71 protein-coding genes, 1 tRNA gene, 1 other RNA gene and 2 pseudogenes (1 of these 75 only partly in view) are annotated in these 53,082 nt (G+C 57.5%); 59 read left to right on the forward strand and 16 right to left on the reverse strand.

The features are described from left to right. A pseudogene (locus tag CLG94_RS02660) lies at window positions 1-541 on the reverse strand (IS21 family transposase); the annotation flags it as partial. Window positions 542-686: 145 nt separating this feature from the next. Between CLG94_RS02660 and CLG94_RS02665 the strand changes: the two are divergent. Genes CLG94_RS02665 through CLG94_RS13755 form a run of 3 tightly spaced genes read left to right on the forward strand, consistent with a single transcriptional unit; the run spans window position 687 to window position 1,519 of the window. Beyond that, window positions 687-968, forward strand: coding sequence for a phage integrase N-terminal SAM-like domain-containing protein (locus CLG94_RS02665; RefSeq protein WP_161953980.1), 282 nt, complete (start codon window positions 687-689; stop codon window positions 966-968). After that, entirely contained in the window at window positions 959-1,288 is a 330-nt protein-coding gene (locus tag CLG94_RS02670) for a tyrosine-type recombinase/integrase (RefSeq protein ID WP_107561352.1), read from the forward strand. The genes CLG94_RS02665 and CLG94_RS02670 overlap by 10 nt, the downstream gene beginning before the upstream one ends. Before the next feature lie 30 nt (window positions 1,289-1,318). Further along, on the forward strand, window positions 1,319-1,519 hold the full coding sequence (locus CLG94_RS13755) for a tyrosine-type recombinase/integrase (protein ID WP_107561353.1): 201 nt from the start codon (window positions 1,319-1,321) through the stop codon (window positions 1,517-1,519). Window positions 1,520-2,061: 542 nt separating this feature from the next. On the opposite strand, the gene CLG94_RS02680 is transcribed toward CLG94_RS13755, so the two are convergent. The 6 genes from CLG94_RS02680 to CLG94_RS02705 form a co-directional block, all read right to left on the reverse strand. Then, window positions 2,062-2,361, reverse strand: coding sequence for a type II toxin-antitoxin system RelE/ParE family toxin (locus CLG94_RS02680; protein ID WP_320414604.1), 300 nt, complete (start codon window positions 2,359-2,361; stop codon window positions 2,062-2,064). Continuing rightward, complete coding sequence (locus tag CLG94_RS02685) at window positions 2,358-2,564, reverse strand: addiction module protein (RefSeq protein WP_107561355.1); 207 nt, start codon at window positions 2,562-2,564, stop codon at window positions 2,358-2,360. Before CLG94_RS02685 ends, CLG94_RS02680 begins: the two co-directional genes overlap by 4 nt. Before the next feature lie 370 nt (window positions 2,565-2,934). After that, window positions 2,935-3,165, reverse strand: coding sequence for an addiction module protein (locus tag CLG94_RS02690; protein ID WP_107561356.1), 231 nt, complete (start codon window positions 3,163-3,165; stop codon window positions 2,935-2,937). A 345-nt stretch (window positions 3,166-3,510) separates the two neighbouring features. Further along, complete coding sequence (locus CLG94_RS13920; protein WP_107561357.1) at window positions 3,511-3,804, reverse strand: nucleotidyltransferase domain-containing protein; 294 nt, start codon at window positions 3,802-3,804, stop codon at window positions 3,511-3,513. 190 nt (window positions 3,805-3,994) lie between these two features. Then, window positions 3,995-4,552 (reverse strand): nucleoside deaminase, encoded by a 558-nt coding sequence (locus CLG94_RS02700; RefSeq protein ID WP_320414605.1) that lies wholly within the window; start codon window positions 4,550-4,552, stop codon window positions 3,995-3,997. A gap of 106 nt (window positions 4,553-4,658) precedes the next feature. Continuing rightward, the gene (locus tag CLG94_RS02705) at window positions 4,659-5,072 is read right to left on the reverse strand and encodes a hypothetical protein (RefSeq protein WP_107561358.1); all 414 of its coding nucleotides are present in this window, start codon (window positions 5,070-5,072) and stop codon (window positions 4,659-4,661) included. A 182-nt stretch (window positions 5,073-5,254) separates the two neighbouring features. On the opposite strand from CLG94_RS02705, the gene CLG94_RS02710 reads away from it, so the two are divergent. From CLG94_RS02710 to CLG94_RS02765, 11 genes are all read left to right on the forward strand, one after another. Then, window positions 5,255-6,040, forward strand: coding sequence for a LamB/YcsF family protein (locus CLG94_RS02710; protein ID WP_107561359.1), 786 nt, complete (start codon window positions 5,255-5,257; stop codon window positions 6,038-6,040). Beyond that, window positions 6,021-6,707, forward strand: a complete 687-nt coding sequence (gene pxpB / locus CLG94_RS02715) for a 5-oxoprolinase subunit PxpB (RefSeq protein ID WP_107561360.1) — start codon at window positions 6,021-6,023, stop codon at window positions 6,705-6,707. The genes CLG94_RS02710 and pxpB overlap by 20 nt, the downstream gene beginning before the upstream one ends. Further along, the gene (locus CLG94_RS02720; protein ID WP_107561361.1) at window positions 6,694-7,779 is read left to right on the forward strand and encodes a 5-oxoprolinase subunit C family protein; all 1,086 of its coding nucleotides are present in this window, start codon (window positions 6,694-6,696) and stop codon (window positions 7,777-7,779) included. Before pxpB ends, CLG94_RS02720 begins: the two co-directional genes overlap by 14 nt. Next, window positions 7,766-8,221: a hypothetical protein gene (locus CLG94_RS02725; protein WP_107561362.1), complete on the forward strand. Its 456-nt coding sequence runs from the start codon at window positions 7,766-7,768 to the stop codon at window positions 8,219-8,221. Before CLG94_RS02720 ends, CLG94_RS02725 begins: the two co-directional genes overlap by 14 nt. A 176-nt stretch (window positions 8,222-8,397) precedes the next feature. Further along, a complete protein-coding gene (galT, locus tag CLG94_RS02730) occupies window positions 8,398-9,396 on the forward strand; it encodes a galactose-1-phosphate uridylyltransferase (RefSeq protein ID WP_107561363.1) in 999 nt (332 codons plus the stop codon). Window positions 9,397-9,665: 269 nt separating this feature from the next. Continuing rightward, entirely contained in the window at window positions 9,666-10,004 is a 339-nt protein-coding gene (locus tag CLG94_RS02740) for a P-II family nitrogen regulator (RefSeq protein ID WP_015743621.1), read from the forward strand. Between the two features lie 85 nt (window positions 10,005-10,089). Next, a complete protein-coding gene (glnA, locus tag CLG94_RS02745) occupies window positions 10,090-11,505 on the forward strand; it encodes a type I glutamate--ammonia ligase (protein ID WP_107561365.1) in 1,416 nt (471 codons plus the stop codon). Window positions 11,506-11,691: 186 nt separating this feature from the next. Continuing rightward, complete coding sequence (locus tag CLG94_RS02750; protein WP_107561366.1) at window positions 11,692-12,120, forward strand: hypothetical protein; 429 nt, start codon at window positions 11,692-11,694, stop codon at window positions 12,118-12,120. A gap of 131 nt (window positions 12,121-12,251) precedes the next feature. Beyond that, window positions 12,252-15,380, forward strand: coding sequence for a bifunctional [glutamate--ammonia ligase]-adenylyl-L-tyrosine phosphorylase/[glutamate--ammonia-ligase] adenylyltransferase (gene glnE, locus CLG94_RS02755; RefSeq protein WP_107561512.1), 3,129 nt, complete (start codon window positions 12,252-12,254; stop codon window positions 15,378-15,380). A gap of 219 nt (window positions 15,381-15,599) precedes the next feature. Then, window positions 15,600-16,039: RNase P RNA component class A (rnpB, locus tag CLG94_RS02760), an RNA gene on the forward strand. 661 nt (window positions 16,040-16,700) lie between these two features. Further along, window positions 16,701-17,102 (forward strand): hypothetical protein, encoded by a 402-nt coding sequence (locus tag CLG94_RS02765; RefSeq protein WP_107561367.1) that lies wholly within the window; start codon window positions 16,701-16,703, stop codon window positions 17,100-17,102. A 552-nt stretch (window positions 17,103-17,654) separates the two neighbouring features. Here CLG94_RS02765 and CLG94_RS02770 read toward each other — a convergent pair. Together CLG94_RS02770 and CLG94_RS02775 are read right to left on the reverse strand one after the other, a co-directional pair. After that, the gene (locus CLG94_RS02770) at window positions 17,655-18,182 is read right to left on the reverse strand and encodes an ankyrin repeat domain-containing protein (RefSeq protein WP_107561368.1); all 528 of its coding nucleotides are present in this window, start codon (window positions 18,180-18,182) and stop codon (window positions 17,655-17,657) included. Window positions 18,183-18,729: 547 nt separating this feature from the next. After that, window positions 18,730-19,488, reverse strand: coding sequence for a DUF3047 domain-containing protein (locus tag CLG94_RS02775; protein WP_133174606.1), 759 nt, complete (start codon window positions 19,486-19,488; stop codon window positions 18,730-18,732). Window positions 19,489-19,871: 383 nt separating this feature from the next. On the opposite strand from CLG94_RS02775, the gene CLG94_RS02780 reads away from it, so the two are divergent. The 6 genes from CLG94_RS02780 (at window position 19,872) to CLG94_RS02805 (ending at window position 24,243) form a co-directional block, all read left to right on the forward strand. Beyond that, complete coding sequence (locus CLG94_RS02780; RefSeq protein WP_107561370.1) at window positions 19,872-20,642, forward strand: MlaE family ABC transporter permease; 771 nt, start codon at window positions 19,872-19,874, stop codon at window positions 20,640-20,642. A gap of 5 nt (window positions 20,643-20,647) precedes the next feature. Then, a complete protein-coding gene (locus CLG94_RS02785) occupies window positions 20,648-21,415 on the forward strand; it encodes an ABC transporter ATP-binding protein (RefSeq protein WP_107561371.1) in 768 nt (255 codons plus the stop codon). Window positions 21,416-21,483: 68 nt separating this feature from the next. After that, a complete protein-coding gene (gene mlaD / locus CLG94_RS02790; protein ID WP_107561513.1) occupies window positions 21,484-21,909 on the forward strand; it encodes an outer membrane lipid asymmetry maintenance protein MlaD in 426 nt (141 codons plus the stop codon). 57 nt (window positions 21,910-21,966) lie between these two features. Further along, window positions 21,967-23,358, forward strand: coding sequence for a TolC family protein (locus tag CLG94_RS02795; RefSeq protein ID WP_107561372.1), 1,392 nt, complete (start codon window positions 21,967-21,969; stop codon window positions 23,356-23,358). Continuing rightward, window positions 23,355-24,020 (forward strand): MlaC/ttg2D family ABC transporter substrate-binding protein, encoded by a 666-nt coding sequence (locus CLG94_RS02800; protein ID WP_107561373.1) that lies wholly within the window; start codon window positions 23,355-23,357, stop codon window positions 24,018-24,020. Before CLG94_RS02795 ends, CLG94_RS02800 begins: the two co-directional genes overlap by 4 nt. Before the next feature lie 13 nt (window positions 24,021-24,033). Next, window positions 24,034-24,243 (forward strand): hypothetical protein, encoded by a 210-nt coding sequence (locus CLG94_RS02805; protein WP_107561374.1) that lies wholly within the window; start codon window positions 24,034-24,036, stop codon window positions 24,241-24,243. A 5-nt stretch (window positions 24,244-24,248) separates the two neighbouring features. Here CLG94_RS02805 and CLG94_RS02810 read toward each other — a convergent pair whose 3' ends face one another. Continuing rightward, complete coding sequence (locus CLG94_RS02810) at window positions 24,249-24,479, reverse strand: hypothetical protein (protein ID WP_107561375.1); 231 nt, start codon at window positions 24,477-24,479, stop codon at window positions 24,249-24,251. A gap of 340 nt (window positions 24,480-24,819) precedes the next feature. On the opposite strand from CLG94_RS02810, the gene CLG94_RS02815 reads away from it, so the two are divergent. The 5 genes from CLG94_RS02815 to CLG94_RS02835 all read left to right on the forward strand — a co-directional run bounded on the left by CLG94_RS02815 (window position 24,820) and on the right by CLG94_RS02835 (window position 30,490). Then, window positions 24,820-27,315, forward strand: coding sequence for a DEAD/DEAH box helicase (locus tag CLG94_RS02815; protein WP_107561376.1), 2,496 nt, complete (start codon window positions 24,820-24,822; stop codon window positions 27,313-27,315). A gap of 202 nt (window positions 27,316-27,517) precedes the next feature. Then, window positions 27,518-28,990: an HD domain-containing protein gene (locus CLG94_RS02820; protein WP_107561377.1), complete on the forward strand. Its 1,473-nt coding sequence runs from the start codon at window positions 27,518-27,520 to the stop codon at window positions 28,988-28,990. A 68-nt stretch (window positions 28,991-29,058) separates the two neighbouring features. Then, complete coding sequence (locus CLG94_RS02825; protein WP_107561378.1) at window positions 29,059-29,706, forward strand: transposase; 648 nt, start codon at window positions 29,059-29,061, stop codon at window positions 29,704-29,706. A 258-nt stretch (window positions 29,707-29,964) separates the two neighbouring features. Beyond that, entirely contained in the window at window positions 29,965-30,270 is a 306-nt protein-coding gene (locus CLG94_RS02830) for a hypothetical protein (RefSeq protein ID WP_107561379.1), read from the forward strand. Between the two features lie 143 nt (window positions 30,271-30,413). Beyond that, window positions 30,414-30,490 (forward strand) — tRNA-Met (locus CLG94_RS02835). Window positions 30,491-30,665: 175 nt separating this feature from the next. On the opposite strand, the gene CLG94_RS02840 is transcribed toward CLG94_RS02835, so the two are convergent. The 4 genes from CLG94_RS02840 to CLG94_RS02855 all read right to left on the reverse strand — a co-directional run bounded on the left by CLG94_RS02840 (window position 30,666) and on the right by CLG94_RS02855 (window position 32,337). Beyond that, entirely contained in the window at window positions 30,666-31,082 is a 417-nt protein-coding gene (locus tag CLG94_RS02840; protein ID WP_107561380.1) for a cupin domain-containing protein, read from the reverse strand. Between the two features lie 230 nt (window positions 31,083-31,312). Next, complete coding sequence (locus tag CLG94_RS02845; protein WP_107561381.1) at window positions 31,313-31,594, reverse strand: HepT-like ribonuclease domain-containing protein; 282 nt, start codon at window positions 31,592-31,594, stop codon at window positions 31,313-31,315. A gap of 121 nt (window positions 31,595-31,715) precedes the next feature. Next, on the reverse strand, window positions 31,716-32,051 hold the full coding sequence (locus tag CLG94_RS02850) for a HepT-like ribonuclease domain-containing protein (protein ID WP_107561382.1): 336 nt from the start codon (window positions 32,049-32,051) through the stop codon (window positions 31,716-31,718). Continuing rightward, window positions 32,041-32,337, reverse strand: coding sequence for a nucleotidyltransferase family protein (locus CLG94_RS02855; protein WP_107561383.1), 297 nt, complete (start codon window positions 32,335-32,337; stop codon window positions 32,041-32,043). The genes CLG94_RS02850 and CLG94_RS02855 overlap by 11 nt, the downstream gene beginning before the upstream one ends. A 478-nt stretch (window positions 32,338-32,815) precedes the next feature. Here CLG94_RS02855 and CLG94_RS13210 point away from each other — a divergent pair, with 478 nt between their 5' ends. The 22 genes and pseudogenes from CLG94_RS13210 (at window position 32,816) to CLG94_RS02945 (ending at window position 41,953) form a co-directional block, all read left to right on the forward strand. Then, window positions 32,816-32,968, forward strand: a complete 153-nt coding sequence (locus CLG94_RS13210; protein WP_161953983.1) for a hypothetical protein — start codon at window positions 32,816-32,818, stop codon at window positions 32,966-32,968. 416 nt (window positions 32,969-33,384) lie between these two features. After that, window positions 33,385-33,810: a nucleotidyltransferase domain-containing protein gene (locus CLG94_RS02860; protein ID WP_107561384.1), complete on the forward strand. Its 426-nt coding sequence runs from the start codon at window positions 33,385-33,387 to the stop codon at window positions 33,808-33,810. A 50-nt stretch (window positions 33,811-33,860) separates the two neighbouring features. Next, on the forward strand, window positions 33,861-34,739 hold the full coding sequence (locus tag CLG94_RS02865; protein WP_107561385.1) for a glycosyltransferase family 2 protein: 879 nt from the start codon (window positions 33,861-33,863) through the stop codon (window positions 34,737-34,739). Between the two features lie 91 nt (window positions 34,740-34,830). Continuing rightward, entirely contained in the window at window positions 34,831-34,992 is a 162-nt protein-coding gene (locus CLG94_RS13215) for a hypothetical protein (protein WP_161953984.1), read from the forward strand. A 105-nt stretch (window positions 34,993-35,097) separates the two neighbouring features. Beyond that, the gene (locus CLG94_RS02870) at window positions 35,098-35,397 is read left to right on the forward strand and encodes a nucleotidyltransferase family protein (RefSeq protein ID WP_107561386.1); all 300 of its coding nucleotides are present in this window, start codon (window positions 35,098-35,100) and stop codon (window positions 35,395-35,397) included. Continuing rightward, the gene (locus tag CLG94_RS02875; protein ID WP_107561387.1) at window positions 35,385-35,780 is read left to right on the forward strand and encodes an HI0074 family nucleotidyltransferase substrate-binding subunit; all 396 of its coding nucleotides are present in this window, start codon (window positions 35,385-35,387) and stop codon (window positions 35,778-35,780) included. Before CLG94_RS02870 ends, CLG94_RS02875 begins: the two co-directional genes overlap by 13 nt. 318 nt (window positions 35,781-36,098) lie before the next feature. Further along, complete coding sequence (locus CLG94_RS13925; RefSeq protein WP_432264753.1) at window positions 36,099-36,332, forward strand: HepT-like ribonuclease domain-containing protein; 234 nt, start codon at window positions 36,099-36,101, stop codon at window positions 36,330-36,332. Between the two features lie 268 nt (window positions 36,333-36,600). Further along, on the forward strand, window positions 36,601-36,945 hold the full coding sequence (locus CLG94_RS02885; protein WP_107561389.1) for a nucleotidyltransferase domain-containing protein: 345 nt from the start codon (window positions 36,601-36,603) through the stop codon (window positions 36,943-36,945). Continuing rightward, window positions 36,932-37,081, forward strand: a complete 150-nt coding sequence (locus CLG94_RS13930) for a HEPN domain-containing protein (RefSeq protein ID WP_161953986.1) — start codon at window positions 36,932-36,934, stop codon at window positions 37,079-37,081. The genes CLG94_RS02885 and CLG94_RS13930 overlap by 14 nt, the downstream gene beginning before the upstream one ends. Then, entirely contained in the window at window positions 37,051-37,575 is a 525-nt protein-coding gene (locus tag CLG94_RS02895; protein WP_239993096.1) for a nucleotidyltransferase domain-containing protein, read from the forward strand. The genes CLG94_RS13930 and CLG94_RS02895 overlap by 31 nt, the downstream gene beginning before the upstream one ends. Next, the gene (locus tag CLG94_RS02900; RefSeq protein WP_107561392.1) at window positions 37,572-37,922 is read left to right on the forward strand and encodes a HEPN domain-containing protein; all 351 of its coding nucleotides are present in this window, start codon (window positions 37,572-37,574) and stop codon (window positions 37,920-37,922) included. Before CLG94_RS02895 ends, CLG94_RS02900 begins: the two co-directional genes overlap by 4 nt. Before the next feature lie 2 nt (window positions 37,923-37,924). Beyond that, window positions 37,925-38,341: a nucleotidyltransferase domain-containing protein gene (locus CLG94_RS02905; RefSeq protein ID WP_107561393.1), complete on the forward strand. Its 417-nt coding sequence runs from the start codon at window positions 37,925-37,927 to the stop codon at window positions 38,339-38,341. After that, entirely contained in the window at window positions 38,338-38,754 is a 417-nt protein-coding gene (gene hepT / locus CLG94_RS02910; RefSeq protein ID WP_107561394.1) for a type VII toxin-antitoxin system HepT family RNase toxin, read from the forward strand. Before CLG94_RS02905 ends, hepT (CLG94_RS02910) begins: the two co-directional genes overlap by 4 nt. Window positions 38,755-38,786: 32 nt before the next feature. After that, window positions 38,787-39,122, forward strand: a complete 336-nt coding sequence (locus CLG94_RS13935; RefSeq protein ID WP_107561395.1) for an NAD-dependent epimerase/dehydratase family protein — start codon at window positions 38,787-38,789, stop codon at window positions 39,120-39,122. Next, window positions 39,101-39,259, forward strand: coding sequence for a hypothetical protein (locus tag CLG94_RS13390; RefSeq protein ID WP_193450627.1), 159 nt, complete (start codon window positions 39,101-39,103; stop codon window positions 39,257-39,259). Before CLG94_RS13935 ends, CLG94_RS13390 begins: the two co-directional genes overlap by 22 nt. Continuing rightward, window positions 39,250-39,567 carry a DUF4258 domain-containing protein gene (locus CLG94_RS02920; protein WP_107561396.1) on the forward strand — a complete coding sequence of 106 codons (318 nt, stop codon included), beginning with the start codon at window positions 39,250-39,252 and terminating at the stop codon, window positions 39,565-39,567. The genes CLG94_RS13390 and CLG94_RS02920 overlap by 10 nt, the downstream gene beginning before the upstream one ends. A 4-nt stretch (window positions 39,568-39,571) precedes the next feature. Further along, complete coding sequence (locus CLG94_RS02925) at window positions 39,572-39,820, forward strand: type II toxin-antitoxin system MqsA family antitoxin (protein WP_161953987.1); 249 nt, start codon at window positions 39,572-39,574, stop codon at window positions 39,818-39,820. Between the two features lie 341 nt (window positions 39,821-40,161). Next, window positions 40,162-40,371, forward strand: a complete 210-nt coding sequence (locus CLG94_RS12940) for a hypothetical protein (RefSeq protein WP_133174607.1) — start codon at window positions 40,162-40,164, stop codon at window positions 40,369-40,371. A gap of 32 nt (window positions 40,372-40,403) precedes the next feature. Next, a complete protein-coding gene (locus CLG94_RS12945) occupies window positions 40,404-40,583 on the forward strand; it encodes a hypothetical protein (RefSeq protein ID WP_133174608.1) in 180 nt (59 codons plus the stop codon). Continuing rightward, on the forward strand, window positions 40,576-40,812 hold the full coding sequence (locus CLG94_RS02935; RefSeq protein WP_107561399.1) for a DUF86 domain-containing protein: 237 nt from the start codon (window positions 40,576-40,578) through the stop codon (window positions 40,810-40,812). The genes CLG94_RS12945 and CLG94_RS02935 overlap by 8 nt, the downstream gene beginning before the upstream one ends. A 281-nt stretch (window positions 40,813-41,093) precedes the next feature. Beyond that, window positions 41,094-41,294, forward strand: a pseudogene (hepT, locus tag CLG94_RS02940) (type VII toxin-antitoxin system HepT family RNase toxin); the annotation flags it as partial. 38 nt (window positions 41,295-41,332) lie between these two features. Beyond that, complete coding sequence (locus CLG94_RS02945) at window positions 41,333-41,953, forward strand: hypothetical protein (RefSeq protein ID WP_133174609.1); 621 nt, start codon at window positions 41,333-41,335, stop codon at window positions 41,951-41,953. A 197-nt stretch (window positions 41,954-42,150) separates the two neighbouring features. On the opposite strand, the gene CLG94_RS02950 is transcribed toward CLG94_RS02945, so the two are convergent. Beyond that, window positions 42,151-42,432 (reverse strand): hypothetical protein, encoded by a 282-nt coding sequence (locus CLG94_RS02950; RefSeq protein WP_153062380.1) that lies wholly within the window; start codon window positions 42,430-42,432, stop codon window positions 42,151-42,153. A gap of 231 nt (window positions 42,433-42,663) precedes the next feature. Between CLG94_RS02950 and CLG94_RS02955 the strand changes: the two genes are divergently transcribed. From CLG94_RS02955 to CLG94_RS02980, 7 genes are all read left to right on the forward strand, one after another. Next, window positions 42,664-42,915, forward strand: a complete 252-nt coding sequence (locus tag CLG94_RS02955; protein ID WP_107561403.1) for an AbrB/MazE/SpoVT family DNA-binding domain-containing protein — start codon at window positions 42,664-42,666, stop codon at window positions 42,913-42,915. Then, window positions 42,905-43,339, forward strand: a complete 435-nt coding sequence (locus tag CLG94_RS02960) for a type II toxin-antitoxin system VapC family toxin (protein ID WP_107561404.1) — start codon at window positions 42,905-42,907, stop codon at window positions 43,337-43,339. Before CLG94_RS02955 ends, CLG94_RS02960 begins: the two co-directional genes overlap by 11 nt. Window positions 43,340-43,807: 468 nt before the next feature. Beyond that, window positions 43,808-44,233: a nucleotidyltransferase domain-containing protein gene (locus tag CLG94_RS02965; RefSeq protein WP_107561405.1), complete on the forward strand. Its 426-nt coding sequence runs from the start codon at window positions 43,808-43,810 to the stop codon at window positions 44,231-44,233. Then, the gene (locus tag CLG94_RS12950; RefSeq protein ID WP_133174611.1) at window positions 44,230-44,475 is read left to right on the forward strand and encodes a hypothetical protein; all 246 of its coding nucleotides are present in this window, start codon (window positions 44,230-44,232) and stop codon (window positions 44,473-44,475) included. Before CLG94_RS02965 ends, CLG94_RS12950 begins: the two co-directional genes overlap by 4 nt. After that, window positions 44,456-44,725, forward strand: a complete 270-nt coding sequence (locus CLG94_RS13530) for a type II toxin-antitoxin system HicB family antitoxin (RefSeq protein ID WP_107561406.1) — start codon at window positions 44,456-44,458, stop codon at window positions 44,723-44,725. Before CLG94_RS12950 ends, CLG94_RS13530 begins: the two co-directional genes overlap by 20 nt. A gap of 33 nt (window positions 44,726-44,758) precedes the next feature. Then, window positions 44,759-45,118 (forward strand): nucleotidyltransferase domain-containing protein, encoded by a 360-nt coding sequence (locus CLG94_RS02975; protein WP_107561407.1) that lies wholly within the window; start codon window positions 44,759-44,761, stop codon window positions 45,116-45,118. Further along, window positions 45,099-45,530: a HEPN domain-containing protein gene (locus CLG94_RS02980; RefSeq protein ID WP_107561408.1), complete on the forward strand. Its 432-nt coding sequence runs from the start codon at window positions 45,099-45,101 to the stop codon at window positions 45,528-45,530. The genes CLG94_RS02975 and CLG94_RS02980 overlap by 20 nt, the downstream gene beginning before the upstream one ends. Window positions 45,531-45,889: 359 nt before the next feature. Here CLG94_RS02980 and CLG94_RS13225 read toward each other — a convergent pair whose 3' ends face one another. Next, the gene (locus tag CLG94_RS13225) at window positions 45,890-46,063 is read right to left on the reverse strand and encodes a hypothetical protein (protein ID WP_161953988.1); all 174 of its coding nucleotides are present in this window, start codon (window positions 46,061-46,063) and stop codon (window positions 45,890-45,892) included. A 491-nt stretch (window positions 46,064-46,554) separates the two neighbouring features. Between CLG94_RS13225 and CLG94_RS02985 the strand changes: the two genes are divergently transcribed. From CLG94_RS02985 to CLG94_RS03005, 5 genes are all read left to right on the forward strand, one after another. Next, window positions 46,555-47,079: a dTDP-4-dehydrorhamnose 3,5-epimerase family protein gene (locus tag CLG94_RS02985; RefSeq protein ID WP_161953989.1), complete on the forward strand. Its 525-nt coding sequence runs from the start codon at window positions 46,555-46,557 to the stop codon at window positions 47,077-47,079. A 27-nt stretch (window positions 47,080-47,106) separates the two neighbouring features. Further along, window positions 47,107-47,955, forward strand: a complete 849-nt coding sequence (locus tag CLG94_RS02990; RefSeq protein WP_107561410.1) for a glycosyltransferase family 2 protein — start codon at window positions 47,107-47,109, stop codon at window positions 47,953-47,955. Window positions 47,956-47,962: 7 nt separating this feature from the next. Continuing rightward, window positions 47,963-50,098, forward strand: coding sequence for a beta-galactosidase (locus CLG94_RS02995; RefSeq protein ID WP_107561411.1), 2,136 nt, complete (start codon window positions 47,963-47,965; stop codon window positions 50,096-50,098). Window positions 50,099-50,153: 55 nt separating this feature from the next. Beyond that, window positions 50,154-52,766, forward strand: coding sequence for a Gfo/Idh/MocA family oxidoreductase (locus tag CLG94_RS03000; RefSeq protein ID WP_107561412.1), 2,613 nt, complete (start codon window positions 50,154-50,156; stop codon window positions 52,764-52,766). Window positions 52,767-53,007: 241 nt separating this feature from the next. After that, window positions 53,008-53,082, forward strand: partial view of a hypothetical protein gene (locus CLG94_RS03005; protein WP_107561413.1) — the beginning only. It continues 777 nt past the right edge of the window; only the first 75 of its 852 coding nucleotides appear in the window; the start codon lies at window positions 53,008-53,010; its stop codon lies off the right edge, out of view.

Below are 53,082 nucleotides of genomic sequence, written 5' to 3' on the forward strand. Positions count from 1 at the left end.
AGGCTCGGGTGTGGCCATCGAAGAACATCTCCTGTCGCTCGTACGGATAGGCCCGCACAAAGGGCATGCCCGAATAGCGCGATCGCATACAGAAGAGCTTGACCTGCCGCTCCTCTCCTGCCATGCGGACCCAGGCAGCTCCCCAGTCGACTTCCGCCTCCTGCGCGAGCTCCGGGTCTAAGGGGATGACCGCTGTGACTGTCGGCCATCCCAGCCGAGCCTTCTGCTCCCGCACCCATCGTCTAACTGTCGACTCCGCACCCGGAAAGGCATACTCTTCGACCAGTCGGGTCCAGATCCGGTGCGCCGTGTGGCGATGCTTCTTGGGGGTCTCCTGATCCGTGCGGAGCCAGCCCTCGATGATGGCGGCGACCGAGTCCATCACCCGGGAGGCCGGTTCGTGCCTCCTCCGGTACTTAGGCTCCCAGCCAGCTAGAACCTTGCGGATCGTTTTGCGTGTATGCCCAGTCTCCCGCGCGATCTGACGAATACTCTTCTGATACACCCGAGCGGCCGTCCTGATGAGCTCGTACTGATCCATCCCTAGCACTCCTCTCCCTCCCTGTCTCTGGTGTGGTCTTGCTCGAACACACGAGAAACAGCGAGCGTATCAGAGTGGGCTCCTTTTGCTCGATCATTGCCGTGTTAGGTGGGTCCCTTTTACTCTAGCGAAATCACCTTCCACGTTGGGCGCCGAACACGTACACGCGTTCCTGCGCCACTTGGCCATGGAGAAACAGGTGGCGTCTTCCACGCAGAATCAGGCGCTGAACGCCGTGGTCTTTCTCTACCGCAAGGTGATCAAGAAGGATATCGGCGACTTCGGCGATTTTCCTCGGGCGCGGCGCGGTCTGCGCTTGCCGGTAGTCGCCAGCCGGGCGGAAATAAAAGCGGTACTCGATCGGATGTCCGGTCGGGAGCAGTTCATGGCGCGCCTTCTTTACGGGACGGGACGGGGATGCGAGTGAACGAACTGCTGCGGCTGCGCGTGCAGGACGTGCAGTTCGACCAAAACTGGATCGTGGTGCGCGAAGCCAAAGGAAACAAGGACCGGTACGTCCCTCTGCCGGCGCGCTACCGGGCGGAACTTCAAGAGTGGCTCGAACGTCGGCATGAACAGTACCTCGCGGACAAGGCCCGGAACATGCACGAGGTCGAGGTCCCGGGCGCGTTGGCCCGCAAGTACCCGAATGCGCCCTATCAGTGGGGCTGGCAATACGTCTTTGCGGCGGACGATTTCTCGCAGGACCCGCGAAGCGGCCACGCTCGGCGACACCACGTTGACTAACAGCGTGTCCAGCGCGCGGTACAGGAGGCTGTGCGGAAGGCGGGTCTGACGATCCGGTTCACACCCCACTGCTTCCGCCATAGCTTCGCTACTCATCTGCTGGAAGCCGGCCAAGACATCCGCACCGTGCAGGAACTTCTCGGCCACGCCGACGTCAAGACCACCATGATCTACACGCATGTGCTCAACAAGGGGCCTCTGGGCGTGGTCAGTCCCGTCGATACGTTGTGAGCTGAGTCTACCCCGAAGAGTCGGGCACATATACGCCTTTGTCAGGGCGTTACTCTGGCTTGCTTGCGGGTCCTCGCGGGCTGCCATGACCGCACCCTCCATTCGCGTGAAAGAGTGGGCACTGTCGAAGCAGGTCTATGATGATTCTCCATTGAGGGATGTCAAGTGGAAGTAGACTGCTGGCCTTACTGGGGCCAGCCCAGGCCTGAACGAGTTTGCCAGCAGCAGGGCGACGCCGAACGGCCCCGTCATCCCGTCCACCTCCCGTGCTTGATTGGATAGCCGTCCTGCTCCCCCAGCTCTCTCGATGCTGCGTCATCGGGGTATGGGCTCTGCCCCTTACGCGAGCCCGGAGTCTCACTGGACAGCGCCGCCGATCCGACGCCATCGACCTACTCACCAAGATCATGAAGATCTACTCGGGGGAAATGCAGTAAGGCGTGGTCAATCTCACTCATCTTATCGCCCTACCTTAGCCAACGTGCCGCTAACCGGCTACCGAAGGAGTGTAGCGACTGAGGCAGTCCGAGCTGAGCGCCTTATTATGGTTCATCTGTGCTAATCCAATAGTCTGGTTTTCGATGTTGGTGAGCTACCGCAATCACAAGAATATGATCTTTTTCCATGGAGTACAGTAATTTGTACGGGAACTTGTGAAGGAGACATTTTCTTACATCGCCGCGCTCTGCTGACCATGCTTGAGGATACTCGGCGATTCGTAATGCGGCCCTTCTTACTTCCTCCTTGAATCTCTTGCCAAGTCCGGAATATTCAAGTTCATAGTAATGGACAGCATCTTCCAACTCCTGCTTCGCATACCTTGTGAATAGGACGCGCATCATTCTTCCTTAAATATCTCCTCCATCGGAATGCCTTCCAGCCTGCCTTCTCTATATGCTTTGAGCCTCTTTTCCGCTTCCTCGGCCCATATGTCATCCAGTTTCTTGTCCGGTTCATCAAGACTTCTTATGAGACCTTCCACAAGCGTAAAGCGATCTTCCGGCTTGAGCTTCAAAGCCTCCCTTAGAAGTTCTTTCGTGCTCATTGTGCTTCACCTCCTCTTTCTTGAAACATAACAGCGAAGCTCACCCACCGACGTGGGAGATCGGGTGGAGCGCCATGTTATGCCCTGCGTCTCCAGATTGCGGGATCTCGCCGTCCATGAAATACAGCCAGAATCACAAGGGACGCGGCCCTGACCCGAAAGAAGACTGAGTATGGAAATCTCCTTGCGACAGCCTTCCGCACATCAGAGAAGACGAGCGTGTATCTCTCGAGGTTTGCTGCTGCGTGAAGCACAACCTCATCGATTTACCGGAGGAACTCCTCACCAAGCCCTTGGCGCTGTTCGTTATACCAAGTTGTGGCGTCTTCGAACTCAATGCGCGCCGCAGCACGAAAGACGACACGCAGGCTCATTGAGCTAGGCGTGCTCGCATCGATGCCTTGATGTCCTCCCACGGAATCACGTCATCCGGGAATGCTTCATCATCTGCGATGCGGCGATCAATCTCTGCCCGTTGCGCCTCAGTAAGCGGAAAGCTCGCCGAATCGGCGCATATGCTGGCCCAGATCTCCTCGACCAAGGCGAGCCGATCGTCAATATTCAGCCGGTCAATCCCAAACGCTTTCGCAGAGACGGTCATGGTCTCCTCCTTCCCTTGCCTTAGTCTAGCACCATTAGCAACACCCGTCTCTACGGGCATAACTACAATTAAACAGAACTGTCTAATACCCTAGGCACTGTAAGTCCCTGCGGCGTATCCCGTTTCCTCAAAGTCAACCGTTTTGTTGAACCCCTTGATCTCACGTGAAGTATCATTTGGTGTTCCACTCACCGTGCCCTGGCGTGTTAGGCGGCAGCGGAGTGCAGTCTATTGCGGCCACAGAACTCACGGGCGACCGTTCTGGCCCATCTGTGGTGACCAGCCGGTCCGGCGGGCCGTACACGCTACGCTCGCCTTCATTGTTCTTCCTCACCGAGTAATCCTTCAGCGACTTGAATCCACTGGGGGTTCATTCCCCGCGGCTTTCCTCGAGTTCGTCATACCGGCGGAAGCCGGTATCCAGATGACCCGATTGGATTCCCCCGTCCTGAGAATCATATCTCCATAATCGAACGTTTTCTTCATAATGCAGAGGACATCAACGTCCGATGCCTCTGTCGCGTCACCGCGAGCCTGGGAACCGTAGAGGACGACCGAGTCGAGATCGCCCCCCAGAATTTTGTGAAGCCGCTCGCGATGTTCGATCAGTATTTTCCGTAATTGAGGTTGCGGATTCATATCGATGCCTTCCCTTGAGAATAGCTGTTCCTGCGCGTCCCTGCAAACCCCTCGCTTCGCTTCGGCCCGCAAGGTCTGACGCTTGGCGAGGTGGGCGCTTGCGAGCTTCCAGCGCTCTGCATCGCGAGGCAGTGCATCGAAGAGCGCCTAGGCCAGCTTCCAGAGACGAGACACGGGGTAGCCAGCCCGGTCAGTATTTCACCCGCTTGGGGTCGGCCGCATACGCCTTGAGTACCTTCAACGCCTCACCACCGAGGACTTGAATCTCGGGAATCTTGCGCCGGTCCAGCGGTTTGGCCAGTTGCGCGTAGATGCACCGGTCGTCGAAGCCGACATCAGCAGCGTCTTGGACGCTGAATCCGTAGAACACGCGGTCCACCCGCGCCCAGTAGATGGCACTGAAGCACATCGGACACGGTTCACCGCTGGTATACAACTCGCAACCCTTGAGGCTGAAGGCCTTGACCCGCTTACAGGCGTCTCGGATCGCCACCACCTCCCCATGGGCCGTGGGGTCGTTGGTGGCGACGACTCGATTCCAACCCTCCCCGACGACCTCGCCATCCTTGACAATTACGGTGCCAAAGGGGCCCCCGTCGCCCGCCTCCGCCCCCCTTCGGCCCAGCTCGATCGCGTGCCGCATGAATCGCTCTGCCCGTTCTTTATCGAAAGGGGGTGCGGCCGGCCGGACCGCTGCCACGTCCGGGTATGGGCCTTGACTCAGTTTCCGATTCGGCGGGTCGTACACGTCATGCTCACCTTCATCTAAAAGGCCCTTGGAAAATACAACGGCCCTTCAGGGCTGAGGCTACCCCAAAGGGCCGGGTGCATATACGGCTTTGCGCTGAAATGCGTCAGGCGATGCCGAGCACTTTTGCGGCCCGTTTGAGGTCGGGTGACTTGACCCAGAGGATTGCGCCGTATCGATTCTTACCGGCACAGACGGCCGTGCAAGCGGTGACGTTGATCTTCGCATCCGCCAGCTTACTCAGGAGGTTGGCGACAGCGCCGATGCGGTCATCACCCTGGACGAGAAAGCCGCTCTTCTTCTTGCTGAGCGTACATCCGGCTTTCTTGGCGCATTTCGCAAAGGCCACCGAATCGGCGGGAATGAAATCCAACTGGGCTCGCCGACCCTTGGGAAACCCGGAGAAGGCCAGCAGGTTGTGCCCTGCCTCATTGATCGCGTTGAGCATACGCGCAGCCTCTCCCGGCTTGTTGGGGGTCTCAATGTAGAAGTAATCCACGCGAGTGATCGTCTCAGCCATGACTGCCTCCTTTTCATGCGAGCTGTTTCAACAGCCGCTTCCACTAACCGAAGAACTTATTCCACGTAGAGCTTCAAGCTATTGCCACAATAGTGTACAATCCACACCGTGTCAACTTGCCTGACAGGAGAGCAGGTTCGCTCTAAGGATGCTACCTCTGACCTCCATGAGCCAACTACACCATGACCGCGAAGCAGATTGATGTGAATAGTGATGTAGGGGAGAGCTTTGGCGCCTGGACGATGGGGGCCGACGAGGCGCTGATGCCGTATCTCACCTCGGCGAGTATTGCTTGTGGATGGCATGGCGGGGATCCACAGGTGATGCGACGAACCGTCAGGCTCGCGAGGATGCACGGCGTGAGGGTTGGGGCGCACCCGGGCTACCCGGATCTGCTGGGCTTCGGTCGCCGGCCGATGGCGCTTTCGCCGGGGGAGGCGAGGGACTACATCCTGTACCAGATCGGCGCGCTTTACGCCTTCGCAAAGGCTGAGGGGCTCACGCTTCAGCACGTCAAGCCTCACGGGGCCCTTTATCACGTGGCCGTTAGCGATCGGTCGCTGTCCCAAGGGATTGCAGAGGCGATCGCCGAAGTTGACCCCACCCTGATCCTGGTGGCGTTTCCTGGGTCTGAGCTCGTAAAGGCCGGGCAGGAGGCGGGCCTGAGAGTGGCGGCGGAAGGGTTTGGCGATCGTGCCTACAACGAAGATGGGCGCCTGGTTTCTCGGTCGATACCGGGCGCGCTCCTCACCGATCCCGATGCGGTGGCTGATCAGGTGCTGTTGATGGTGGAAGGGAAGGTTCGGGCCATCACCGGTCGGATGATCCCCATTACGGTGGATACCGTCTGCCTGCATGGCGATACCCCCGGTGCGCCGGCTATTGCGAAGCGGCTTCGAGAGCGACTGGCGCTGGCGGGGGTCGAGACTATGCCGTTGGAGAAGCTCCTTGTCGGTCAGGTTTCTTGACGGCGGAGAAAGCTGCCTGGTGGTAGAGCTGGGCGACGCGATCGATCTCGCCTTGAACCGACAAGTCCGGGCTCTGAGCCTGGCTTTGGAACAGGCAAGGGTGAAAGGGGTGCTGGAAGCAGTGCCTACCTATCGATCGCTCGCGATCTACTACGATCCACTGACGATCGACCGTGATGCCCTGAGGGAGCAGGTCGGCACGCTTTACGATTCATTGGAGGACTTAGGCGACCAGACACCCAGGGTGGTGGAGATCCCGACCGTCTATGGTGGGGAATACGGTCCCGACCTCGAGTTCGTCGCTCGCCACAGCGGCCTTTCATGGGATGAGGTGGTTCGTCTCCATTCGAAGCCGCTCTATCATGTCTACATGCTGGGCTTCATCGCGGGATTTCCCTACCTTGGTGACCTCTCGGAGCGGCTCGCGATCCCCCGTCTTTCCACGCCCCGCCTCAAGGTGCCGACCGGCTCCGTCGGGATCGGTGGGAGGCAGACCGGCGTCTATCCCATCGAGAGTCCGGGGGGCTGGCGAATCATAGGCCGCACTCCCCTTCGCCTTTTCGATCCGTCTGCTGAGGCGCCGACCGCGATCCTCCCTGGCGATAAGGTCCGATTCGTTCGAATAGAGCCGCACGAGTACGAAAGAGGGCAGAGTGGACGCCTTTGAGGTGGTCAGGCCAGGGCTGCTGACCACCGTCCAGGACCTTGGCCGCATCGGGTATCAGAAATATGGTGTGCCGACTTCCGGTGCGATGGATCGGACCGCGCTACGGGCCGCCAACCTACTGCTTGATAACGAGGAAGGGCTCGCGGGCTTGGAGGCGACGGCAGAGGGGCCGACGCTCCGCGCACTCCTCGAACTGGTCGTGGCGATCGTTGGGGCGGATATGCAGCCACTTGTGGACGGAAAGCCGGTTGAGTGCGGGACAGCCATCGGCATCAGCAGTGGCCAGATCCTTGAGCTCCAGCGCGCCCGGCGGGGGCTGCGCGCCTATCTGGCTATTGCCGGGGGGATCGATGTTCCGATCATGCTCGGGAGCCGCTCCACCTGCCTTCCCGCCGCATTCGGCGGCGTCCATGGTCGGTCCCTACGGGAGGGCGATCTCTTGTCGGTCGGCTGCGTCGGGCGACAGCCTATGGCTCTCAGCGGGCGTCGACTGTTATCGGGGTGGGTGGAGCCGATAAGTGAGGTCCTTACTGTGCGCGTGGTTCTCGGGCCGCAAGATGACCGGTTTACCACTGGAGGGATTCGCACGTTCTTGAGCGGAGCGTATCGTCTCACACCACAGATGGATCGGATGGGCGTAAGACTCCAGGGACCGCCGATCGCCCATCGATCAGGCGCGGATATCATCTCTGACTCGATCCCTCTGGGGGCGGTGCAAGTACCGTCTGACGGCCAGCCAATGATCTTATTGGCCGACCGCCAGACGACGGGTGGCTACACAAAGATTGCGGTTATCATACAAGAAGACATCTTTCGATTGGGCCAGGCCACGCCGGGGCAGGTTATTCGGTTCTGCCAGATCTCCGCGTCCGAGGCGTGCGCTGCCCTGCGGGCTTACGAGGGAAGATTTGACGCATTGCGGCGGGCATGGCAGAGTCGACTGGGGGAGCAGGGTAGCTACGGGTTAAGCCTTGGGGTCAGATCGTATCGAGTTAATGTGAAAGGCGGTAGAGGGACGTACCGGGTGAGTCTTGAGGGGGTGGAGAGGAAATCCGAGGATGCTGAAGAGTAATGACGGATCGTTGGGGTGGAGCGTGGTAAAGCAGGTGATGCTGGCGGGCGTTCTGGCCTTCGCACTTTCAGCCTGTGCGACTTGGCGAATAAAGCCGACCTTGGCAGGACCTGGTGTGCCGATCATCTCTAATCTCCAGGTCGAACCTGTGAAGGTGAGGGTTGGAGAAGCGGTGAGAATCACCTTTGACTTCGAGGACACCGATGCTGACGTTGTAGAAACTCGCATCTTTCCTTCTGAGGTTCGGGAATGGGTCTACAGGCCAGCCCTTGCGCCGAAGGTCGTGAACCTGAAAACTGATAAGTATGGCCTGGCCATCGGGAAGGTCGAAACGCACCTCAAATGGGAGAGCGAGGGGATCAGGGTCTTAGAGGTCTTTGTGGTGGATGAACAGAATCACACGAGCAATGCATTGCGAGCGCGCGTTGCGGTCATCCGCTAGCGAGCGTCTGGTTTCTCAGGAAGTAGCTCTCAGCAATCAGCACTCAGCCTTCAGCCTCAGATAAAAGAGGGGGCGTACCTGATTTCAGCGCCTGCCCATTGACATTCCCAGGCTCGTGATTTACTGTTAGACGCTCTTCAAGCGAGGGATCTCGGGATAAAGGAGGAAACCACCGGATGCCGCAGCTCCGCAAGGATCCTATCACTTCGCGATGGGTCATTATTTCGACAGAGCGAGGGAAGCGTCCATCGGACTTTTCTACTGTTCCGCCACCGAGGCAGTTGGGGTTTTGCCCGTTCTGCCCAGGGAATGAGGATAAAACGCCTCCTGAGATTATGGCCTATCGGAAGGACGGTAACCTGCCTAATCGCAAGGGATGGAGCCTTCGTGTTATACCAAATAAGTTCCCTGCACTCCAGATCGAGGGAGACCTGGATCGGGAGGGTGAAGGGATCTACGATAAGATGCACGGGCTAGGTGCTCACGAGGTGATCATCGAATCCCCCAACCACAATGACACGCTCTCCACCATGCCAGAGGAACGGGTAGAGGATCTCCTGTGGGCCTACCGAGACCGGATACTCGATCTCAAAAAAGACGACCGATTCCGCTACATTTTGATCTTCAAGAACCACGGCGAGCAAGCCGGCGCCTCCTTGGAACACCCTCATTCTCAGCTCATCGCTACCCCTATTGTTCCGAAGCGGGCCTGTGAAGAGGTGGATGGCGCCAAGGCCTACTTCAAATACAAAGATCGGTGTATCTACTGCGACATTATCCGCCAGGAACTGCAGCAGGAGAGTAGGGTTATCGCGCTGAATGATGAGTTCGTGGCTATCGCCCCCTTCGCATCGCGCTTTCCGTTCGAAACCTGGATCCTGCCTAGGAATCACGAGCCGTTCTTCCAGGACTCGAAGAAGGTCGACATGGTGAGTTGCTCCAGGATGTTGAAGGGGGTTCTTGGCAAGATGGATCAGGTTCTCACTAACCCCCCCTACAATTACCTGATTCACAGTGCTCCGCTCCAGGAGACCGAGGTGAACCATTATCACTGGCATCTTGAGATTATGCCGACCCTCGTCAAGGTTGCAGGCTTCGAGTGGGGGACCGGTTTTTACATCAATCCTGTCCCTCCGGAGGATGCGGCCAAGTATCTCCGGGAGGCTCGGCTATAGTTGCATAAAAAAAGGTCAGGTGAGTAAGGACTTGCGTAAAGTTTTGGCAAAGACGTAGGCTCAGGGGGCGGCGTAATGACTAGGAATATCCAAAAGGGTGCGGGTTTGGTGGGCCGACAGCTCAATGGCGCAGAGTTGAAGATGTTAGGAGTCTTGGCACACGATTTGCTCGTTCATGCGGCGGGTGCGAGATCTCGCAGTGGTGTCTGGTGTGGGGGCATAAGACCCCCTGCGGGGAAGCAAACGCCTTCAGAGACGGAGGATGGCGGATGAAGAAGATCGAGGCGATTATCAAGCCCTTCAAGCTCGACGAGGTGAAGAGCGCTCTGGCCGAGGTGGGGATCCAGGGCCTCACCGTGAGCGAAGTCAAGGGTTTCGGCCGGCAGAAAGGCCACACCGAATTGTACAGAGGCAGTGAATACACCATCGACTTTCTACCCAAGGTGAAGATCGAGGTCGTGGTTCCGGACGACAAGTGCGATAAGGTCGTGGAGACGATCCTGTCCTCGGCGAAGACGGGTCGAATCGGAGATGGTAAGATCTTCATCGTATCGATCGATGAGGTCGTCCGGATCCGGACCGGCGAGAGGGGCGAGGCGGCGATTTGAGGATACGCGGTGAAGGAGAATTCCACCGCTTCATAAACTGTTCAACGACGAATCATTCGACCCAAGAAGGAGGAAAGGCAGCCCTATGACACCGAAGGATGTCATCACGCTGGCGAACGAGCGAGGCGCGAAGATCGTTGACCTCAGATTCATCGACATGCCTGGTCTGTGGCAGCATTTTTCTCTTTCCAGGCGAGAATTGACGGAAGATCTGTTCACGGACGGGGTCGGGTTCGATGGATCCTCCATTCGAGGTTTCCAGGCGATCCATGAGTCGGACATGCTCCTGATTCCTGATCCGGCGACGGCGACCATGGATCCCTTCATGACCGTGCCCACCCTGGTCATGATCTGCAACATCATGGATCCAGTGACAAGGCAGCTCTACAGTAGGGATCCGCGATATATTGCGCAAAAGGCCGAGGCGTACCTTACGTCAACGGCGATTGCAGATACCGCCTTCGTTGGTCCTGAGCTGGAGTTCTTCATCTTTGACAACATTCGGTTCGATCAGAGCTACCAGCACGGCTTCTACTTCATTGACTCGGAGGAGGGGTTTTGGAACTCCGGGAAGGACGAAAAGCCGAACCTGGGCTACAAGCCTCGCTACAAGCAGGCCTATTTCCCCGTACCGCCGATGGACAAACTCCATGACATCCGCTCGGAGATGGTGTTAGCGATGGAGTCCGTAGGGATTCCGGTTGAGGTTCACCACCATGAGGTTGCGACGGCCGGTCAGTGCGAGATCGACATGAAGTTCGACACGCTGACCAAGATGGCGGACAGGGTGCAGTGGTTCAAGTACTGCGTGAAGAACACCGCTCGTAAGCACGGTAAAACGGCCACCTTTATGCCTAAGCCGATCTTCCAGGACAACGGCTCCGGCATGCACGTCCACCAGAGTCTCTGGAAGGGTGGCAAAAATACCTTCTGGGAGCTTGGAGGGTATGGAGATCTGTCCGCGACGGCTCGCTACTACATCGGTGGATTGCTCAAGCATGCGCCCGCGCTCTGCGCCCTCATCGCCCCAACCACGAATTCGTACCGACGGCTCGTGCCCGGCTACGAGGCGCCGATCAACCTCGTATACAGCCAACGGAACCGATCGGCCGCAGCCAGGATCCCCCTCTACTCAAAGAGCGAGAGGGCAAAGCGGATCGAATTCCGAACGCCCGATCCCAGTTGCAACGCCTACCTGGCCTTCAGCGCGATGCTCATGGCTGGCATTGACGGCATCCAGAAGAAGATTGACCCTGGACAGCCGGTCGACAAAGATCTGTACGAGCTCGAGCCGGAGGAGACGAAGGATATCAGGCAGTTACCGGGTAGCCTGGAGGAGGTCCTGAACGCTCTGGAAGCCGACCACGAGTTCCTCCTGAAGGGCGATGTCTTCACCCCGGATCTCATCGACACCTGGATCAAGTACAAGCGGAAGAACGAGGTCGATCCGATTCGCCTCCGCCCTCATCCCTGGGAGTTCGCCCTCTACTACGACATCTAAGCATTCTCGGTTCCTCTTTCTGCAAACGGCCCCGGATGAACTTCCGGGGCCGTTCTGTTTTCTCCTGGGCCTGAGGACATGACTGAACTCGATGCAGGTTGCACGCGTCAGACCTACATGCTAGTATTTTTACGGTTTTCAGTGCAACTCACGTTGGCCTTGGGCTGAGCATAGAGGAGGAGAGAGATGAAGCGTACAGGAATATGGTTAGTTCTGATCGCATTTGGGGTTGCGGTCACAGGCTGCGCTACGACGCAGGCGCAGCCCGGCTACTACGCCTATCCGCAGCGCGGACAGACCCCGGAGCAGCTTAGTCGCGATCAGTACGAGTGTCAGGCGTGGGCGCAGCAGCAGAGTAGGTTTGATCCAGCTACGGATACGACGAGGGGGGCAGCTACTGGCGGGGTGTTGGGTGCGCTCGGGGGCGCCGCAGCAGGCGCGGCCATCGGCGCGGCAACTGGCGGCGGTGCCGGTAGAGGCGCGGCCATCGGCGCGACAACCGGTGGGATCGGTGGCGTTGTCCTCGGTGGGAGCGGCGCCCACGCACAGGGCAAGGATGGCTACGATAGGGCCTACGCCGCCTGCATGACCGGACGCGGGTACGTGGTCAGGTAGTCTGCGACACCCGCAAAGAGTGAGGCGTGGCCTGATGCGCCCACCCAGCCTTGGGTTACATGCGAGCGGAGACGGCAGCGCCGTTTCCGCTCGTTGTTTTTCAGGCAATCAAGCTGTGTGAGGGCCATCCAATGAGTATGCCGTTTCCACCTGGGGTTGAGGCGCTGGCCGCTGCCGGCTGCCGTTATCCTGAACAAGCGCAGCAGAACCTGCAACGCCTGGCTGGCTCGTCCCATCTGAGCTCCCTTCAATCGATTCTTCCACTGCTCCTGGATCGCCTGATCAATCTTGCTGATCCGGACATGTCGCTCAATAACCTGGAGCGCTACGCCGAGGTGGTCATTGATAGGGGATTCTTTTTTTCGCACCTCAGAGATAGTCCTAAGTCACTTGATCTTCTGCTGACGCTTTTTGGAAGTTCACAGCATCTTTCCGACATCCTGATCCGTTTCCCGCAGGACTTTCACTGGCTGCTGCAGCCTGGCCTACTCCGGAGGACCAGGTCTAAGGAGGAGCTGGTCGAAGATCTGGGCGGGTTCCTCTCGAGGGTGAAGAGCCAGGAGCGGGTATGGGCAGCGCTGCGTCGATTCAAGATGCGGGAGACCTTGCGGATCGGGCTCCAGGATCTTCTTGGCAATCTGGATCTGACCGGTGTGACGCAGCAACTGTCTCTGGTGGCTGATGTAGTGCTGCAGCGGGCCTATGAGATTTGCCGCGCTGATCTCGTGCGTCGGTACGGCGAGCCACGGTATGGAGGACCCGCTGGTGAGCAGGCGTGCGGGTTTGTGATCGTCGGGATGGGGAAGCTCGGCGGCGAGGAGCTGAATTTCAGTTCGGACATCGACCTGCTGTTCATCTACGAAGGGGAAGGTGAGACGGATGGGCTCACCAGCCCGTCAGGCATCCTCATCGGCAGAGTGAGCAATCATGAGTTCTTCACCCGCCTGGGAGAGGGCGTGATCAAAGCAATCGGCGACCTGACATCGGAGGGGCGCGTCTTCCGAGTTGACATGCGGCTTCGACCCGAGGGGCGGGCGGGTGCGCTGGTCTATTCGCTCAGGGGGTATGAACTCTATTATGAATCATGGGGACAGACGTGGGAGCGCATGGCTCTGATCAAGGCGAGGCCTGTGGCTGGCGATTCGGCGGTGGGTGAGGCATTCCTGAAGCTGGTGGTGCCGTTCGTCTATCGCAGGTCACTCGATTATAGCGCCATCGGGGAGATCCGAGCGATGAAGGATCGGATCAACGCGAAGGTCGAGCGCGACCAGGAGACCTTCCGCCATGTCAAGCTGGGCTACGGGGGTATCCGCGAGATCGAATTTATTGTACAGACCTTTCAGCTCCTGTACGGGCCAAGCGACCCGTGGATCCGCGAGCCGAATACGCTCCGCGCGCTGCAGCGATTGGCTGATCGTGGGCGCGTGACCACCGATGAACATGCGACATTGGTAAAGGCCTACGCCTTCCTCCGGACGGTCGAGCATCGCATCCAGATCCTCCATCACCTGCAAACCCATGTCTTGCCGCCGGACCATGACGGCCTTGCTCAGTTAGCTCGGCGCCTCGGCTACTCCCCCAATCTGTCGTCTGACCCGGCGCTGGCCTTACAACAGGATTATCAGCGGCACATCCAGGCGGTCCGGCAGGTATATGACTACCTGCTAAGGGAGCCGCCCTTAGAGGCGGAGGAGATATTATCTCACCCTCTCGCCGACTTTCTGGATGGACGGGCAGACGAAAGCGTTGCACGTGAGCAGTTGGCAGCCGCCGGCATATCGGACCTTGATCGCGCCGTCCGCTCACTGATCATGTTACGCGACGGCCCTCCCTTCAGACGCCATACGGCTGATACTCGGCGAATCTTCGCCACCCTGGCGCCTACCTTCATGGAGGGTGTGACGCAGGCGCCGGACCCGGACCTGGCCCTCCTGCACTTTGAGCGGTTTATCGAGCGGGTTGGTTCCGGCGCTGTGGTGTACGACGTCTTCAAGCAGGCGCCGCTCACCCTGATCCACCTGATGCGACTCTTTGGCTCAAGCGAGTTCCTCTCGCAGCTTTTGATCCTGCACCCCGATCTTTTGGACCTGCTGATCCTACCCGATCAGGCTGAACGTGGTCGACCCGGCGAGTTGGTTGAGGAATGCTGGCGCGCGGTGGCCGACGCCCCGGCTGGAAGCCCCAAGTTGGATGCGTTGCGGCGGTTCAAGCAGGCAGAGGAATTCCGAATCGGTATCCTGGACCTGATCGGAAAAGCCGACTTGGACGAAGTGAGTAGAGCCTTGACGCGTCTCTCGGATGCCTGTGTTCAGACGGCATATAGGCTGGCTCGCGAGGACCTGGGGCCGCAGTATGGTCTACCATCCCCGGCGGGGTTTGTCGTCTTGGGCCTTGGCAAATGCGGTGCCGAGGAGATGGGGTATGGGTCCGACCTTGATCTCATCTTCGCGTATGCGCAGGAAGGAACGACTGCAGGCGGGTCCCAGTGTATGAGCCATACAGAATATTTCGGGCGCCTGGCCGATAAGATCTGCAAGAACCTCACGACTATCACCAAGGAGGGAACGGTCTACCGGGTCGACATCCGGCTGCGCCCAGGTGGATCGGTGGGCAGGGTAGCACAGTCCTTCGCGGCATTTGAGACCCACATTGCCCGAACAGCCGAGCTGTGGGAGCGCCAGGCGTACCTGAGGGCGCGTCCGATCGCGGGTGACCTCGACATCGCGGAGCCGTTCATGGCTTCATTGTCCGAGCTTATCTATCGACCAACCTCAGTGGAGAGTCTGGCAGCGAACATCACGGCGATGCGGCACCGGATGGAAGTAGAACTGACCAAGGAGAGGGTCGGTGAGCGCCATGTGAAGTTGGGGAGCGGTGGGATTGTTGACATCGAGTTTGTCGCCCAGTTCCTCCAGCTTGCGTACGGATCTACGCTCTCTGCCCTGCGGGTTGGCGGTACGCTGAAGGCCCTCGAATCAGCTCGCGGTGCCGGTCTGATTTCCGACTCAGATGCTGTTGACCTCAGTACGTCATATCGGTTCCTGCGCACCGTACAGAATCGTCTTCGGGTCGTGGCCGATCTTGAGACCTCCGTGTTGCCCAGCGATCCGGACCGGCTCGATCGCCTGGCTCGACGGCTCGGGTATGAAGCGGGTGACGGTGGCGGTCCAGGGGAGCGGTTTCTGGCTGACTACCAGCGCCATACGGAGCGGGTACGGGGGATTTACGAGGCGATATTTCATCCCCCTCTAAGAACTTGAGGGGGCAGGCGTTATCATCCTTGTCCCCGCATGTTATAAGCGGGGAGCGGTGAAGCCGGGAGCCGACGCGAGGGCCGATGATGCGCGGGAGGGATTTCAGCCGATGTATCCTTCGACCAGTTCAGGGTGAACGGTGAATAGAAGGAAACGGTAGACGCATACCACCAGCAAGGATCACTATTGCAAATCGTGCCAGTGTGCGTTACGTTGGTAGTGGCCGAAGTCGGTCGGATGACCGCCGGTTCGCCTTTGGCGGACGGGAGGAAAGTCCGGACTCCACAGGGTAGGGTGCTGGGTAACGCCCAGGGAGGGTGACCTCACGGACAGTGCCACAGAAAAGATACCGCCCGCGCAGCATCATCGGCCGCTAGGTTTCGTTTCAAGCGTAGCCGAACGGCCCGTGGGTAAGGGTGAAAAGGTGCGGTAAGAGCGCACCAGCGGCATGGTGACATGCCGGCTTGGCAAACCCCACCCGGAGCAAGGCCAAATAGGTTCCGCCCCATCATGCAGAGAGCGGCCCGCTCTCGTGTCCCTTTCGGGGCAGGCGGAACGGGTAGGCTGCTTGAGCCCGGCGGTAACGTCGGGCCTAGAGGAATGGTCATCCGGTCGGGCCGTAAGGTCCGGCCGTACAGGATCCGGCTTACAGACCGACTTCGGCCATATCAATAGAGTCAGGCAGGTGTCACGGTTTTAAAGGGTGGTAGGCGGGCGTAACATAATCGTGGACTTTAATCTCACACATCGAGGGGCGCGTTAATGGGACTTGACGGAATCGATATTGTTTGGATAGTTATGATCGGCGCCTTAGTGATCGGATATGGCCTGGTGTGGTTTGTCTTTCGAAAGATTTCTCGGAAGTAAGAGCTATTTTTTTGGATACCGATTGAGGCTGTCGGTGTCTCGGGATGGTACAAGGGGTAGCCTCTCCCGGCTGCATGGGAACCTTTCAGCAGTCACAGACCATCGAGTTCTACGACGCGAATGGACGGCATGTGGGCTATGGGAAGGTGTACGGCGGGACGGTAGAGTTCTTCAACCTGAATTTAAGACCCCTCACAACCCCTGTAGCTCCGTCACGAGCTCGTTGAGGTAATCAAATAGTCGAAAGGACCTAAGCCCAGCGTCTCCAGAAATTTAGCGGGGTGGGTCTAGTCACGACTCACATCTCCCCTTGTGACGTTGAGCGCCTCTCGCTAGCCTATAGACCAGGATTTGCAGAACGCAGCACAGCGCAGTAGTGTGAGGAAAGGGATTGCACACTTGGGCACCTCAGGATGAAGAAGGCGGGACCCATCCCGCCGGGAAGGATGGAGGGGCCAGATGGAAAAGAATTCCGATCCGGAATATGTTCAGGTGTGTTTGACCATAAGACATTATAGCGCGGTTTGCTTTGCCATGCGGACCCTGTTCTTGACGCTCTCCGTAGGTCTGGCGGTCGTTGGTTTTGGGATTATTCCACAAGAATCGTTTCTGGTGAAGGCAACGGCAAAGGTATTCGGCTTCTTGGCGACCTGTTTCTTCTGGGCCTGTGAAAAGAACGCGGTGCGCTACATGAGCCACATGCAGGAGAGAGCAGCCGAGTTGGAGAAACTGCTTGGCTATCGCTTATGGTCAGGGATGCCCCAGTCAGTGTACTGGTTTGTCGGGCTATCTGTCGTCACCCCGCTTGCCTATGGGGTGATTGCGCTCTTCTGGCTATACGCGATGATCTTTGTTCGCTGACCTTAAGAGTTCTTCCGGAATGAGCGAAGGTGGGGGCCGAGTCGTCAGCGCTGGACACGGGGATACCCCCCTCGCTCTCTCTTCGCCAAATGGGGAGACAGAATTGAGTTCGTCAAAGCAGATCGAAGCCCGCCTGTCGTAAGATCCGAAGACGTCGTATGTGATAGTTATGAGCCAACCAAGGAATGCACGAGACACACGTAGACCCCCACCGAAGGCGCTTAATACTACGAATGAGCCGCGCGCGAACACGCATCATTGAGGATGGCTTGCCGGTCTCCGCACATCTAAGCTCGGTTCCTAGGTCTCGTCAGATTAACTATTAAGGTGAGCCGCCTTAGCCGGCTGCAAACGCCGGCAGACTATCTGCTGAGACTGCCAGGCTGCTTAAAACTGAATTTAGCCGCAATATCCAACAGCTAACTGCACTGTCAAGAATTTTGTGATCGCCAAACAGAGGTTGTGCGCCGAGCCTCTTCCGACAACGCCGTGGGACTCAGGAGCGGAACGATCTCTGGTCCGTCGGGTTCTTTTCGTCCGCTGCCACTGGCATCAGCCCCGGGGTATCTCCTCTTTTGCGCCGGCTTCCTTGAGGAGCTTCACGACCTCGTCCTCGCTCCTATTAAACGCTATAATCAAGGCCGTTACGCCCTTGTTAGTTTTGGCGTTCACATCCGCACCATGCGCGATCAGCGTCCGTACTACCTCGAGCTGGCCTTCCTGAGACGCCCAGAATAAGGCCGTTGCACCATTGTCCTGCCTGGCGTTCACATCCACGCCCTGCGCGAGCAGCGCCTGTACGACATCGAGATGGCCCGTAAGAGACGCTCTCATCAAGGCCGTCCAGCCCTCGTCAGTTTTGACGTGTACCCATGCGCCGTGCGCGATCAGTAGCTGTACGACCTCGAGATGGCCTCGCAGAGACGCTCTCATCAAGGCCGTCCAGCCATATTCATCTTTGGCGTTCACATTCGCGCTCTTCGCGATCAGCGCTTGCACGGCCTCGGGACGGCCTTCCTCAGCCGCTCTCATCAAGGCTGTTTTGCCGTGTTTATCGCCGGCGTTCACATCGTCGCTCATGGTCACCCCCTCCTTTACGCTCTACGCGATCACTAGCCGTACGACCTCGACAGGGCCCCTCAGAAACACTCTCATAACCCTCGATCTCTCTTCCATTCCCGGAAGTGGCAGTTGCATTGACAGATGAGCCTATTCCTTACCACATTCTGATGTCATGTCAAGAGGTGTGCAAAAACCCTAAAATAGATTATAGAAAATGAGAAAATAGGGACAGACACTATTTATCGTGACGATTCCTGCTGTTCACGGTCACGATCGTGCATATGTCAATGGTAATTGAAAAGTGTACCACCTCTGGTAGAGAAGTGTTTCAATCAGAGGACAACACGTAGAGGTTCACCTCCTTTCTGAAGTTGTGTGGCTTAGGCGGTAGGGGGCCTGGCGCGGACAGGCGGGATAGATCGCGGGTTGTTTCGGCGTGATGGCGTATGGTGGATACGCTGGACCCGCCCATCCAGGCCTGATGACGAGGAGAAGATCAGGTTCCACCAAGTTCCCGGTGAAGGCATTCTACCAGGCTGATGCACTAATCAGTGGAGGGTTTGGCTTAATTGGCTCGTTGGAACTGAAGATCGGCGAACGACGACTGGGCAGTTGATTTCGTGTGCTGGGAATTGATCCAGATAGCAACACGCCCCACCTTGGGGAGTGAGCTCTGGCCGAAAAGTCGCACGTAGTCCTCGGCGACATTTCGGCGCTCCTGGACCCATTTGCCCAACTGCTGCTTTCCACTCCGCAGGACAATGACCTTAATGGGGGTAATGGGGGAATGGCCGTCGGCAGTAGTTCCTGCGGGGGCATTACTATCCCAGAGGTAGCCGAGCATGGGGCTTCGTAGCCTGATAAGCGAGTTCGGGAAGATGACGTAGAGTTGGGCGGCCTGGTCATTTTTGTCCTTTTCACGGATGTCACCTGCCAGAGGAAAGCGATCTACCTTCCACCGCCAGCTCAGTATCGGAAACTCTTTTAGGTCCACCTCTATCACCTTGTGTAGCCCAAAAGAGCTCTCTTCACTCACGAGGCGGATGCCGAACTGACCATCCTTAAGAGGCTCGAGCTTGATTTGATGATGGTTCTGAAAGGTTTCCAGATCCCAGCCGACCGGGATTCCCTTCTCATTCATCGTCCCGCTGATGGGCAGGGGAATACTCGCCGGGTTGGGGGTGTGCTTTGCTGCAGACGTTAGCGATACAAGCCCTAGCAGTATCACTGCAAGACCGACGAGCGCAGGCCAGATCCGATGCCGTGCCCCACGTTTTGGGTAGCCCAATGTTGTTGAGGTTGTCGGGATGATTGATGTGCTCAACTCAGCCTCCTCGCCCGGGCATCACATCCAGGCCTGGTAGCGCCGCATTAGACCTAACGAGCAATCAGCGGTGGGCCTTCAGGTCTTGCTCGCAGGCTGACCGCTGCGTACTGATGGCTCGTGCGTATCTTCATAAGGAATGTCTAGTATCATAATGTAGTCATGATCTCGGTACAAGAGTTTACTTCAGGAAGTGTGTAACGGATGGTGACTCCAAGTGTCGGCGGTGGGGTTCCGGGGCGCTCAGATTCAGGATCAGGAATAGACCAAGACCTCGACCAGGTAACAGTAGGAAACGATTGACAACTTGGGGGAGCGTATGCAATCCTACCAGACTGTCAGTCGCTTTGCCGGCGCACCGAGAATCTCCCTTGGAGTAGAGAATGAATAACCCGTTAGAGGCCGTCGGACGCGCGGTTCTCAAGCAAGTGCAAGCCATGGGGCGCATGGCCATCTTCCTGGGTTCCACCGGTTTCTTGGCGGTCATGCCACCGCTGAAGTTCAGGCGTATTGTCGGTCAGGTCTATTTTATCGGGGTGCAGTCCAGCTCTATTATTCTTCTCACCGCGGCCTTCAGCGGAATGGTCCTAGGGCTTCAGGGGTACTACACGCTTCGTAAGTTCGGGTCCGAAGCCCTTCTCGGTCCGGCTGTTGGCCTGAGCCTGATCAAGGAGCTGGGGCCGGTGATGGCAGCCCTGATGGTGACGGCGCGGGCCGGATCGGCCTCTGCCGCAGAAATCGGCATCATGCGGATCACCGAGCAGATCGACGCGCTGGAGGCAATGGCCGTCAATCCCATGAAATACCTGGTGGTTCCTAAGGTGATCGCGGGACTGATTGCAGTCCCGCTCCTGACCGGCATCTTTGACGTGGTTGGTATCTATGGCGGCTACCTCGTTGGGGTAAAGCTGTTCGGTGTCAGTTCTGGCACCTATTTCTCCGAGATGCGGAACATGGTGGAGATGAGTGACATACGGGGCGGCTTCCTGAAGTCGCTGAGCTTCGGCCTCATTATCACCTGGGTATGCACGTACAAGGGGTTTTATGCCGGGTATGGGGCCGAGGGCGTGGGAAGGGCGACAACAGAGGCGGTAGTGCTCTCGTCGGTACTGGTACTGGTCTGGAACTACGTTATGACCGCCGTCCTATTTTAAACTGGATGATCCAGATCATTGATCTTTACAAAAGGTTTGAGCGGCAACAGGTACTCAATGGGGTGAACCTGACCATTCCACGGGGGCAGGTTACGGCTATTATTGGGAGGAGTGGAGGCGGGAAAAGCGTGCTGCTCAAGCACCTTATCGGCCTCATGCGACCGGATAGCGGTCAGGTGCTGGTTGATGGGATCGACCTCGGCCGGCTCCGCGGTAAAGCCTTGGATCAGGTACGCGAAAAGTTCGGCGTCTTGTTTCAAGGGGGCGCCTTATTTGACTCGATGACGGTGTTAGACAATGTTGCCTTCCCGCTGCGAGAAAAGACCCGGCTGTCAGAAGGCGAGATCGCCAAGCGCGCCATGCAGCGGCTGGAGGCCGTGGGTCTTGCTGATATGGCGCATAAATATTCCGCAGAACTCAGCGGAGGGATGAGGAAGAGGGCAGCTCTGGCCCGAGCCTTGGTCCATGATCCGGAGATTATTCTTTTTGACGAGCCGACGACGGGCCTCGATCCGATCCTGTTGCACTCTATCCACCGTTTGATTCTGGACGCCCACAAGCGCTTCGGATTCACCGCCGTAGTGGTCAGCCACGAGATTCCGGAGATTTTCGACATCGCCCAGACGGTAGCGATGCTCGATAATGGGATTATCGTGGAGCACAATAGTCCAGAGGCCATCATGGCCTCCGCCAATCCTATTATCCGGCAGTTCATCACCGGGACCAGCAATAGCGAGACTGGTCCGGAGCAGGCCAACCGATCTGGCGTGTAGTTTCTGGCGATGTCGACAGGGTTCTTCGGGGACCAAGACGGAGGGCGAGATCAATGAAGCGACTGACTATGGAAACGCTGGTAGGGTTATTCGTGGTGGTGGGAATCGTAAGCATGGGTTACCTCTCGATCAAGCTCGGAAAGCTTGAGGTGGTCAGCGAACGAGGATATACTGTCCTGGCCGCGTTCGACTCAGTCGCAGGCTTGAAGCAGGGGGCGGTGATTGAGATCGCCGGGGTAGCGGTAGGTAGGGTTAAAGCGATAGGCTTGGAGAACTATCGAGCCGTCGTCGCTATGAGGATCGACACTGGTATTGAACTTCAGGATGATGCAATCGTCTCGATCCGGACAAAGGGGTTAATCGGTGAGAAGTATGTGAGGATTACACCCGGGGGCTCTGAAAAACTGGTCCAGCCGGGAGGTAAGCTTCGGGACACCGAAGACCCCATAGACATAGAGAATCTCATCTCGAATTATATTTTTGGTAAGATCTAGACGGAAGAGGCAACCTGTACAGCTTATGTTGAACCGTTGCTCTCGAAGGAGTCGCCCATGATGAATGCAGGACGAGTGAGACAAGCACATTGGATTGTGTTGCCCCTGGCGCTCATTACAACGGTGGCTGCCATACGGCCGACGTCTGCGCAACCGCCGGCTCCGAAGGCCGTCTACACCCTGAAAGATCTAATCGGGCGGACCCTGGCTATAAGCCCGGAGATACGTCAGATGCAGAGAGGCGCCGAGGTGGCGATGGCGAAGAAGGATCAGGCCGATGCCGGACGATTTCCGCAGATCGAGGTGACTGCGATAGTGGGACCGTCGTCTCGCGCCCGCGGCGACGCGGCGAGCTCTCCTGACAGAAAGGACGATCCCACTGTCAATAATGTGTTCGAGCGAGTCGAGATGAAGCTGGTCCAACCCCTCTATACCTTTGGAAAGCTTACGGGCTTTCGTAGCGCTGCGGAAGAGGGGGTGAAGGTCGAGAAGGCAAAGGTGGAGGAGAAGGCCGCTGACCTGATCTTACGGGTTAAGGAGCTGTACTATAGCCGACTGATGGCGAGCGACATGCTTGGGTTGATTGACGAGATCAGCGGGGATCTCGACAAGGCGATTGTGAAGACGACACGGCGGCTCAAGGCTGAAGTGCCGGGCGCTGACGAGATAGATCTATACAAACTGAAGGCGTTCCGAGGCGAGGTGTTGAAGAACAGGGAAGAGGCCCAAAAAGGGTTTGATCTGGCCACGGGCGCCCTGATGTTCTACGCAGGTCTTAATCGCACGCAACCGTTTGAGCTGGATGCGATAGGGCTGGAGGCCTCCCCTAAGGATGTGGAACCGGTAGATCGAGGGATGGGTATGGCGCTGGAGCTACGTCCAGAGATGGCTCAGGTGCGGGCAGGGCTCAAGGCTACGGAAGCGCTGGTCATGGCAGAGGAGAGTAACCTGTATCCCCAGTTCTTCGCCGCAGTAAACAGCGTGTACGCCCAGGCGGGAAATCGAACCCGACAGCAGAATCCCTTTGCTTTCGATCCGCTGAACGATCGCTATGCCGTGATTGTTCTTGGCTTCAAGTACGACCTTGACTTCGGAATCACCAGAGGAAAGATCCGGGCGGCTCAGGCGGAGCACCTCAAAGTCAGTGAGACGAAGCAGTTTGCAGAGCAAGGGATCCCGTTACAGGTGCGTAAGGCTCATCGAGAGCTCGCTGAGGCACAGGAGACACTTAAGGCCACGGAGGATGGGTGGCGGAACGCGAAGAAATGGCTGGTGGCAGCTAAAGCGAACTACGATCTAGGAGTCGGGGAGTCCAGGGACCTAGGCCAAGCTGCGGAGACATACGCCAAGCTGCGGGCAGACAACTTCAAAGCCATGTACAATTACAACCTTTCGCTTGCGAATATCGAGTACGCCACAGGGCGAGCCGTAAAGGAGGAGGCAAAGTGATCGCGAAGCAGTCCGATACCAGGAACAGATGGAAGGCGCTGGTGCTTGCCGGAGCAACCATGGCGGTCTTGTGGACACCGGGACTTGGTCTTGCCGGTCCGGCGACAGATCAGATCAAGGGGACCATGGACCAGGTATTAAAGATCTTGACCGACCCGACTCTCAAGGGTGAGCAGAAGACCAAGGAGCGTCGGGCTAAGCTCCACAAGATCGTGGTGGAACAATTTGATTTCTCTGAGATGTCAAAGCGCTCCATGGGTCGGAACTGGAGCGCGCGTACTCCAGAGGAGCGCACCGAATTCATTCGTCTTTTTACCGACTTATTGGAACGGACCTATATCGACCGAGTCGAGGGGTACACGGGCGAGCAGATCTTGTACCTGGAGGAGACGTCGGATGGAAACTATTCCGAGGTTCGGACTAAGATCATAACTAAACGGAATCAGGAAGTTCCAATCTTCTACCGTGTGCAGAAGACCGACTCTAAGTGGGAGGTCTACGATATTATCATCGAGGGTGTAAGCCTGGTGAATAACTATCGTACTCAGTTCAGCAAGATCATTCGCACCTCCTCCTACCAGAATCTGGTAAAGAAGATGCAGGCTAAATTCGAGGATGAGAAGATGGCGGAGACTGACTCTCCCAAGTCGAAGGTTCGGTGAAGAAGGAGTCGCTATGACAGGAGATATTCAGAGCCTTTACCATAAGATCATAATCTGGTGCGCCACTGGTCATCCGGCGTATCTCTCATCGGACATGGCGAAAAGCTTCAGCGACTATCTGCTGAGTTTCCTCAAATCGGCTGAAGGGGAGAGATTCCTGCGGACCCTAGGCTATGTCCGGATAGTCGAATCTTCCGGGGACAGGCAGAGCGGGGAGATCTGACCGACTTACTTTTCCCCGTGCCGTTGTAACTCCAGAAGGATCCTTTCGAGAGACTCCTTGGCGTGCCGCGCCTGTTCCACATGGGCGCCCATAAGCTGAATCAACTCATTCCGCATGGTCGGTCTAAGCGGTGTAAGGAAACGCACAATCCCTTGCAGCGCTCCGTCGATCGCCTCTACCGCGGCCTGTATCTGTTCCCTGATCGCCTCTTCTGCCTGTGATTGTTCCTCTGTCAAGTTGAAATACCTTTCTGGCTTTTCAGCTCATTCAGGAGACCGAGTAACTACTCAAGGTAGATAGACTGTAGGCTTTTAGACTATAGGTACGCGCACAGATGAGCCAGGCGTTTTCTGAATGCGCTGCGAACATGATGGAGGCCGAAAAGGTTCCGGGCGCCTTGCTTCGGTCCATGCGCAACGACTAACAGCCTTCAGCCTACAGCCTAAACACTTGAGTAGTTACACCTGCCCATCAACCCGAGTTTACACGACGTATCCTCTCGGAACAAGGGAATCACACGAGACGAGCCGAGGTGGTTGAAGCGACGGGCGCGATCTGCTAATCTCATAAGTCAAGATGGCAAAAGGACACAGCCCTATCGAGATCGGGTCATCGCCCCTACCGCAAGACGCGCGGGCTCTTATCGAGTCGTTCCGCGACCGCTACCCGTTCCCTTTTGACCCGTTCCAAGAAGAGGCCATCAGCCTGATTGCGGGGGGCAGCTCTGTAATCGTCTCCGCGCCAACCGGCGCGGGTAAAACCCTCATCGCTGAGTTCGCGATCTACCAGGCCCTGGCTCATCAGCAGCGTATCGCCTATACGACTCCCATAAAGGCGCTGAGTAACCAGAAGTATGCCGATTTCACCCGTCAGTGGGGTGAAGAGATGGTCGGCATTCTCACCGGCGACGTGAAGGTGAATCCTCGCGCACCACTCGTGATCATGACCACCGAGATCCTCCGAAACAAGTTCTACGGGGGCGATTTCGAGGGGCTTCACTATGTGGTGCTGGACGAATGCCACTACATGGGGAATGTAGGGCGGGGGACCGTCTGGGAAGAGATTATCATCAACTGCCCTCCTGAAGTCCAACTCGTCGCCCTCTCGGCTACCGTCAGCAACATCGGCGAGATCGCTGAGTGGATCAGCCAGACGCACCGACCGATCCGGCCCATCCACCACCTGGTCCGACCAGTTCCCCTTCAGTACCTGCTCTGCGATAAGGAGGGACAGCTCTGGCCGCCGGATCCAGCTTCAGCTCGACGAATTATTCAAGCCTCCTTCTCAGACCGAAGCATTTCGGAGGATCGTGGTATCGGCCGATGGGAGCGGCGTGGAGAACGGCGGCACCAGATCTTACGCCGTCGCGCGCTCGACGAAAGCATTGCCATTTCCGTATTGCGGGCGCACCACTGGCTGCCGGTCATCTACTTTATCTTCAGTCGATCGGGATGCGAACGAGCCCTCGCTCGCCTCCTGGAGCGTGGCGAGCCGCTCTTAGATCCCGCCAGAGGTGAGGAGGTGGAGGAGGCGATCCAACTGACACTCCTCGATTATCCGAGCATCAGCCCTGAGACTAATCTGAATCGGCTGATCCTACGTGGGCTCCGTCGCGGTGTGGGGCTGCACCACGCCGGCGTCCTACCGGCTTTGAAGCGGCTCACCGAGGTTCTATTTGAGCGGGGACTGGTGAAGGTCGTCTTCGCGACCGAAACCATGAGCCTGGGGATTCACATGCCGGCCAAAAGCGTGGTGATAGGAGGACTTCGTAAGCGGAGCGATTTCGGATTCCGTGGGCTCACCGTAGGGGAGTTGACCCAGATGGCCGGCCGGGCCGGGCGACGAGGGATCGATCCTGAAGGGACCTGCCTCCTGGCGCTCGATTCTGCTGAGGCGGCCGAAGACGCAGTCCGCATGGTACGAGGCGATCCGGAGCCGATCGAGAGCCAATTCCGGATCGGCTACAGCAGCGCTACCTTGCTGATCGCACTGTACCGAGAGCCGGAGGCGATCCGCAAGACCATCGAGAAAAGCTTTGGCCAGTTCCAGAATCGTCGGAAGATCGAGACCATCAGGACGGAACAGGCGGGAGTGATCCGCAGGCTAGCCGACGCCGAGGGCATAGCATCACCCTGTTGCCCGGTCAGCACGCTGATAGAGTATCGGGAGCGGCGCGCCGCGCTCGAGCAAGAGCGGGAACGGCTCATGACGTTGCATGTAGCGACTGCGCGGGCCGGCCGTACAGGGGGCCGTGGCCGCCGTCGTGGTCGTGCCCGACCTGGTCCCTCATCGCTCAGTTTCTTCACCGGAGAATCGGCTGAGGCGGGCAGGGCGAAACTCGACGCGATGGCTCTTGCCCTTTCCCAGATGCCCTGTCACCGCTGCCCCGAACGGGGGCGCCGAGAGCGACAGATCAAGCAGTCGCGACAATTGGGACAGATGCTGGAGCGTCACCATCAGACGCAGCAGCAGCTCCAGAATTCCTACTGGGAACAGTTCCTGCGAGTTGTGGCGATCCTGCAGCACTTTGACTACATCGAGAATGGGCTGTTGCGCGCGGAAGGTCTCCTCATTGCATCACTGCGCCACGATAACGAACTGCTGGTAGCCCGGGTCGCTTTCTCCGGCCTTCTGGATGGGCTTTCACCTGAGGAGCTTGCAGCGCTGCTCTCGTGCCTGATAGAGGAACCGCGAACAAACGAGCAGGCCGTCGCCAAGCTGTTCCTCCGCGATCAGGCGCACCTTCGCCGGCGCGTGAAGACGCTGGAAGGGCTGAGCCAGGAGGTGGACAGGGTTCAGCGATCCTACCATGTCGACCTTCCAGTCTCGATGCACACGACCTATCTGGCGGCTACCCATCGGTGGGCCTCAGGCGAGGACGACTGGGTTGCGCTGGTAGAGCAGAGTTTCGGAGGGCACGAGGGTGACCTTATTCGGGCATTCCGTCGACTGATAGACCTGTGCCGGCAGCTCGAAGAGAGCCCGGAGTTGCCGACGGGTCTGACGCGAACGCTGTCGCGGGCAACCGAGATGCTGGATCGTGGCATCGTCCTGGAATCTGCATTGATCTAAAGGGGTGATAACTACTCAGGTGTTTAGGCTGTAGGCTGAAGGCTGTTAGCCATTGAGCATGGACCGAATCAAGGCGCCCAGAACCTTTTCGGTCTCCATCATTATTCGCGTCGCATTCGGCAAACGCCTGGCTCATCCGTGCGCGTTCCTACAGTCTAAAAGCCTACAGTCTATCTAGCTAAGTAGTTACAAGGAGCGATCGATGGTTACACGACGCGTCACCACACCACAAGTGATTGGGAGCGGGGGATCGCCACTTGCGTCACCCTACGAAGGGGTGGCGTTACTGGCGGACCCGATCCACCGCTATATTGTCTTCACTGTGCCGAAGGGTGACCGGTCGGAACGGACCGAGAAGGAGATCATTGATAGCCCTTGGGTCCAACGGTTGCGCCGCATCCACCAACTACAGAGCAGTTGGTGGGTCTACCCCTCCGGCGAACACAGTCGGTTTCAGCATGTCCTGGGGACCATGCACATGGCCGGCGCGTTCGCCCGACACCTCTATCCCAGCCTGAAGGAGACATTCGGGGAGGCCTTGCCGTCTAAGCCGTTCATCGAAGAACTCCTGAGGCTTGCCGGGTTGCTCCACGACGTGGGACACGGTCCCTTCGGGCATTTTTTCGACGAGCACTTCCTGCAGCAGTTTCACGTTGGTGGCGAGCGGCTGAACCACGAGATCCTGGGAATGGCCATCATCACGAAGAGGCTAGGGGGGATCATCAAAGCGATCCGCCGAAGCCCGAGCGGGCCGTTTTCGTCGAATGAGCGGCTCGACCCCAGACAGATCGCCTTTCTAATCAAGAAGCCGGAGGCCGGCCCCGTGACTGGCTTTCCAGACTGGCTGCTGGCGCTCCGCCCGCTCTTCTCCGGGATCTACACCGTGGACAACCTTGATTACGTCCAGCGAGACGCCTATATGACCGGCTTCTCGCTTGATATGGTGGACATCGAGCGGCTGCTGCTGTACACGTTTTTCACGCCGAAGGGGCTGAGCCTGCACAAAGCCGGAGAGTCGGCCCTGATGCGGTTCCTGAACGCGAAGATCGCCCTTTACGTGAACGTCTACCATCACCGGACGACCAGAGCTATCGACCTGCACATACAGGAGATCTTTAAGGGGACGATGGCGCGGATCGCCCCGTATAATCCGTACAAAGCGCTAGACCGATACCTGGAGCTGACCGATTGGTTCCTGCTCGAGCGGGTCCGCGAGTGGGCCACATCGAAGGATCCGCACGAGCGAGCGCTGGGAGCGGAATGGGGGAAGATCTTGGGCCGGAAGGTCAAGTGGAAGATGGCATATGACTTTGTATCCACCATCGAAGAGTCCCAGCGGATGGTCCAGTTTCAGACCGCCACACATCTGGAGGAGGCGATCCGCCGCCATCTATCCAAGCGCCTGTGTGGGATCGAGTTCAAGGTGGACATGGCCGCGCTCGATACCCGTCCCCTCAACCCGCTGGCGGAAGGGAGCAAGCAGATCTTCATGTACAATCCGGCCACGGGCGAGGTGTCGCCCAGACCCCTCATGGAGCTATTCCGCGACATACCACCCAAGGTGGCCCACTACCGGGTCTTCACCACAGACCGCCGGCATGTCAAGGCCCTCAGCGAGGCCTCCGAGAAGGCACTGACCGGTTCCGCCGGCGAGTCGATCCCCACTAATATCTGATCCAGATGCTTTCGCTGTATGATTCTTTTCGTTATGTCGGTGTAGGGGCGCCGCTTGCTGCGCCCCTCATGAGTAGAGCAAGCAACGGCCCCAAGGGCGCAGCAAGCAGCGCCCCTACGAACCACCGACGATCCCTTCGCCTCCAGGGATTCGATTATTCCAAGGAGGACGCCTATTTCGTGACGGTCTGCACCCAGAACCGAGAGTGCCTCTTTGGTGATGTTGTGGATGGGGCGATGCACCTCAATGACGCAGGTCGGCTGGTTCAGGCAGTGTGGGATGGACTCTCGCAGCGATTTCCAACGATTGAATTGGATGCATTTGTGGTGATGCCGAATCACATCCACGGGATCATCACCGTAGGGGCACCCCTCGTGGGTGCCCAAGAGGGAATCCCTGACGATAGGGCAACCACAAGGGTTGCCCCTACGGTCGGGAGCATCGTGGGGGCGTTCAAGTCGATCACCACCAACGAATACATCCGCGGCGTGACAACCGGGTTCTGGCCACCTTTTCTCGGTCGGTTATGGCAACGGAACTATTACGAACACGTCATCCGAAGCGAAGAATCCTTGAACCGCATCCAGGAGTATATTGCAACAAATCCCTTCCGTTGGGAACTCGACCGAGAGAATCCGGCGCGTCAAGGCGAAGACGAATTCGATCGCTGGTTGGCAACATTCAAGAGCAGGCCACCAAGTCAATGCCATTGTTAGTTGACAATCTGAAGCGGCCCCAGCGGCTGTCACGCAATCGCCTCCGGCCGGTACGAATGGATGTTTTGGGAGATGGGGTACCGCCGGGGGTTCTGGCCGCTCTAAGTCCTAAGCGGCTGAGGGTTCTCGGAAAGTCCGAAAAGTGTTTGACATCTTGGTGATCGCGTGGCAAGCTACGCTGCACGAAAACAGTCCAGTTATGTTCGGCAGAGAGATCTGTAGCATCGTGGCAAGGGATACTACGTGGAGGAGCAGGCGATGTTCTATATGATCGAGTTTGACCAGAAGCCGGGGATTGCACGGAAGCAGGTATCCGAAGCGTATCAGCGATTTGCCGACCACTTTGCAAAGCTCCTCCCGCAGTTTAAGCTCGTTGGTTTTTTCTCCCGCGACCTCCTGGGGCATCGCCCTCAGTACCTTGCACTGTGGGAATTCTCCGCCTATGCGGATCTCGACGCATGGAACAATCTCTGGACAACAGACGAAGAAGGGCGACGGCTGGCCCGGGAACTGAGCGAACTCGCGCAAGACTGGGATGCCAAGGTGTTGGCCAAGCTCCTCTGAGACCGAGTTCGCCAAGGCTCCAGCAGTGCGAGCCGCACCATCCAGTCAGGGTTCCTTCCGCTTGACAAGCGCTGCACATTACCGTACATACTCATCAAGAGTCGCCCCCCCGCGGGGGCGTGGATTTAAACGCGAGCTATCGCGGCGGTGTAGCTCAGTTGGTTAGAGCACGCGGCTCATATCCGCGGAGTCACTGGTTCGAGTCCAGTCACCGCCACCAAATTCAGCTATCAGGCGTCAGCTTCAGCTAAACCCCCCTAACCCCCCTTTCTAAAAGGGGGGGGATATTCCTGATACGCCTCCGTGCCTCCCCCTTTCGTAAAGGGGGATTGAGGGGGTTTTTATCGGCCGTGGTGCGGCCGCGGCCGCATGGGGTGTTGCTCAGCTAACCGTGGTTACTTCACGGGGACGGTGAGTGGCTGGTCCTTTTCTGCAATAGTGAACGCCAGGGCCTTGGCTGGCATGGTCGAGCTGAGGTTCTTCACGCGATGCACCTGTTTGGGCGGCTGATGGAACGTGTCGCCAGGCTTGAAGGTGATGGGCGATTTCCCCTGGACCTCCAGGCTGACCGCGCCTTCAAGGAGATACGCTATTTCCTCCCCCGGGTGATAGTGGGACTGAGTCGCCGCTCCAGGCGCGAACTCCACCAAAGCTAGTACACCTTCTTTCCCCTCAATCCCTGCCAGATCCGTCTTGAGGAGCACGGTACGCTTCATCGGCTCCTGTTGCGCATTCAAAGCCTGAGTCCCGATCACCCCCAGTGCGATCCCAACCGTCAAGGTCAAGGTAAGCAGCAAACCCATTCGCTTCATAATTCCCTCCTTAATTCCCCAGAAGAGCGTCTGTCGTGTCTATATCAGGCCGTAGGTCGGGTTAGCGCAGCGTAACCCGACAACTCGGAATCCTCCTCCCTCCTTTATGAAAGGGGGGTGGGGGGGATTTATCGGGGGTATGCCAGGTCCAGACCTCCTTTCCAATACGACAGTGGCCGCATGAACGCAGATATTTATGATGCATGGGTGGCCCCAGGGACCCCTGAGAATCAATTATATTTTCTCTTTGTATTCCCTGAAGCCGGTAACCAATTGCCGGAAAGAGGTGGGTTTGTATTTCTCAAAGCTCTCTTCGTCCACGTAAACAAAGTCATCGTATAGAGCTGCTCGGTATCCACATCGAAATAGCCATGAGCCGGAACATCCCGAAGTCCCATGGCCACGCGCCATTGCACTTGCGGGTAGCGGGTAAAAAGCTTGCCCTCCGTTTGCTTATCAATATTCTTGAACTCCTCTCCGGCGGCGATCAAGATCCTACAGACGGTATCCATACGGTCCTATCCAGCGTCGTCGGCCGAAAAATCGCTCGGCTGGGAGATGTCGGCGCAGCGGCGGGGAATTCCCTCCAACGCCATCAATACGGTTTGCTATCTTTCCAATAACAAACCAGAATCATACATAGATCGCCTCCCGTTCGATTCTGGCTTTTAGACGTGGATTCATGGTGTCTCGCAACCGAACGACGTCCACCGGATGATTCAGGAAGGCTTCCAGATCCTGTTTTAGCATGGCGGTTATGAACAGATCGGGGCGATCAGTCTGGAAAACCACATCATCCTTCCTGATTCTATTCAGCGCTTCTCCAAGAATCTCGAACTTCCGCTCAACACCACTCCGGAGTAATTCATCCTGCTCATATTCGTCAAACGTCTTTCCACGGACGAACCGGAGAATGGCCGAAGCAGCTTCTCTGATATCGTAGAGGTACTTGAGGAGCTCATCCTCCATATATGTTCATCCTCTCCTTGAGAACCTTGCGGCGGAAATAGGGATTTCTGAGACCGCTGACCGTGAGTAGGTCAATCTTGCACCCCAAGGTATCTTCGAGATAATGGAGCAGTCCGAAGAATCTCTTGGATGGGTGCAGATGGGGCTCCTCGAACTCAACGAGGAGGTCAACATCGCTTCCAGCAGTTCCCTCGCCGCGCGTGAGCGACCCGAAAAGGTCTAGCCTCTTTACTTTGAATTCCCTGCAAGCCGGCACTGCAACACTCTTAATGTCTTGCAAAGTCATCAATGCATCCTCCGAATCGACCCAGGCGCCCTGTAATCTAACTGTGTGGGCCGCTTTAGAGACCGATACAGGCCAACGGCCTATCTTCAAAGGCGGCACCACTATTCACCGGCGAATTTGTTCGCAATATCGCACTCTTACCCCAACCGGTCAAGACTCTTCTGGCCGACAATCGCTGGTGGCTTCGGTGGAACGTCACGATATGCGGCATAACGCCCCGCATGAGGCGCGCGTCAGCGCGTCGCTCTCGATGCGCTCTATGCGATGTTATCAGAAAATGGGGTCTGACCCCAAATGCCTGTTCCGTTTCTCGTGAATCCCACAAAAGAGACTTGCGAATCGTGCGAAGGGACGTTACCCTAAAACAGCGATAGGGATGAATGAAAAACCTTGTGGGCCGCTCTGGGAGCGGATATAAAGGGGGTGAGCAATCACATTCCCTTTAACCCACAAGGTGAGGCCATGGTACGACAAACGGATGCTGCCCTTCAAGCTCGAACGAACAGACGAGACGCTGACCGCCCATGGTGGCCTCGCCCTGATCGCGGAGTTCACTCACGGCCTCGGGCTGCGGGCGCTCGTGGCATGGCACCTGCCGCACCCAGGGAGCGAGAGGATGGGCAACGCATGACATAATAAGGGGAGGAGTCTGTCTCAGAGCATGGCATGCTGACTCCAGGAGGCTGCGTGGCAGGTGACCCCCTGCCAAGTGCCTCGCATATGGCGAGTCATGCCGGTCACCTGGTCGTAAAACGGCGGTGATTGGCGTGCAGCGGTATTTCAGCAATGGCGATCTCTAGTTTTTGGGAACTCACGTGAACTTGCCTGCTGCCAATGAATGTGGTACGGTTATTGCCGTTGTGGGCGGTTATACGCTGCTGCTACCACGAATCAAATGGGCAGCGCTAGGGTAGCCTATGCGGCGTTACTCGATTTTTAGCTGAGACGGGTTGTAGTGGTCCTGTTCAGCTTTGAAGGAGTCCGGCGGATCAAGATGAAGGACGGTGGCGAGCATGACCCTCAAAGCGAGCCGGGGGTGCAGTGAACATGTCCGTAACAGAGTCATTGAAAGAGATCAGCGCCCGCTACAACCTTGGGGCGGTGTATGCCTTCGGTAGCCGAGCGACTGAAGTCGCCAGCCGGGTGTGCGGTGAAGCGACATCGCCGCAGTTGCCTGAGTCGGATGTAGACATCGGGGTGCAGCCTCTCCCTGGCCCCCGCCTGACGGCACAGGAGCGGGTCCGGCTCTCTATCGAGTTGGAGGATCTGCTGGGGGCGACCCGCGTGGATCTGGTGGTGCTGTCGGAAGCCGATCCGTTTCTCGCGTTAGAGGTCATTCGGGGGGAGCTCCTGTGCTGCACCGACGCCGACGCCCAGGCAGAGGATGAGCTCTACGTCTTGCGGCGTGCTGGGGACCTGGCGCCATACGCCCGTGAGCGTTGGCAGTTGATCCTCTCGGGTGAGACAAGATGACTCCTGGGCAGTTGCACGCCAAGATCGTGGCGGAGGATGAGTAGAGAGCTATGCGCATTGGCGTAAACCCGCTCCCGCTGGTCTCGATCATCACCCCTTCTCTCAACCAGGGACGGTTCATCCGGGATACCATCGAGAGCGTTCTCTCGCAGGACTATCCCAGGATGGAATACCTCGTCATGGACGGGGGCTCCACGGACGAGACCCTGGACATACTGCGGAGCTATGGGGACCGGATCACGTGGAGGTCGGGCCCTGATGGAGGTCAGGCCGCTGCAGTCAACTCTGGCGTTCACCTCGCCACAGGCGAGATTCTCGGATGGCTGAACTCCGACGACACGTACCAGCCTGGTGCCGTGACGGCAGCGGTTGAGCATCTCATCGCTCACCCGGAGACAGCCGTCGTCTACGGAGACGCCCATTACATCGACGAGCAGAATAGAGTGATCGGGATCTATCCAACAGAGGATTTCGCTCTAGACCGATTGGCCCACGCCTGCCTCATCTGTCAGCCGGCCGCCTTCTTCCAGCGCACAGCGATCGAGGCGGTGGGGGCGCTCGATGCAAGTCTTCAGTACTGTATGGACTACGACCTCTGGATCCGGTTGGGACGACTATTTCCACTGAAACGGATCCCTGGATTTCTGGCCAACTCACGACAGTACCCGCAGACGAAGACCTGGTCGCAGCGAGATCGGCTCTTCACAGAGCTCTGCGTGGTGACACAGCGCTACTTCGGATTTACCTCTCCCCACTGGCGGGTCTGGCACGCCTATGCGCGACTCAAGGGTGTCTCCTGGCCGATAGCGCGATCGGTGCTATATCCAGTCAAGGCAGTGTTGCCGGAACGCGCCTCCCGGTGGCTCAGAGTGACGCTTCCGTTAGTGATCAACCGGCTGATCCCCTGGAATCTTCGCGCTCGGAGGTAGGCGGTGAAGCGGGTCCTCATCACCGGGATGACCGGCCAGGATGGATCGTACCTGATCAATGCTTAGCACAAAAGACAGGAGAATAAGGAGGTTGACGAGGGATGGGAATGACCGTGGCGGCCCGTCGCCGCATGGAACAGTCTATGGCATTGAGTTCCTGAATGCCAATGATCAACTGACCGAAGACCGGGGTGCTCTCGTCGTCGAGCTGGAACTCGTTAAAGACGAACGTGGCTTTTTTGCCAGAACCTAGTGCCAGCGAAAATGTGCAGCGCACGAACTTTATCCGCGATTGGTGCAGTGCAATATCTCATGAGTGTGGTACGGTTTTTGGCGTAGCATAGAGGGAAGTACACTTATGGACCGAAGACAGAGCTACCTTGAACGCGTTCACCAGATCGTACTGCAGCACCTGAAAGGTCAGCCGGTGCGGGTGTATCTTTTTGGGTCCTGGGTTCGAGGTGACGCTCAGCGCACTTCGGACATCGACATCGCCATCCTACCATTCGGACCGCTCCCGCCCGGGCTTTTAAGTCACCTACAGGAGGCGTTAGAGGAAAGTTATGTCCCATATCCGATCGAGATGGTGGACCTCTCCCAGACCGATGTAGCCTTTCGCCGGCGAGTCATCGAGGAAGGAATTCTGTGGAGCGATTAAAGGAACGAATTGAGGTAGCGTTCAGAGCCCTGATCACACTGGAGCAAGTTCTGCAAGAAAGCGCTCCCAGAAAGGTTGTACGCGATGCGGCCATCCAACGCTTTGAATACACCGTGGAAGCAGCATGGAAGGCAGCTCAGCGTTACTTACAGGAGGTGGAGGGTTTGAGATCGGGGTCTCCCAAGGGTGTTGTTCGGGCCTGTTTTCAGGTAGGGCTTCTAAGCGAAGAAGAGAGTGAACTGGCCCTCCAGATCATGGATGATCGTAATTTGACAGTGCATACCTACAATGAGCCTTTAGCTGAGGCCCTGTTTGCCCGTTTGCCAGAGCATGCCCGTCTGATCCGGCAGTGGCTGGAACGGCTCGCAGCGCGTGTGCAATAGACTGCCGGGACATCACCATGCATCTGCTGATCGTCGCTGCCAAGGCCGCTATACGAGCGAGCCATGAGGAAGATCACGCCGCTGCAAGGCTTTCGTATCATCCCGTTAGGCGATTACCTGCCGAGGCTTAGGAGGCGTCAACAATTAACATTTACATCTACCAAAGCAACAAACCCCCTTCATCCCCCTTTCGAAAGGGGGAAAGAGGGGGTTTGTACATTTTTCGGATCATGAATATGTATATGTTATTCTTTGACGATGCCTTACTCGCACATTTGAGCGTATCCCGAGATCGTGGCGGTCTATCTCTCTGTGGAGGTGTTCCAGATTCTGTGGGAGGCCGGGATTCTACCGGAGGAGTGTGTCCTGGTCCTTACCGGTGTGGGCCGTTTTCGAAATATCTTAGCCCATGTGTATATCACTATCGAACTGGATAAGGTGTATGAGAACCTCCAGAAAGCCCAGAACAGATCAGTGAATTTATGCGGCTCGTTCAGCACTTTGTTGAAGAACAGGGGTCGCAGCAAGATCTCGCGTAAACGACGCGCTTAAAATGTTCGTCTCATGGCGATCCCCTGTGGGCATCCCTTCCGGATATGATCAGGGCCAAAGGGCAGAAGACCAATGATAAAGTCAACGTAACTGCTCAGGTAGATAGACTGTAGTCTTTTAGACTGTAGGAACGAGCTAGGCGTTTGCCGAATGTGACGCGAATCAATGATGGAGACCGAAAAGGTTCTGGGCGCCTTGATTCGGTCCATGCGCAACGACTAACAGCCTTCAGTCTACAGCCTAAACACCTGAGTAGTTACAAGTCAAAATGACAACGATCATTGAGCAGAGACGGACGCAACTAAAAGAAGCTCTTGAAAAAGCGATCCAAGTCCTGAGGGAGGAATATCATCCCCTCCGGATTATTGTTTTTGGATCGCTGGCGACGGACAAGGTCGGTGAGACCAGCGATTTAGATCTTCTGATCGTGAAGGAAACCTCCTTGCCTTTTTACGAGCGACTTCGTGAGGTGGCTCTGCTCTGTCCCTTGAAGGTTGGAGCGGACATTTTGGTTTACACCCCTGCCGAAGTTGAGCAGGCATCCCGGGATAGCCAGTTTTTTAGAGAAGAAGTCTTGGGAAAGGGTCGGGAGGTTTATCGTGCGCCCGTATGAGCGGTGGCTGAACCAGGCATGGGATGATCTTCAATTTGCTCGCCTTGGTCTGGAACAGGGGTTTCATGCACAGGCATGTTTTCTTTCCCAGCAGGTCATCGAAAAATGTCTGAAAGGGTGCCTGAGGTCAACCTGAGTCAAATGGATACCGCTGTTAAAGAATTAGAGAAGAGGCTTCTAGCCGAAATTAAAGCCCTGTACGGCAAGAGGCTTGTGTCAGTGGTTGTGTTCGGCTCGGCTGGACAGGGAACACAAAGGTGTGACTCAGACCTGGACGTGTTGGTTGGTGCCGATCGACTCCCAAGGGGAAGAATGAAGCGTGTCGAAGAGTTTTCAATCGTGGAGAACCGGATTGAGCCTTTCTTGAAATCTCTTCAACAAGCGGGAATTGCCACCGATCTCTCTCCCGTGATCAAAAGCCCTGAGGAGGCGGAGAAAGGGAGTCCGCTGTTCCTCGACATGGTGGAGGATGCCCGCATTCTTGTGGATCGAAACGGGTTTTTCAAGGCGGTTCTGAAACGTCTTCGATGCCGGTTGGAGAAACTGGGCGCGAGGAGAATCTGGATGGGAAACGCATGGTACTGGGACCTCAAGCCGGACTATAAGCCCGGAGAATGCTTCGAGTTATGACGAACGAAGACCTGGCCCAAAGTTATCTTCGAAAGTCCATGGTTCGGCTTGATGTCCTCGATCTGTTTTTCAAAAAGCAGGATTACTCCGATGTGATCCGAGAGGCGCAGAAGATTGTAGAATTGTGTCTTAAAGGGGTGCTCCGTTATGTTGGTATTGAACTGCCGAAATTTCATGACGTCGGATTCCTTCTGCTTGAACATCACTGGCGGTGTAAGGGAATCGCCCTCAGAGATATTAAAAAGATGGCCGATATTTCCAAGCGGTTGAGGAAAGAGAGGGAGCTGGTTTTCTACGGGGATATTGATTTCATCCCAACCGATCAATCAGAGGTAAAGGCGAGGTGAGCTTGAGCACAATCTACACGCTCGATCACGACGAACGGTCACGCATCATGGATCAGTTCGTGTCCGAACTGGCATCAGAACCGGGGATGGCCTTTGCGTACCTCTATGGGTCGTTTGTGGATTCCGAGGCGTTCCGGGATGTGGATGTTGGGGTGTATATGCGTTCCATGGCGCCGGGCGAGATGACCACGCGCGCTATGGCGCTCGCCCAGTGCCTCAGTACGAAGGTGCGGCTTCCCGTGGATGTCCGCGTGCTGAACGCCGCCCCTATTCCATTCCTCTACCACGTTCTACGGGGACACCTTCTCTTGAGTCACGATGACGATCTCCTCACCGAGGTGATTGAGCGGACCGCTTGCCGCTATCTTGACATCGCCTCGCTATTGCGCTCGAGTGCGCGGGAGGCGTTTGCGGCATGACGCTGAACGCTGATCTCGTCCGGGCCCGCTGTGCCGAGATCGAGGAATCGGTGAGCCGTTTGGAGCGGTTCAAGACCCTCCCTCGTGACGCATTTCTGGGAGATCAGGACACCCTTGATCTGGCGTGCTACCGGCTCTTGGTGGCGATGGAGGCGGCATTGGCCCTCTGCTACCACGTCTCGGCCAAACGCCTCCGAAAGGTCCCAGAGGACTATGCCCAATGTTTCGGGATACTGCAGGAGGCGGCTATCATTCCCTCAGAACTTGCCGCTCGCCTTCAGTGGATGGCAAGGTTTCGGAATCTGCTCGTGCACATGTACTGGAAGGTCGACTATGGGGTGGTCTACGACGTGATCCGGGATAATCTGGAGGATTTGCGCGCCCTTAGCGCGGCGGTTGCTCGTCTCATCTGAAACGATGAGGTGAAGGATCGGGCAAGGATGGAATGTCCGCGAATCTCAACACAAGAATCCTGGTGACCGGTGGGGCAGGGTTTCTCGGCTCGTATGTCGTCGAGCGGCTCCGCGCCGGAGGATACACGGAGACCTTACAGAACGATCGAGTGGCACCGACAGACCCAGGTGTGATCCCGGGCAAGGCGCCATGGACCGGAGGAGGCATGAGGGGTAGTGGTGCATCTGTTCCGGGGGTCCTCTCCGCGTTTGACAGTGCGGACACAGGCATATATCATCCACGCTCGATTCGCAGTGTGAGCGGTCAGGCCTGTGGTAGCGGAATCGGGCTCCCCGAGAGGAGCAGGTGGAGACAACAGACCGAATAGGCAGCGCCAAGGCCGCCTACGGGGCGGCGCGGGGGAGGCGGTGCGCATTGGTGCACGCTGGGCGGGAGCGCTCCCGCCAGTTTTCCTGGGAGCGTACGGTGGAATCGCATCAGAAGAGCGGTAAGGAATGGATGTAGGAACCATACACCGATTAGTTGCCGAGGGAAGGTATGAGTTTTCAAAGCATGCCGAGAGGGAACGAGAGGCCGATATGATCTCTACCACCGAGCTGGAAGAGGCTCTGAAGCGTTGCGACATCATCGAGAATTATCCGGATGACCCTCGATGGCCGAGCTGTCTGGTTCTCGGATTTTCAGGTCAAAGACCTATCCATGCTGTGTGTAGCGTGAAACGAGATCCTGAGGAGCTTTTCCTCATCACGGTGTATGATCCTTCCAAGCGGCCAGAGCACTGGATGGACCGTTACAAGCGGAGAAGGAGGTGATTCTGTGACCAGGGTGTATCATCGGTGCCACTTCTGTGGAGGGGAGGTGGTCGAGCAACGAGTGACCGTGGATTATCGCTGGGGGGACACGTTCTTGGTGGTCATTCGCCATGTGCCGGCTGGGGTCTGCCAGGTATGTGGGGAGCAGTATTTGAAGGCCGAAGTGGTCAAAGAGATGGAAAAGGTGGCCCATTCTCAAGAGGAGGCAAAAGAAGTCCTTCGAATCCCTGTCAGGGAGCTGAAAGTAGCTTAGGGTTCGATCCTACAGGCAAGGCGGTGAGGCTGGTCGAGATCATGGGGGATGACCATGTGAGCGAAGAATGGCTGGGAGAATAAGCCTAGTTGGCGTCCTGACCCAGACCTACCAGTGGGTCGAGCGAATTTGCAAGGACGGAGCGCCGGATGGAGACCATGGACCAGATAGGCAGCGCCAAGGCCACCTACGGGGCCTTGCGAGAGTCCTCGGGGAAGGAATTTTGTGGAGCTGAAGCAGTCTGGAAGGCAGCTCAGCGGTACTTGCAAGAGATGGAGGGGGTACGTGATCGCTAAAAGGTGCCGCTCGATCCTACTTCCAGACCAAGAGGGTTCGCCGCAATGATTCATAAGACTTCGCTCCCCAAAGATAGTGAGGAGCGGCTACGCTCCCTTGGCCCAGCGTTACAACAATGCTCTGGTGTCCTCTTCGCCTACCTGTTTGGCGGGGCGACGGTTTCACCCCTCAAGCCCCTGAGCGATGTGGATGTGGCTGTTACCTTGATGACCCTGTCGATCTGGTCGAGGGGCGTCTGGAGGCCATCGGCGTAGTAACCACGCACCTGCATACCGACGAGGTAGACGTGGTAGTCCTCAATACGGCGCCGACGGCCTTGACGGGACGGATCCTTCAGACCCGACGGGTCATCTTCGACCGCGATCCGTTCCGCCGACACCTCTTCGAGTCACTTGCGCTCCGAGAGTTCTTCGACTTCCGCATCTTCGAACATCGCCTCCTGGCCAGGAGGCACGGCAATGGTTGACAGGGACCTCCTCCTCCGGAAACTAGCGGATCTTGACCAGTATCTGGGCCAAGTATCAGAGTACCGGGACATCACCATCGACCAGTATCGAGGAGACTGGAAGACCCAGCGTATTGTCGAGCGGACTCTCCAAATGACCATCGAGCTGTGCGTGGACATTGCCAACCATATCATCGCCGACCGGGGACTCCGGGTCCCGGCAACCTATTCTGGGTTCTTCCGGCATTAGCGTGGGTACGAGGGAGCTCAATATCCCTTCTGGGGAAGAGGGTGGCTGTGTTCCTCCCCCTCGAGGGGGGAGGATGAAGGTGGGGGTGATCGGAGGCTTTCGGAGCGTCACCCATAGCGTCTCTTGGGCTGTGTGGGCGTGTGCGTGTCACCCGCTGACATCGTGCATGGCATGCGCCCTCCCACCCGCGCCCTCCCCCCGGATCGAGTCCGGGGCAGGCTCTCGGTGGGGGGAGGGGATGCTGGAAGGCCCGGGTACCCACGGAACACCCGGAAGAACCCTATTCCGAGGCGTTTGACGTCCTGGGCGAGGCCGGACTCCTGGACGCAGCTCGGCGAGATGCCATGATCCGCATGAGCAAGTTCCGTAATGTGATCGTCCACGACTATGTGCGGGTAGACCCCACGATTGTCGTGCAGATCCTGCGTGAGCATCTCGAAGACTTGACCCGGTTCAAGGTGGCCGCGCTGAAGTGGATATAGCGTGCGTACGACTACTCTGCCAGGAGGCATGGTAAGAGATGGAGATGAGCGTAGCGTCCCGACGTCGGTTGTTATTGGACATGGCCCGCAGGCGGGCGCAACCGGGAACCGGCAGCTCCAGACTCTTCCTGGAAGCTCGAACGGCTATGACGTACTGGCCTGATCTTACGCCGACGCTCACCGGCATCCCATGGGCCGTGGTGGGGGCCGTTGCTACCCGAGCCTACATGCCTGAGCGCACCACTCAGGACCTGGACATCCTGGTGAATGTGTCGGATCAGGAAGAGGTGAGAGTACGCCTGCAACGGGCCGGCTTTCTTCCGGTGCAAGAGCTTGCCATCGGGGGTATGACCTGGCGCTCCCCTATGGGGGCCATAGTAGATGTCATTGAGTCTCGGGCGGAGTGGGTGTCGGAAGCGCTCCAGTCGCTGAGACAGGACCGCCAGGGACTTCCCGTGCTTGACCTGCCGTATCTCGTCCTGATGAAGGTTGAGGCGGGACGCGCGCAGGATCTGGCGGATGCGGCACGCATGCTTGGGGCAGCATCGGAGGCTCGCCATCAGGAGACCTGTGAGCTCTTTCGCCGCTATCTACCCGACGCACAGGACGACCTGGAGAGTCTTATCGCCTTGGGTCGCCTGGAGATGGGGAATGAGTAATGTTTTTAGAACGATCGGGTGGTATAGGAAGACTCAACCTTTGGCTGAGAGGCAATCTTATTACTCAGAGCATAAAATAGCTTGCCCCCCTTTAGCAAAGGGGGGTAAGGGGGGTTTTGAACGATCGGTACAAATCACCTCTTTCCCCCTTTCGAAAGGGGGATGAAGGGGGTTTGTTGCTTTGGTAGATGTAAATGTTAATTGTTGACGCCTCCTAAACGACGCATCACTGGCCTTTCGTTACCACGCCATGACGGGACAACCTCCGCTTTCTTCTCTTCGCTCGCCGGTATCTCCGTGAGGTGCTGAGTGCGTGAGATCGACTTGGAGCGGCTCAGGGAACTGGCGGGGCAACTGCGAAGCGCGGTGCGGGAGCTTACGGCGACCAGTACCTGGCCGCCATCGGCCATCACGTGAAGGCTCATCTCTTTTGAATCCACTGGGGGTTCATTCCCCTCGGCGTGCCGCGAGTTCGTCATACCGGCGGACCCCGGATCAGAGTCCGGGGCAGGCGCCGGTATCCAGAGGGCCCGACTGGATTCCCCCGTATCAAGCGGAACACCTGGGTTTTATTGATCGGGATAAATCTGGCGATACCAGAGTGCTTTCGCCGGGAGGCAGCATGTGCGCTTGACATTCACAGGCGTGACAGATAAAATTCATTATGTATGTCAAATAGATAAAGTATCGACGAATAGGTAAATAATCTGATGCTTATCATTAAAGTAGGACGTCGAGGACAGATTACAGTCCCTAAAGCGATCCGCCGATGGCTCAACCTCCAGGAGGGCGATCGGCTGGCCTTCGTCCGTCGGGGCGACGAGGTCATTCTGCAGCCCCTCACCCGCACGTTGTTGGACCTGCGGGGAAGTGTCCCTGTATCAGGACCTCAGGATTTCGCCGCCATTCGCCAGCAGGTGATCGATCGCCACGCTCGCCAGGTCATCGAGAATGACGCCTGAGCGCCTCTTCGCCGACACCAATCTTTTTTTGCGCTACCTGACCAACGATGTGCCGGAACAGGCAGAGGCCGTCGAGCAGGTGCTCCGTCGTGCAGCGGCTGGAGAGCTGGTCCTCGTGACGAACACACTGGTCATGGCGGAGATTGTGTGGACACTGGAAACCTTCTACCAACTCCCGAGAAGTGACATCAAAGACAAGGTATTGGCCATCCTGAACACCCCTGGGCTCGAGGTGGCGGATGGCGACCTGATGCTGCAAGCCATGACCTGGTATACGGAGAAGAATGTGGGCTTCATCGATGCCTACAATGCGGCCTGGATGCGAGGCGTGGGGTTGATGATTGCCTGCACATTTGACCGAAAACACTTTTCCCGCCTCGAAGGGGTGACCGTGATGGTTCCGGGAGCCGATCCTCCCGGCTAACCTAACCTCCGCGCTCGACAGCGCGACGGATGATATTCGGGCCTCTCTTCGCCCCGAAAGTCCCCCTCGGCCGCCTGATCTGTAGGGGCGGGGTTTATCCCCGCCCGGTAAGCAGGAGGGCGCACGAGGTATTGGTTGTATGAAGCTGACCGCAATGAGCGACGTGTGAGACGACCTGGAGAGCCTCACCACCCTGGGCCGGTTAGAAATGGACCGACCGCTGCTAACACGCAAATGAACTTGCCTGCTGCCAATGAATGTGGTACGGTTCTTGCCATTGTATGAAGTTATACTCTGCTGCTCACATGGACTTAATAGGCAGCGCCAAGGCCGCCTACGCGGCGTTGCTGGAGTCCTTGATGAAGTGGGTCGTAGTGGTCCTGTCTGGCCTTAAGGGGGTCAGGCTGATCAAGATGGAGTAACGGTGGCGACCATGACCATCAAGGCGAAACCTAGGGTGTAGTGAACATGTCCGTAACAGAGCCGTTAAAAGAGATCAGCGCGCGCTACAACCTTGGGGCGGTGTATGCCTTCGGCAGCCGAGCGACCGAAGTCGTCAGCCAGGTGTACGGTGAAGCGACATCACCGCAGTTTCCTGAGTCGGATGTAGACATCGGGGTACAGCCTCTCCCAGGTCACCGCCTGACGGCACAGGAGCGGGTCCGGTTCTCTATCGAGCTGGAGGACCTGCTCGGCGTCGGCCGTGTGGATCTCGTAGTGCTACCGGAGGCCGATCCGTTTCTTGCACTGGATGTCATTCGGGGGGAGCTCCTGTGTTGCGCCGACGCCGACGCCCAGGCGGAGGATGAACTCTACGTCTTGCGGCGAGCTGGGGACCTGGCGCCATACGCCCGTGAGCGTTGGCAGTTGATCCTCTCGGGTGAGACAAGATGACTCCTGGGCAGTTGCGCGCCAAGATCGTGGCGGAGCGAGCGGCGTGGATCCGGCGGATGGTGGCCTCCCTCCGGGCTTTGCCTGGGGAGAGTTTCGAGACCTTTCAATCAGATTCCCGCAACATCGCTGCAGCCGAATCGTATCTGCGCCGGGCATTGGAGGCGCTTCACCTTCCCGATTCCAAAAGTGAGAGTGGTAGAATTCTAGTGGAGGAGGGATGTTATACTTGCCGAGTATATTGACAAGGCTATGGAACAAGCCGTTTATGAGATTATTGAGGACGAACGAACGTACTGGGGAGAGATTCCTGGTCTTCAAGGTGTGTGGGCGCGTCATGCTACGTTAGAGGGTTGCCGACGTGAACTCCGTGAGGCGCTGAGTGACTGGATGGCGTTGCGTTTGCGACTGGGCCTAGCGATTCCCGTTGTAGCAGGTATTGATCTGAATCAAATTACACAGCACTCGATGTGCCGTGCGAGCCGTCAGGTCTGAGGTCGCGGAATCGAGTTCCCAGAAGAGCATCCGATGGAGACAACGGACCGAATATACAGCGCCAGGGCTGCCTACGCGGCGCTGCTAGAGTCCTCGCTGAAGCGGGTTGTAACGGTCCTGTCCGGCCTTGAAGGGATCAAGCGGATCAGCCTCGTGGGGTCCTATGCCCGGGGCCGGGCCGATCTGTTCACCGATCTCGACATCCTGGTGGTGATGGACACGGATCTCAGCTTTATCGACCGCCTTCGCATGTTGTACCCGCTCCTGGCCCTGCCCGTGGACCTGGACCTGCTGTGCTATACCCCTGGGGAGTTAGAGCGGATGCAGGACCGACCGTTCATAAAGCATTTGCGTCGAGAGGAGGTAGTCCTCTATGAGACGAGCACCTCGTGAAGAGGGCGCCAGATGGCTGCAACAGGCCGTCGAGGATCTGCGGTGGGCCGAAGATCTGGCAGAGCGCGGCGGGTATCACATTGCCTGCTTCCTGGCCCAGCAGATCGGCGAAAAGGCCCTCAAGGGGTTCCTCTATGCGCAGGGCGAGGAGATAGTGATAGGTCATTCAGTCGAGCGGTTGTGCCGAGCGGCTGCCCGCTATGACCCAGCATTCGACCAACTGGTCGCGCGGTGGTCGATCTTGGATGGCTATTACATCCCGACTCGATATCCAAACAGCGTACCCGACAGCATTCCGGCCCATATCTTCACTCGAGATGCCGCGGGGGAGGCGGTGCGCTTGGCGAGAGAGATCGTGACCTACGTCACCGATCGACTCGGTCGGATGGAGGGTGAAGGTGGTGGAGGATGAACCAAGACCTTGCTACCCAATCGGCTGGAGCAGATGGAGGTACGGTGGCGAGCACGACTCATACACGATGGGCTTCGTTAAGTGACCCTCTCTTCAAAGAGGGACTCTGTCTGACCCTTGGGTTGTGCGGGCAGCACCAAGCAATCGTGGGGACCGGTACTGCCCTCATTTCGTTCGCGAACCGCTGCCTGGTCATTGCGAGCGACCAACGGGAGCGTGGCCATCCAACCGTTCTGCCTTCCTGATCGTGAAGAACCGTGAGATTGCTTCGCCTTCGGCTCGCAATGACGCGTAGAGTGGCCTTCGAGCCGGGGACACTCTCTCCAGTGGGCTTGAATTAGGACACTACCGTGGGGATCTCATCCATGCGCATCGGCGTAAACACCCTCCCGCTCTTCCCCGGCCAGATCGGCGGGATGGAGACATACACGACTAATCTCTTGACGCACCTCACTGCAATCGACTGCCAACATACCTACCACCTCTTTGTGGCCCACCATAACCGTGGTCTCTTGAATCCACTGGGGGTTCATTCCCAGCGGCTTGCCGCGAGTTCGTCATACCGGCGGAGGCCGGTATCCAACAGGGCCCGACTGGATTCCCCCCCCGTATCAAGTACGGGGCAGGCGTGTCAAGCACGGAATGACGGGCCAGAACGGAAGACGATACCCTGCAGCTTGCTGCGGGGTCCTTCATTGCGCGGTGTCAACGCCCGAACGTCGTCACGGTGCCGACCTTGAGTGTGCAGAGCTTATGGAAGAGGCTACCTCCGTCTAAGAGCTTGCCTGGCAATGATGGATATTGTGAGACGGTTATTACTCAGAGCATAAAATAGCTTACCCCCCTTTAGCAAAGGGGGGTAAGGGGGGTTTTGAACGGTCGGTAAAACCCCCTCAATCCCCCTTTCGTAAAGGGGGAAGTTGCTGGAGATGTTGTGCGAGAGTGCAATCTACTTTATGCTCCCCCGTAATATCTGGCACTGATGAGTATTGTGAGACGGTTAATAGCAGAGAGAGGGGCGCACATGACTGAAGCACTCAAGAAGGATCACCAAACGGTCACGCCGGAGGGGAAAGCCGTCCTCCCGCTCATCCATGATGTGCGCCTCCGCTCAGCCATTACCCATCCGGATGAACGCGGAACCATTTGCGAGATTTATAATCCGGCCTGGAACTTTTCCGATGCCCCTGTGGTGTACGTGTACCAGGTGACCCTGCGTCCAGGGCGAGTCAAGGGTTGGGTGGTCCATTATCAGCAGGATGATCGCGTGTTCGTCAGCCAGGGAACCTTGAAGATTGTGCTGTACGATCCCCGCAAGGAATCGCCCACGCATGGAATGCTGAATGAGCTGTGTATCAGTGAACACAACCGAGGGTTGTTGTTTATCCCGCGCGGAGTCTACCATGTCCTTCAGAATGTTGGGACGACCGACGTGATGTTCATCAACATGCCGACACGCGCGTATAACCACGCCGACCCAGACAAGTATCGCCTCCCGCTGAACAATGATCTGATTCCGTATCGCGTTGACGATCGGTTAGACTGGTAGCGCAGGCGGTCGAAGAGAAAGAGATTGATGGATTTGCCCCCACCCCTAGTCAGCGTCATCACCGCAACATACAATTGGAGCAGCGTCCTGCGCTATGCCATTCAGAGCGTCTTGTGGCAAACATGCCAGGACTTCGAAATGCTGATTATCGGCGACGGGTGTACCGATGATTCTGAAGAGGTTGTGGCATCGTTTCGCGATTCCCGTCTGCGGTGGCACAACCTTCCGCACAATTCGGGCAGTCAATCCACCCCAAACAACGTGGGCCTTGAACTGGCGCGTGGCAAATACGTTGCGTATCTCGGGCACGACGATGTATGGTATCCTAGGCACTTGGCCATGCTGACCAAGGCCGTACAGGAGACGGATGCAGACCTGGCCTATTCGCTGGCGGTCATGATCGGTCCTCCCGGCAGCGGAGTGCGCGTGTTAACGGGATTGTCTGGATCGGGCCACTACGAACGGGGTATGGGCCTGCCACCCTCATCCGTTATGCACACGCGGGAGTTGGTCGATCACATTGGTGGCTGGAAGGACTACCGGACTCTACGCATACCACCGGACCTCGAATTCGTTCTTCGCGCCCATGATTACGGAACCCGTTTCACAGCAGTCAATGCCCTCACCGTGTTCAAATTCAACTCGGCATGGCGGCGCAACTCGTATCAGGACAAGCCGTCGCATGAGCAAGCCGAATATGTCCGCCGTATCCAGGAAGATCAGGACTTCCTGGTCGTTGAACTCCTGGAGATTGCAGCCGCCTACGCCCTCAATCGGCCTCGCTCGCCGATTGCGGTTCCACCAGAGGACGTCATCGATCGGATGCCCCCCGGCTGGCAGGTGAACCAGTGGCGTCGGATTCGCGGACTGAAATAGCCGGAATATGAGACCGGCGGCCCTACTCCTGTATCTCCTCGCGCTGGTGTCCTGTTCCACCGGCTCGTATGTCCAGCGCCGGCAGATCGACCTCGACGCATCGATCGTACAACTCGCGATACCGTCTGTCATGTTTACCGGAGAAGGCGGTCCTGCAACGGTTCGCGTTCGCAATACCGGATCGGCCTCCTGGACGGCTGCTGCCAATATCAATCTCAATCTCAGCTACCAGACATCCGGCGGCCGACCAATGACGGTCGGACCAGGCCGCGTGTTACTGTTTCCCGACGAGGTAGTCGAGCCCGGCAGCGAGAAGTCCTTCGCTTTTGACCTTCGAGCGCCGGAGATTCAGGAACAGATCACCATCAGCCCGCAGATGGTGCTCGAATCTTCCAGGTATTTTGGTCGGCGAGTCCCCGTGATCACCACTATCCTGTTTCCGCCCCCGGCGCTCGTCGAGCCGGCGGAGGGCGCCACACTCGATGATGGATCGCCGCCGACTCTTCGCTGGGCTGCCATCGATGGCGCAGCCGGCTACACTCTTATCCTCCTGGCCCCCCTTCTTGACCGGTCCCTCACGTTCTCTCAGATTGCCTACCCTCATTTCCAAATCCCACCAGAAACATGGGCTGCGACTTCAAGCGGCCGCTATTTCTGGGGAGTGGCAGCCGTTGATGCTCAAGGCATGGCGGGGGCTTTCACAATGCATAGCTTCAATAAGACTCGACCCTACCCGGAGCCGGCTCCGCTCTCCGGAGTACCTTTTCCGATCCCCCTTGGTCCGGGAGATGCGACGACGCACGCCGATCCGGTGACTGTTCGCTGGACTCCGCTCGCTGATGCGACCTCATATCATGTAGAGTTCACCCTTCCAGACGGACGAGTTGTTCTCGTGGATATCACGACGCCGGAGTTTACCTTCTCACCTGAACAGTGGTTCTCCCTCCCAGCCGGTCATTATGTCTGGCGGGTTACCGCCAATGGCCCAATGGGACCAGGACCTGTCGGCCCGCCGCTTCGCTTTACAAAGATCACAACCGACCGGCCCGGTTCCCCTGACACATTCGGTCTCGATGAGCACATCTTTCCGATCGACCCAAGCAAGTGGCCGGAGGCGGCTGTTGAGCAGGGAATGACCATGCTCCAGCAGGCTGGAGTCAAGTGGGTGAAGGTCGCTATCCAATGGGCCTTTATGCAATCAGCAGACGGAACGTTCGACTGGACGGTCCCCGATCGTTTCGTCGCCAAGGCCAGAGATCACCGGCTTCACCTCGTATGGATGCTCTCGACACCGCCTGCATCCCTCCTTGATCCCTCCGCCAGGCAAGTTGCCCCATATTACCAACTCATCCCGGACATTCCGGCTGACTGGAATGATCCGGCGGGTTACTCGCCGACATTCTTCACCTTCATGAAGCAGCTTATCGCCCGATATAAACCATACAGCCACGTTGTTGGGTCCCCCACGTACGGCCAATTGTACGGGGTGCAGCACTGGGCGATGGGGGTCGAGGCGAACAATACCATCTTCGGAAAGATCGGCCCGGAGCAGTACTTGAAAGGATGGTTGAAACCTGCCTTCCTGGCCAAGCAGGAGGTCGATCCTGAAGCGAAAATCCTGGCTATGTTGGCCTACATCCCTGATCCCCTGGGGACGATACTGGGCCTTCCTGATCCCGCGTTGCAGAATAACGTGATCGACTATGTGAACCGGCTCCGAGATCTGGGCGCGCCTGATTTCTTCGATATCGCCGGTGTATCGATATATACCGATGCGAAGCGCGGCCCTGAGAGTCTCGAGAAGGCTAACTCGCTCGATCAAACCGCTGTTCGCCGCGGCGTTCGCCTGATGAGGACTGCGTTCCCTGGGAAACCGGTCTGGGTCACAGAGGCGGGCTGGGGCGCCGACCTGCGTGAGAAAGGCGACGGACAATGCGTCTCACTTCAAGAGCAGGCGGTCTACGTTCCTATCCTCTACGATACCGCGATGGCCGAAGGCGCAGAGAAGGTCTTTTGGTTTGGGTTCCGAGACTCACTTCAGGAGGGGGAATTCCCGTGCGGCCCCTGGCTGGGGTTGGTCGATCTGCACTTTACGCCCAAACCATCATGGGAAGCCTATAGGCGAAAGATTGGTGGGCGGTAGCCTGAATGGAAAACGATAACAGATCCGGTCATCTCTGCTGTCGGGGAAGGACACCATGCTGAGCGCTGCAGTCATAGGATGCGGGCCCCGCGGCATTGAGCACGCGTGTGCTCTGAAGAGCGTTATCGGACTTGAACTTGTGGCTGTTGTCGATCAGTCGGCGCCGGCTTTACGTACGGCAATCGACTCCCTGGGCGTTCCAGGGTATCTGGATGTGAAGGAGCTTGTGGAACGCCATCGACCTGACATCGTGATCTGTGCGACGCCGGCACGCGGGCGAGCAGACTTGGTGATGCAGCTTGCCCCATTTCCAGGCATCCGCGCGATTGTTGTCGAGAAGCCGATGGCGGTGACCTTGGCCGAAGCCGAGTTGATGCTCGGAGCCTGCACGGCGCGAGGCATACTGTTGACGGTCTGTCATCAACTTCGGTTTTGCGATGAGTTTATTGCTATGAAGGCTGCGATCGACGCAGGAGAACTTGGCCGGATTGAGTTCCTTCGTGGAAGCTGCTACGGCAATCTCCTCAACCAAGGGCCACATCTGCTGGATGCCATTCGCTGGTTCGCCGGTACGCGGGAGATTTTGTGGATCATGTCTCAATGGAGCGATGATCCGGATCTTCTCGCCCGGTATACACAAGGGGACCAAGGGTACCGGAATGATGACTCACACCCCGCTCCGATGTGGATGACGCATTACCTCGCCTTCGAGGGAGGATTGCGGGCCACATTGGAAACAGGACTCCTGTACCAGCGGTCCGGTACCTTTCGCGGCGACTGGCTGCAAAAGCGCGTGTCGGTGACAGGCTCGAATGGACAGGCCGAATGTCAGGCGGCCGGTTACTTCAGGATCATCTCCAGCGAGCGCCCTGGCCCGGAGGTCCGAGATGGATCCATCGAAAGGTATCGTGCCGCCACGCGGGCATTCCACGAAGAACTACGCGACGCGCTTGAAGCCGGTATCCCCCATCGGAATGATGCAAAGGATGCCCTGAAGACGCTCGAAGCGGTAATCGGCTGCGCTCAAAGCGCGGTAGATGATGCGATGGCTGTGTTGCCTCTCGCCAGGGACCGTGATCCGGTATCAGAACTGGAGACATTTCGACAAGCCGTACGACGGGATACCCTCGCGTTCGGTTCACGCCGGACTATTCGGATCAGCGAACGAATCGACCGCGACGTGACGGAACCTGATATCTCGGTGATTGTGACGCTTCCGGATGATCGGGGGCTGGCTCAAGAGTGCGTGAAGAGCTGGGTCCATGGGCAGACCTACCCGCGGGAGCGGTTCCAATTGATAGTCGTGACCGACGGATCGGATCCGAACCGGGACGATCGCGTGAAAGCGCTGCTTGGACCGGGGGATGAGTTCATCTGTCATCATACATCCAACGAGCTGCACTTGTACGACCTCGGTGCCCGCCGCGCCAAGGGCAAGCTGCTTTTCATCACAGAGCCGCACTGTATCGCAGAGCGCGAATGTCTGGAAGAGCTGAGCGCCTTTTTCTCCACCCATGATTACGACGGCGCATGTTGTCGGAGTATCGGAATCTGTTCGAACGTCATGGCGCGCATGGAGGAACAATTATTTGAAACGGGTTTTCGTCTCTTTTCTCAACGGGGCGACTGGCGCAAAGTGATTCTGCGCGGTTTCGCCGTTTATCGCGACACCTACCTGGAAGAGGGAGGCTTCGAATATGCCTATGGCCGCTTTGCCGAATGGGCTTTTGCGGCGAAGCTGCACAGCCGGGGTCGCCGGTTAGGATATGCGGCCGGTGCAGCCGTTCGGCATGAGTACACCACAAGTTTTCGGGAGCTGTTTCCCTTTGTCAGGGAATTCACGCGCGGGGAGTGCGCCTATCGTCTGAGCGCGCTGCCTGCCTACTGTGAGCACTATTTCGGCTGTGCGCCGGAGTGGAGTGCGCGCGAATTGCTGCGTCCCTCGGTGGCCCGTTCCGCGTGCCGAGCGGCCTGGAGAAGCCTGTGGAGCGGGTTCCGCGACGGCGTCGGCCGGGCGATGTTCGAGGTCCAGGCGAAGACGTTCCTGCAGACCCTGCCGATTGCCCTGTTGGGCCCACGCTGGCGAGTATTCGAAGCCGCCTGGGCACTCCAGATAGCACGGGCGAGGTCCCGGATGTGGCGCTTGAACGATCGGAGACTCTTTCGCGCCTATTCTGATGCGTATGAACGGATGGTCCGCTACAGTCGACTCGAATATATCGCGGAGTATTTGGCCTCGTCCGGGCCGGTACTATCTGAGTCGTATGACTATAGGGTTGCTGAGGTTTCGGAAGAGCGACTTGTAGGCTTTCACGCCTTGGAGCAGTGGGAAAAGGAGTCGTTCCGCTGGTCCGGTCCGGTGTCGATGGTGCGTATAAGTCTCGCGGTGGCCTCATACGAGGTCCAAATCGATACTCGGTCTCTGCGAAGGGCCCCCGTCCCGCTCTGCCTTAGCATTTTCTTCAATCGTGTTAAACTACCCTCTTCTTCCGTCCAGTTCAAAGATGGGTTCGTATCGTTCTCGATTCAACCGTCCATGTTTGTGGACGGGCGTGAACAGCGGCTGATCTTGACCTGCAATCCCGTACGACCGTGGATGTTCGGCGTGCCCGATCGTCGCGAGCTGGGTCTGCCGATCTTCTCAATCGTCTTCCAACCGGTTGAGTAGGAGATGAAGGCCATTACGGCCCGGTACATCCGGGACGTCCTCAGGCAAGGGTAATGCTCATGGCGAACTTTATCGTATTCGGCTATCCCAAACTGAAATATATTGTATAGTGTGCAATGATCTTGACACAATGCATTTAGGACCAAAACCGCAACTATTTCGTCAAGCCGCACGGTGGCCTCCATGTACGAGTTCCCGTGGGCTCGAACCGTCGCTGGCTCATTACTTGAGGAACTCGGATATGATGTGTGAGGGAGAGGCAATCCTATTGAGTGGGTGTACCGGCCTTTTCATTGGGCATCCTGGGCATGAACTT

This window comes from Candidatus Methylomirabilis limnetica, assembly GCF_003044035.1.
Lineage (GTDB): Bacteria > Methylomirabilota > Methylomirabilia > Methylomirabilales > Methylomirabilaceae > Methylomirabilis > Methylomirabilis limnetica.

Bases quoted from the DNA above. Each gene is read 5' to 3' on its own strand.
- CLG94_RS02670 (WP_107561352.1), top strand. From the start codon at position 959: ATGCGAGTGAACGAACTGCTGCGGCTGCGCGTGCAGGACGTGCAGTTC.
- CLG94_RS02680 (WP_320414604.1), bottom strand. From the start codon at position 2,361: ATGATGCGCGTCCTATTCACAAGGTATGCGAAGCAGGAGTTGGAAGAT.
- CLG94_RS02685 (WP_107561355.1), bottom strand. From the start codon at position 2,564: ATGAGCACGAAAGAACTTCTAAGGGAGGCTTTGAAGCTCAAGCCGGAA.
- CLG94_RS02690 (WP_107561356.1), bottom strand. From the start codon at position 3,165: ATGACCGTCTCTGCGAAAGCGTTTGGGATTGACCGGCTGAATATTGAC.
- CLG94_RS13920 (WP_107561357.1), bottom strand. From the start codon at position 3,804: ATGAATCCGCAACCTCAATTACGGAAAATACTGATCGAACATCGCGAG.
- CLG94_RS02705 (WP_107561358.1), bottom strand. From the start codon at position 5,072: ATGGCTGAGACGATCACTCGCGTGGATTACTTCTACATTGAGACCCCC.
- CLG94_RS02710 (WP_107561359.1), top strand. From the start codon at position 5,255: ATGACCGCGAAGCAGATTGATGTGAATAGTGATGTAGGGGAGAGCTTT.
- CLG94_RS02725 (WP_107561362.1), top strand. From the start codon at position 7,766: ATGCTGAAGAGTAATGACGGATCGTTGGGGTGGAGCGTGGTAAAGCAG.
- galT (WP_107561363.1), top strand. From the start codon at position 8,398: ATGCCGCAGCTCCGCAAGGATCCTATCACTTCGCGATGGGTCATTATT.
- CLG94_RS02740 (WP_015743621.1), top strand. From the start codon at position 9,666: ATGAAGAAGATCGAGGCGATTATCAAGCCCTTCAAGCTCGACGAGGTG.
- glnA (WP_107561365.1), top strand. From the start codon at position 10,090: ATGACACCGAAGGATGTCATCACGCTGGCGAACGAGCGAGGCGCGAAG.
- CLG94_RS02750 (WP_107561366.1), top strand. From the start codon at position 11,692: ATGAAGCGTACAGGAATATGGTTAGTTCTGATCGCATTTGGGGTTGCG.
- glnE (WP_107561512.1), top strand. From the start codon at position 12,252: ATGAGTATGCCGTTTCCACCTGGGGTTGAGGCGCTGGCCGCTGCCGGC.
- CLG94_RS02765 (WP_107561367.1), top strand. From the start codon at position 16,701: ATGGAAAAGAATTCCGATCCGGAATATGTTCAGGTGTGTTTGACCATA.
- CLG94_RS02770 (WP_107561368.1), bottom strand. From the start codon at position 18,182: ATGAGCGACGATGTGAACGCCGGCGATAAACACGGCAAAACAGCCTTG.
- CLG94_RS02780 (WP_107561370.1), top strand. From the start codon at position 19,872: ATGAATAACCCGTTAGAGGCCGTCGGACGCGCGGTTCTCAAGCAAGTG.
- CLG94_RS02785 (WP_107561371.1), top strand. From the start codon at position 20,648: ATGATCCAGATCATTGATCTTTACAAAAGGTTTGAGCGGCAACAGGTA.
- mlaD (WP_107561513.1), top strand. From the start codon at position 21,484: ATGGAAACGCTGGTAGGGTTATTCGTGGTGGTGGGAATCGTAAGCATG.
- CLG94_RS02795 (WP_107561372.1), top strand. From the start codon at position 21,967: ATGATGAATGCAGGACGAGTGAGACAAGCACATTGGATTGTGTTGCCC.
- CLG94_RS02805 (WP_107561374.1), top strand. From the start codon at position 24,034: ATGACAGGAGATATTCAGAGCCTTTACCATAAGATCATAATCTGGTGC.
- CLG94_RS02815 (WP_107561376.1), top strand. From the start codon at position 24,820: ATGGCAAAAGGACACAGCCCTATCGAGATCGGGTCATCGCCCCTACCG.
- CLG94_RS02820 (WP_107561377.1), top strand. From the start codon at position 27,518: ATGGTTACACGACGCGTCACCACACCACAAGTGATTGGGAGCGGGGGA.
- CLG94_RS02825 (WP_107561378.1), top strand. From the start codon at position 29,059: ATGAGTAGAGCAAGCAACGGCCCCAAGGGCGCAGCAAGCAGCGCCCCT.
- CLG94_RS02830 (WP_107561379.1), top strand. From the start codon at position 29,965: ATGTTCTATATGATCGAGTTTGACCAGAAGCCGGGGATTGCACGGAAG.
- CLG94_RS02840 (WP_107561380.1), bottom strand. From the start codon at position 31,082: ATGAAGCGAATGGGTTTGCTGCTTACCTTGACCTTGACGGTTGGGATC.
- CLG94_RS02845 (WP_107561381.1), bottom strand. From the start codon at position 31,594: ATGGATACCGTCTGTAGGATCTTGATCGCCGCCGGAGAGGAGTTCAAG.
- CLG94_RS02850 (WP_107561382.1), bottom strand. From the start codon at position 32,051: ATGGAGGATGAGCTCCTCAAGTACCTCTACGATATCAGAGAAGCTGCT.
- CLG94_RS02855 (WP_107561383.1), bottom strand. From the start codon at position 32,337: ATGACTTTGCAAGACATTAAGAGTGTTGCAGTGCCGGCTTGCAGGGAA.
- CLG94_RS13210 (WP_161953983.1), top strand. From the start codon at position 32,816: ATGCTGCCCTTCAAGCTCGAACGAACAGACGAGACGCTGACCGCCCAT.
- CLG94_RS02860 (WP_107561384.1), top strand. From the start codon at position 33,385: ATGTCCGTAACAGAGTCATTGAAAGAGATCAGCGCCCGCTACAACCTT.
- CLG94_RS02865 (WP_107561385.1), top strand. From the start codon at position 33,861: ATGCGCATTGGCGTAAACCCGCTCCCGCTGGTCTCGATCATCACCCCT.
- CLG94_RS02870 (WP_107561386.1), top strand. From the start codon at position 35,098: ATGGACCGAAGACAGAGCTACCTTGAACGCGTTCACCAGATCGTACTG.
- CLG94_RS02885 (WP_107561389.1), top strand. From the start codon at position 36,601: ATGACAACGATCATTGAGCAGAGACGGACGCAACTAAAAGAAGCTCTT.
- CLG94_RS02895 (WP_239993096.1), top strand. From the start codon at position 37,051: ATGTCTGAAAGGGTGCCTGAGGTCAACCTGAGTCAAATGGATACCGCT.
- CLG94_RS02900 (WP_107561392.1), top strand. From the start codon at position 37,572: ATGACGAACGAAGACCTGGCCCAAAGTTATCTTCGAAAGTCCATGGTT.
- hepT (WP_107561394.1), top strand. From the start codon at position 38,338: ATGACGCTGAACGCTGATCTCGTCCGGGCCCGCTGTGCCGAGATCGAG.
- CLG94_RS13935 (WP_107561395.1), top strand. From the start codon at position 38,787: ATGTCCGCGAATCTCAACACAAGAATCCTGGTGACCGGTGGGGCAGGG.
- CLG94_RS02920 (WP_107561396.1), top strand. From the start codon at position 39,250: ATGGATGTAGGAACCATACACCGATTAGTTGCCGAGGGAAGGTATGAG.
- CLG94_RS12940 (WP_133174607.1), top strand. From the start codon at position 40,162: ATGATTCATAAGACTTCGCTCCCCAAAGATAGTGAGGAGCGGCTACGC.
- CLG94_RS02935 (WP_107561399.1), top strand. From the start codon at position 40,576: ATGGTTGACAGGGACCTCCTCCTCCGGAAACTAGCGGATCTTGACCAG.
- CLG94_RS02945 (WP_133174609.1), top strand. From the start codon at position 41,333: ATGGAGATGAGCGTAGCGTCCCGACGTCGGTTGTTATTGGACATGGCC.
- CLG94_RS02950 (WP_153062380.1), bottom strand. From the start codon at position 42,432: ATGACGAACTCGCGGCACGCCGAGGGGAATGAACCCCCAGTGGATTCA.
- CLG94_RS02955 (WP_107561403.1), top strand. From the start codon at position 42,664: ATGCTTATCATTAAAGTAGGACGTCGAGGACAGATTACAGTCCCTAAA.
- CLG94_RS02960 (WP_107561404.1), top strand. From the start codon at position 42,905: ATGACGCCTGAGCGCCTCTTCGCCGACACCAATCTTTTTTTGCGCTAC.
- CLG94_RS02965 (WP_107561405.1), top strand. From the start codon at position 43,808: ATGTCCGTAACAGAGCCGTTAAAAGAGATCAGCGCGCGCTACAACCTT.
- CLG94_RS12950 (WP_133174611.1), top strand. From the start codon at position 44,230: ATGACTCCTGGGCAGTTGCGCGCCAAGATCGTGGCGGAGCGAGCGGCG.
- CLG94_RS02975 (WP_107561407.1), top strand. From the start codon at position 44,759: ATGGAGACAACGGACCGAATATACAGCGCCAGGGCTGCCTACGCGGCG.
- CLG94_RS02980 (WP_107561408.1), top strand. From the start codon at position 45,099: ATGAGACGAGCACCTCGTGAAGAGGGCGCCAGATGGCTGCAACAGGCC.
- CLG94_RS13225 (WP_161953988.1), bottom strand. From the start codon at position 46,063: ATGAACCCCCAGTGGATTCAAGAGACCACGGTTATGGTGGGCCACAAA.
- CLG94_RS02985 (WP_161953989.1), top strand. From the start codon at position 46,555: ATGACTGAAGCACTCAAGAAGGATCACCAAACGGTCACGCCGGAGGGG.
- CLG94_RS02990 (WP_107561410.1), top strand. From the start codon at position 47,107: ATGGATTTGCCCCCACCCCTAGTCAGCGTCATCACCGCAACATACAAT.
- CLG94_RS02995 (WP_107561411.1), top strand. From the start codon at position 47,963: ATGAGACCGGCGGCCCTACTCCTGTATCTCCTCGCGCTGGTGTCCTGT.
- CLG94_RS03000 (WP_107561412.1), top strand. From the start codon at position 50,154: ATGCTGAGCGCTGCAGTCATAGGATGCGGGCCCCGCGGCATTGAGCAC.